Consider the following 57671-nt stretch of genomic DNA (forward strand, 5'->3'; position numbering starts at 1 on the left):
ACAATGACCGGCAGGCGGTGGATGCCGCCCTGGAAAAGGCAGAGCCGAGTGTCCGGCGGTCCTTCCTCCAGCGTGTCTGGGCCACACGCGAAGCACTGGCCGGAGGCTACCGGCCCGAAGCAGCTCCGCCCGAGGACCTTCTGGAGCGGATCATGGCCCGGTTGCCGGAGCAGGAGGGTTCCGCACCCGATCCGCGGACCGGCGACGAGCTGGCCGCCCGCCGCAGCCGCCGCTCCCTCCGGAGCACCGCCGGCCGGTGGATTCTTGCCGGCGCGGCCGCAGCGGCGATCGTTGTGGGCGGCGTTGCCATCGGCAGCAACCTGGGCGGACCGGATTCGGTGCGGGAGGAAGTGCTTCAGGCTTCCGACGTGCAGCAGCGCACCGTTGAGCTGCCCACCGGCGGCACCGCAGAAGTGGCCACTTCCAAAGGCGAGGACGCCGCCGTCGTCACGCTCAGCGGAGTCCCCGCCCCGCCGGAAGGATCGGTCTACCAGATGTGGCGCGTCCCGGCCGACGGATCCGATCCGGTGTCGGTGGGCGTCATGACCGGCGAGGAAGTCTCCGGCACCAAGGCCACGGAACTGACGGACATTGATCCCTACAGTGCGGTGGCGCTGACGATTGAGCCCGACGGCGGTTCCCCGACCCCCACGCTGCCCATCGTGATGGTCATTCCCTTCACGGCCTAAGCCTGCCCGTTGCCGCTTCTATGGGATGACGGAGTTGCGGCGGTTGCAGCGGATCCTTCTGCTGCGCCGGCTGGGTCTGGGCTTGGAGGCGATCGCAGCCATTCTCGCCGGACAAACCGATGAGGCTCAGGCCTTGGCGGTCCACCACCGCTGGCTGCAGGAGGAAAGCCGGCGGCTTGCTCAGATGGCGGCGACTGTCAGCGCCACACTGGAGACCCTGAAAAGAGGAGAAGCCATGGATGCACAGAAGATGTTCCGGGGATTCGAAGAGAACCCGTACGAGGATGAAGCCCGGCAGCGCTGGGGCGATGCCCGGGTCGATTCCAGCAAGGAGAAGCTGGCGGCTCTCGGCAACGCCGGGCGGCAGGACCTGATGCAGGAAGCCCGGGCCATCAACGCTGAGCTTGCGGCCTGCTTGGAGGCGGGACTGGCGCCGTCGGAGCCGCGGGTGTCTGCCGCGGTCGCCCGCCACTACCGGTGGGTCTGCGCGGGGTGGACTCCGGACAAGGCCGGCTACGTCGGTTTGGGGACCATGTATGTGCAGGACCCGCGGTTCACCGTCTTTTATGACAGCGAAATCCCCGGGCTGGCGGCCTACCTCGCCGAAGCGATGAAGGTTTGGGCCGAGGCCAACCTGCGGTAATCCGGCTTCCGGCGCCTAGAATCCCGCGATCGTCTGGTCGGTGTTGACGCCCACCGCGTGGAAGACCTCGGCGCTGGCGCCGCCGGGCAGCCCGAAACGGCGGGCGTTGTCCTGAAGCATCGACCGCACGGCCGTCTCCATCCGGGTGATGTCCGGATGCTGGCTCGCGTGGACCCGGATCGCCGCCAGCTTCGTATCCACTGCTCCGGTGACATCCACGGCATGGTTTTCGCGCTCCCGCGGAGCGCCGTAGAACCACAGCCACGGAACCTTGTACGCTTCCAGGCCCTGTTCCTCCAGCCGGGGAAAGGCGAAGGGATTCTCGGCTGCCGGATAAACGGCGCGGGTAACGATCTCACCGCATGCCAAGTGGTCGGGGTGGCTGGCCTGGATCCGGTCCCAGTTGCGCTCGGGATGCATGGAGAGCACGACGTCGGGGCGCACTTCGCGGATCAGCGCCACCACTTTTTCCACCACTTCAGGAGTCACGGCCAGGAAACCGTCCCGTTCACCCAGGAAGTGAATGTCCCGCACCCCCGTGAGCTCGGCAGCGGCTTGCTGCTCCCTGCTCCGCACCTGCGAGACGCTGTCCCGGTCCCCCGGTTCGAAGCCCCCGGCATCGCCGGCAGTCATGATGCAATAGGTGACCTCGACGCCGGCCGCCGTCCAGCCCGCCACGGTTCCGGCGGCACCGAAGTCGATGTCATCCGGATGGGCGGCGAATGCCAGCACACGCCGTACGCCGGGGGGTGTCTGTGCCTGTGCCTGCGTCTGGGCCATGGATCAGGACCTGCGCTTCTTGATTTCTTCGGTAGCCTGCGGCAGGACGGAGAACACGTCCCCCACAATCCCGAAGTCCGCAATTTCAAACACGGGCGCATCGGGGTCCTTGTTGACTGCCACGATGACCTTTGCTGTCTGCATGCCGGCTTTTTGCTGGATGGCACCGGAAATGCCGGCCGAAATGTACAGCTGCGGCGAGACGGTCTTGCCGGTCTGGCCCACCTGGGCGGAGTGTTCAATCCACCCTGCGTCCGTTGCGGCACGGGAAGCGCCCACGGCACCGCCGAGCACGTCCGCAAGATTCTCCACCGGTGTGAAGTTCCCGTCCATTCCGCGTCCGCCTGCCACGATGACCCGCGCTTCGGAGAGTTCAGGACGGCCGCTGACCCGTTTCTCCGTGCGCGCCGTAACGCGTGCCGCAGGACCGGCGTCGGAGACGGCAACCCGGTGGCGTTCCGGGGCTGCGGGAGCGGCGGCCGGAACGGGTTCAACGCTGTTGGCCTTGACCGTGATCACCGGGATTCCGGCCTGCACCCGGCAGGTTGAGGTGTAAGAGCCTGCCAGGACGGATTTGGTCACTGAGAGGTCCGGGGCAACGGCCACTGCATCCGTGATGACGCCGGAACCCAACTTCACCCCCACGCGTGCAGCCACCTCGCGGTCCTCAAAGGAATTGCCGAGCAGCACCGCTGCCGGCGCCGCCGCCCGCACGGTGTCCGCCAGGAATGCAGCTTTGGCGGCAACCAGGACGTCAGGCAGATCACCCGCTGGTTCGTAGACGGCTGCGACGCCGCACTCCCCCAACGCCTGGAGGGCCTCGTCGCTGAGGGCGCGGGGGCTGGCGACAGCCGGCTCCCCCAGCCCGCGGGCGATGGTCAGCAGTTCGCGGCTGGCGCGCGGCAGCGGCAGGCCCGGTACATCGATAAAGACGAGGACAGAGGCCATGGTGGGCTCTCCTTAGTGCTTCGGGCGCGGCCGGGGCAACGCCGGTGAAAGGATGATCAGATCAGTTTGGAGGCAACCAGGAAGTCCACCAGCGCAACCCCGGCACTGCCGTCGTCGGTAATGATGGTTCCCGCTGAACGCGGCGGGCGGGGCGCCGAGGCAGCCACCGTGGTCCAGGACCCGGCCAGTCCCGCGGCGCCCGGGTCGATGCCCAGATCCTGCAGCGACAAAACCGCAATGCTCTTCTTCTTGGCCGCCATGATGCCCTTGAAATTGGGGTACCGCGGTTCGTTGGCCTGATCGGTGACGGAAACCAGCGCCGGCAGCGGCGCTTCGAGGGTCTCCGAGTAGGAATCGCCGTCCCTGCGGGCACGAACCACGGCGGCGCCGTCCACGTCCTCCACGGCAAGCTCGGAGGCGAAGGTGATCTGTGCCAGCTGGAGGCGTTCAGCCAGCTGTGCCGGAACGAGGGACGTTTCGCCGTCGGTGGATGCCATGCCCGTCAGCACCAGATCCGGCATGGCGGGAGCGCCCTGGGCCCCGGCGGCGTGCTGCACGGCAGCGGCAAGCACCAGCGAGGTTGCTGCCGCATCTGAGCCGGCCAGCGATTCATCATTCACGTGGACACCTTGGTAGGCACCCATCTGCAGGGCCTTCTTCACGGCGTTGACGGCCGCGTCCGGTCCCATGGTCAGCGCAGTCACCATGTTGCCGGCCGCCTGCCCGCCGCGGGCCTCGGCCAGCTGCAGTGCCGCCTCAAGAGCGTACTCGTCCAGTTCCGAGAGAATGCTCTCGGAACGGTCCAGGGTGTGGCCGGGACCTGTGAGGTGCCGGTCAAACTGGGCATCGGGCACGTGCTTCACCAGGACAACAATGTTCAGCGGCCTGTCGGCTGATTCCTGCATGCGGAACCTTTCTGCGTGTGGGATCCTTCCGGGCGCGGCAACACCGGGTCCGGGACCAGCCGCCGCAGCGGCAAACTTAAGCTAATCACACTGAACGGTTGACACGTACCGGCGCCAAAAACGGCTGGGTCTTCCCCCTGAGAGAAAGGGGAGCCCCAGCCGTTTTTTGATTGCGGCCCTATGGAGGCCGGCAGTTGCTGATGTGCGAGGTTACTGACCGGCGATGTTACTGATCGGCGGAGTTGCCCAGCGTCACATCCGTGCTGTCCGTCCGTCCGCCGCTGGTGTAATCGATGGTCACCTTGCTGCCCGCGGCCTGCATCCGGATGGCGGCGGTCAGCGACTGCGCGTCAGTGACGGGAATTCCGTCCACCGCCGTGATGATGTCACCCTGCTTCAGGCCTGCCCGTGCTGCGGGAGTTCCGCTCGCCGGGTTCTCGGCAACTTCCGCACCCACGGTGAAGGATGAGGAGTCGGACGCCGCCGCGGGGGTCACTGAAACACCCAGGAATCCGTGCGACGCGGAGCCGTCGGCGATGATCTCGTTGGCCACCCGTTCGGCGTAGCTCATGGGAACGGCGAAGCCGACACCAATGCTTCCGCTTTCCTCGCTGGCGGAGGCAATGGCCACGTTGACGCCGATGACATCGCCGTCTGTGTTCACCAGCGCACCGCCGGAGTTTCCGTGGTTGATGGCTGCATCGGTTTGGATCACATCCAGATAAATGGAACTCTGGGCCGTGGTCTGGCTTTGGCTCGAACCGTCCGGCGGAGCAAAGCGGAAGCCGTTGCCGTCATCCTGCTGGCCTGTCCCTCCGTCTGACTGGGACTCCGGCGCCGCGGATGACTGAACGCTGATGGTCCGGTTCAGGGTCGAAACGATACCGTCGGTGACTGTGCCGGCGAGTCCCAGCGGGGCTCCGATGGCAATGACGGTATCGCCGACATTGAGCTCGTCCGAGTCTCCCAGCGTGGCGGGGGTCAAGTCAGTGGCATCCACCTTGATAACGGCCAGGTCCGAGACAGGATCAGTGCCCACCAGGGTGGCCGAGAAAACGCGGCCGTCATGAGTCTGCACTTCGATCGACGGGGAGGAGGCGGTGCCTCCCAGGGTGACGACGTGCGTGTTGGTCAGTATGTGTCCGTCGTTGTCGAGGATGATTCCGGAGCCGGTTCCTGAACTGCCGCTCGCCGCCACGTCAATGGTGACCACGCTGGGTGAGGCCTTCACCGCGGCGGCAGTCACCGCGTTGACGCTCTCATCGTTGTTGACGACGACAGTCTGTGCCTGGCCCGTGCTCTGGGGAGTCGAGTCGTTGTCCATCAGCGCATTGGCGCCCACGGCCACGCCCCCGCCCAGGAGCCCGGCCAGAACCATGCCGGTAACCAGGGTGCCGGCTCCGAACTTGCGCCCGGCGGGCGGACGGGTCGGCTGGGGTCCGGCGCTGTACGGGTCCTGCCCGTAGCCACCTCCGGAATAACCGCCGCCCGAATCCCCGGCCCCGTAGCTGCCGGCACCGTAACTGCTGCTGCCTGACGCAGAAGGCGTGTGTGCAGGCGGCGGCACGGCGCCCGGAACATTCTCCGGAGGAGTGCTGCCGTAGGAAGCGGACTGCTGGGCCGCCGCATCGGGCAACTGCTGCGTCTGGCCTTCACGGGCCTCATCCGCAGTTACGCCCTCAGAAGAAGCAGGCGGGGCAGGCGGACGGGGAGGAAGCGGACGCTGCGGCCCCTCGGTGCCCCCGTATTGCTCAGACATGTGCAGTCCTTTCCAAATCAATGTGCCCGTGGAAGTGTGAGGCTTCCTCAACTATGACAATACTTTCTGTGACGACTGGCAAAGGTTCCTGAACACTTCCTGACAGTTTGCCGAAAGACATGCAGCCCTCCCCATGGTGGACTGGTAATCCGGCGAACCATAGAATCGAACCAAGTGCCGGCCGCTCGCCCGCAGAATTCACGGATCCGGCGGAATGACGCCGAACAGCCACGCACCATGACAATCCTGAGGACAAATTTATGCGGTTGAAGACCATGCGGCTAGCTGCCGTGCTCGGTTTGAGTGTCACGGCGCTGATGGTTCCGGCCACGGCCGCTTCCGCGGTTCCCCCGGTGACCATTCCGCCCGGACAATTCCTGGTCGATGACGCCGGTGTCCTGGGCTCGGATGCCGGCGAAGTCAGGGAAGCCATCACGGAGGTGCGTGATGAAAGCCGGTACACCCTTTTTGTGGTGTACGTGGATGAGTTCACGAACCCTTCGGACCCTGTTGCTTGGGGAGACCAAGTCGTGAAGCAGAAGGGGATGAACTCTCAGGACGTGCTGTTGAGCATTGCCACGCAAAGCCGACAGATCAATGTCTCAGTTGCTGCAAACAGTCCGCTGACGCAGCAACAGGGCGACGCCGTTATCGATGCAGCCGCCGATCCGCTGGTTGGCAAAGAGAGCTTCACCTCCGAGGACTGGGCTGAAGCAGCCGTCAGCGCCGCCGACACGCTCGCCTCAGGCCGCAGCGGCACTTCCACCGGTTCGTCGTCGTCCTCCGGCGCCAGCCTTGCTCCGGTCATTCTGATTGGCGGAATCATCCTGCTTGGCGGCGGCGCGGCCTTCCTGTTTGTCCGCAGCCGGCGCAAGGGTGCCATTACAGCCGGACCGGCCAACTCAGGACCGCAGGAGCCGGTCGACCCACTGGACGAGATGAGCGTGGAGGATCTGCGCAAGCGCGCCGGCAGCCTTCTTGTAGCCGCCGACGACGCCATCAAGTCCAGTGAACAGGAACTGGCCTTCGCGATGGCCTCCTACGGCGACGACGCCGTCAAGACCTTCACTGAGGACCTCGCAGCAGCGAAGAACCACATGAGCGAATCCTTCAAGATGCAGCAGCAGCTGGATGACCATATTCCGGACACCGAGGCCCAGCAGCGCACCTGGCTCAAGGACATCATCCGCCGCTGCGAGGCGGTCAATGAGTCCCTCCAGGCGCACAAGGAAGACTTTGACGCGCTCCGCGAACTGGAGAAAAATGCACCCGCTGCGCTGAGCGCGGCCCGCAGCAGCGCACAGTCGGCGGGCGGGCGCCTGGAGGCAGCAGAGGCCTCCATCGCCGGGCTCCGCCAGCGTTACGCCGATTCCGCCCTGTCCCAGATCTCGGACAACATCGAACAGGCACGCCAGCGGCTCGAGTTTGTCGATAACGCCGAAGAAACAGCCCAGGCCAAGCTTGACGAGGGCGACACAGCCTCCGCCGTCGTCGCCGTCCGCGCCGCAGAGGAAAGCGTGCACCAGGCCAACGTCCTGCTGGATGCCATCGAGAAGACCGGACATGAACTCGACGCAGCGCGCAACGAATTGCAGCGTGCCGTCGCAGATGCCCGGCAGGATCTGGCCCAGGCCCGGGCCTTTGCAGCGAACGGCGCCAACGCCGGACTGGCCGGACCGGTAGCCGGTGTGGAAGCCGCGTTGACGGCCATTGAGCGTGAGTCCTCGGTTCGGAACAATCCAGTGGACCTGCTGCGGCGCCTTGAGACGGCCAACGCTCAGCTCGACAACGCACTCGAGGGCATCCGGGACCGGCAGGAACAGGAACGCCGTGCACGCGACTCCCTGCAGCACGCCGTCATGTCAGCCCAGGCGCAGATTTCCGGCACCTCCGACTACATCCGTGCCCGGCGCGGCGGTGTCGGCAGTGAGGCCAGGACCCGGCTTGCCGAAGCGGAGCGCAACCTCCAGCAGGCCATCGCCCTGCAGTCGTCCGATCCGGTCAGCGCTTTGGCCTACGCCCAGCAGGCCAATGCCTTGGCCGCGCAGGCAGCTGAGATGGCCCAGCAGGATGTCGACGGATTCGGCGGCGGCTTCGGCGGAGGCGGGGGCGGCATGTACGGCGGCCGTGGCGGCAGCTCAGGCCTCGGCGGAGCAATCCTGGGCGGCATCCTCATCGATTCCATCCTGCGCGGCGGAGGCGGCGGTTTCGGCGGCGGCGGCGGTTGGGGAGGCGGCGGTTTCGGTGGCTTCGGCGGCGGGGGCGGCGGCGGTTTCGGCGGCGGCGGCACCAGCTTCTAAATTCAGGCCGCAAGCACAGCCGGTCCCAGCAGGACGCAACATCAGATGAAGGTGCACCATCAGTTTTTTCAGCAGATTCAGTTCGACAAACCGAAAGGCAGACACCGTGGTAAAGCAGTCAATCTTTGGACGCATCACCCAGCTGGCCAAGGCCAACATCAACGCCATCCTGGATCAGGCCGAAGATCCTCAGAAGATGCTGGACCAGATGGTTCGGGACTACAGCAACAACATTGCCGAGGCTGAGAGCGCCGTTGCCCAGACCATCGGCAACCTGCGCATGCTTCAGGATGACTACAACGAGGACATCCAGAATGCCCGGAACTGGGGCAACAAGGCCCTGGCCGCATCCCGGAAGGCCGATGAGTTCCGCGCGTCCGGCAACGCCTCAGACGCAGAGAAGTTCGACAACCTGGCCAAGGTCGCCATTCAGCGCCAGATGGCCTCCGAGAATGAGGCCAAGGGTGCAGAGCCCACGATCGCTTCCCAGGAAGAGATCGTGGAACGGCTCAAGACCGGCCTGGACCAGATGAAGGGCAAGCTCAACCAGCTGCAGAGCAAGCGCGACGAGCTGATCGCCCGCGCCCGCAACGCGCATGCGCAGACCCAGATGCACGAAGCCATGAAGAGCATCGACGTTATGGATTCGACCTCGGAGGTTGGCCGCTTCGAAGAGAAGATCCGCCGCGAAGAAGCCCGCGTCCGCGGCGCAAACGAGCTCGCCGCGTCCAGTCTGGATGCACAGTTTGAGAGCCTGGAAGACCTGGGCGAGCAGACTGAGGTTGAGGCCCGTCTGGCCGCTCTGAAGAGCTCCGGCTCAGGACAGTCCGCGATCGGCCAGAAGTAAGCACTAAGCGGCGCTGCTCGCCGGCGCTGCCGACTAAGGGCGGCACTCCCCTGTGGAGTGCCGCCCTTATCCTTTGCCGGCGACGCTTTCCGGCGTCCCCTTCCCCGAAGCCGGCGCTCAGCTAAGCCCCCGACGGTGAAGCGCGCGCCGTCGGAGGCCCAGCGGCAGCAGAACCCACAGCACGAGGAGCAACACGCCAGCGGGCCGGCCGTGCCCGATTGCCCATGCCGCGAGTCTAGTAGCGGCAGTGCAAGGGAGAGCGGGTCATCCCGGAACGCAGAGAATCCCGGCTGACATTTTCTGTCAACCGGGATTCTCTGGTGTTGCTGTGTTACGTGGTTGCGGGGGCAAGATTTGAACTTGCGACCTCTGGGTTATGAGCCCAGCGAGCTACCGAACTGCTCCACCCCGCGGCGTGATAGTTAACTCTACCCGCCGCGGGGCCCGGCTGCAAATCGGCAGCCGGGCCGCAGCCTCAACGCGTTAGTTACCCTCGGTGGGGGCAGGAGTTGCGCCCTCCGTGGCACCGGTTTCTCCGCCGCCGGTTTCCCCGGCAGCGGCGTCCATGGCTTCCTGCGCGGCGATGGCGCGCTGGATGGCGGTGTTGAGCTTGTCCTGCGCCGCACCGTAGGCGGCGAAGTCATTGTTTCCCAGCGCCGTCTGGCCTTCCTGGATCGCGGCTCCGGCATCGGCCAGCGCAGCGGCCAGGTCAGCGGCTGCCGTCGTGTCACCCGGTACCTCGCCGGTCCCGGTGTCCGGGGTCTGGCCTACGTTCTCGGAGTCGCCGGTGATGGCACCGGAGTCACCGCCGAAGACCTGGTTCAGGGCTTCATCCAGCGTGGGAGCGAAGCCGACCGTCTCGCCGAAGTTCACGAGCACGCGCTGCAGCGTCGGGTAGGACGCGTCACCGGAAGACTGCACGTAGACGGGCTGCACGTAGAGCATGCCGCCGCCCACAGGCAGGGAGAGCAGGTTGCCGTTGATGACCTCGGAAGCACCCTGGCGCAGCAGGTTCAACGCGTTGGAAACCGTCGGGTCCGAGTTGAACCGGTTCTGGGCCTGGCCGGGACCGGGGACCACGGTGTCGGTGGGCAGCGACAGCAGCCGCAGCTTTCCGTAGTCCTCGCTCTTCACTCCGGCCTCGCCCGTTCCGGCATCCGCTTCGGCTGACAGGAAGCCGTACAGCACGTTGCGGGCTTCGCCGTTGGGCGAGACAAACGGAATAAACGGAGTGGTCAGGGAGAACGCTGTGTCATCCTGGCCCGGCATCTGCAGGGACAGGTAGTACGGAGGCTGCTTCACCTCGGCGTTGGCCACAGTGGGATCGTTCGGCACGGACCAGGCGTCGTCGTTCTTGAAGAACGAGTCCGCGTTGGTGACGTGGTACTTGCCCATCAGCTCACGCTGGACCTTGAACTGGTCCTCCGGGTAGCGCACGTGCGACATCAGCTCGGCGGACATCTCGCTGTACGGCTTCAGCGTGGACGGGAAGACTGCCTGCCAGGACTGCAGGAGCGGATCCTGGTCGTCCCAGGCGTACAGGGTGACGGAACCGTCGTAGGCATCAACGGTGGCCTTGACCGCGTTGCGGATGTAGTTCACCTTGTCCGCCGGAAGGGCTGCGGCACCCGTGGTGAGGGAGTCAGTGGTGGCTGCCTGCAGTTCCTGCTGGGTGGAGTACGGGAAATACTTGCTGGTGGTGTAGCCGTCCACAATCCACTGGACCCGGCCGTCGACAACGGCCGGGTAGGCATTGCCGTCCACTGTCAGGTAGGGAGCAACCTTTTCGACGCGTTCGCGGGGATCGCGGTCGTAGAGGATCTGCGACTCGGGGTTGATGGCGTCCGAGAGCAGCATTTCGGTGGACTGGAACTTGATGGCGTAGACCAGCTGGTTGAACAGATTGCCCACGCTGGGTCCGCCGTCGCCGTCGAACGTTGTCTGGGACTCGGTGTCCGAGTCGCCCGTCTGCGGGCGGTCGATTTCCTGCGGTGCCGAACCCTCGGGTGCACCAACCACCGAGTAGTCAGGTGATGATTCGCCAAAGTAGATCCGGGGTTCGTAGTCGCCCAGAACGCCGCTGGAGGGGATGCCGGATTCCATGAAGCTGGGCTTGCCGTCGGCCTGGACCGTTGATCCGCGGGCCGCGACGACGCCGTAGCCGTGCGTATAGAGAATGTGTTCGTTGACCCAACCGTCGGGAACGCCGTCGATGTTCAGTTCACGGACTGCAATCACCGTGTCCTGGGTTTCGCCGTCGATGTCGTAGCGGTCCACGTTCAGTGTTTCCGGGAACTGGTAGTACTGACGGAACTGCTGCAGCTGCGAGAAGGCCGGGGACACGACGTTCGGATCCAGCAGGCGGATGTTGGAAGTGGTGCCTGAATCGGCTGCCAGCGCGCCGGCATTTGCTTCAACGGTGGCCTTGTAGTCAATGACTTCGGTTTCATCCAGGCCGTAGGCCTCACGTGTGAGGTCGATGTTGCGCTGGATGTACGGCTCTTCCTTGCTCAGCTCGGAGGGCTTTACCTGGTACTGCTGCACGATCCACGGGTAAACGCCGCCGGCAACAATGGCCGTGATGATGAGCATGGCCGTACCGATGATCGGCAGGCGCCACCGGCCGATGACGGCGGACACGATGAAGAGCAGCGCCACGATCACCGAGGCAACGGCGAGGATGGTCTTGGTGGGGATGACGGCTTCGACGTCGGTGTACAGGGCACCGGTCCAGGTTCCCGAGGTGCTCAGCAGGGTGTCATAGCGGTCCAGCCAGAAGTTGGCGGCCTGCAGGAGCAGGAAGCTTGCCGCAATGACGGCAATGTGGATCCGTGCCTGGCGGGAGGTGAAGATGCCCTTTTCCTCCAGGCGGATGCCGCCGTAAAGGTAGTGGGTCAGCAGCCCGGCGATGCCCGAGATGACCACGACGCTGATGAGGAAGCCGACGATGAAGCCGATGAACGGCAGCTGCGTGAGGTAGAAGCTGAAGTCCAGACCGAACTCGGGATCCTGCTGGCCAAAGTTGCGGCTGTTGAAGAACAACAGCGCCTGCTGCCACATGGACATGGCCGCGGTGCCGGCAAACCCGCCGACGACGATGGGGATGCCGATCATCAGAAGCTTGCGGACGGGCTCAAGCTGGGCCTGGTAGCGGTTCAGGTTGTCCTGCAGGGCGCTGTCCGGAGCATAGACGGGCCGCGAGGCGTAGGCGGCCCTGATGGTCAGGAAGACACACAGGGCCATCACGATGAAGGCGCTGAGGAACATCGCGATCCGCGTCAGGTTTTCCTTAACGAAGACTTCGAGGTAGCCCAACTGGTTGTACCAGAGGACGTCCGCGTAGACCTGGGAAAAATAGACGAATCCAATTACGAGGACCGCCACGACAATCAGGGTGGCAATCAGCGGGCTCGGTCCGCGCCTTTTGCCGGGGCGGGCGCCCGCGCTGGGGCTGGGTCGGGAAAATGGGCCATTAGGTCCGGAAGTCACTGTTACCTCATCGTTCGGTGCGTCGGTCCACGGCGCCTGCAACGGGTATTACAGGACATTTTTTCGTCCCCTTTGCAAGTTGCCGTGCTTTCTCATTCTGCCTTGTCTTTATTGCGGCGGGCCACCTGCCGTGCCCATCGGCAAGAACCTTTTCACGATCGTGATCGGCCGGCCGGCGCGGCCGGCACCATTTGGCGTCCTTTTTAGGCGGCTGCTCCCCCGGCTTGGGCTGCCATGTCACCGGGGCAACGCCTAGTCAGCCGTGCATTGCGCGAGCCCTGCAGGGTCCGACCCGGCGGCCAGCTCTTCAACGGCGCTGCGGGCCTCGTCCAGTGTGGACACCCGGACGACGTCGAGCCCGTCCGGGATGTTGCCTGCCACTTCACCACAGTTGTCCGCCGGTGCGAGGAAGAACTCTGCGCCGGCGTCGGCCGCGCCCGCCATTTTCTGGGCGATGCCGCCGATGGCCCCGACGTTTCCAGCCGAATCAATGGTCCCCGTTCCGGCAAAGTGCTTTCCTCCGGTCAGTTCTCCGGGAGTCAATCGGTCGATGATACCCAGGGCGAACATCATGCCCGCAGAGGGGCCGCCCACGTTGTTCAAAGCGATGCTGACATCAAAGGGGAAGTCGAAGCTGGTGGCCAGGTAGATTCCCAGCTGGTAGGAACCGGCGTCGCCGGGAACGGGAGTCAGCGCCGCCGTTTGTTCCTCGCCGTCGCGCCGGTAGGTGACCTCCACCGGGTCGCCGCCGCTCTCCTGCAGTTTGGTGCGGAGGGTGTCGATCCCGTTGATGTCCGTGCCGTCCACCCTGATGAGGGTGTCTCCGGGCTGCAGCACACCGGAGGCGGGCGAATCCTCCACCAGGTCCGCCACGGCAAGCTCTTCCGTGAAGGCGATGTCCAGTTCGCGCAGCGCCGCCGCGACGGCTGCTTCCTGCGAGGAAGTCATGGCTGCTGCGTTCTGCTCATCGACCTGTTCGCCTGTGGTTCCGCGCGGATAGACGAATTCCTCGGGAACGACGGCGTCTTCCGGATTCAGCCAGGCGCCAACGGCTTCGAGGAAACTCATGGCGCTGCCCGGGCCACCCGAGACATAGACCGTAGTAAGGTCCAGATCACCGTTCGTGGGATAGGTCTGGGACCCTTCAATTTCGATGAGGGGCGTGTCTTCCCCGTTTTCACCTTTCACGGTCCCCACGGTGTTGAAAGTGGGTCCGGGCGATTCCACGACATACGGCGCCGGCAGGAAGACAGCAACGGCTCCCAATGCCAGGGTCAGCGCCCCGGAAATCACCAGCGCGCGTGAGCGCGGGTCGGTGCGGTGGAGGGAAGGGCTTTGGCCGGGCACCGGAGCGTTGAAGGCAGCCGGGTCGTGCGGAGGTACAGGGGGGTCGTACGGATTATCTGAGGGGCGCAAGTGGCCAACCCTTTTCTGAGATGGGAACCCGATGCAACCCACTGAGGCTGAACGGTGAAGACTGCCACCCAGCCTACGCCGCGACGCCAAAACCCGCGGACATTTGCACGCGGAGGCGCTTTGCCAAGAGCGAACGCATCGGAGAATGCGGGACAGGCATCCCGGCATGCCGGTAACGTAAGGAAACCATGGTCGCTGATCAGCGGTCCATGGCCCGGAGCAGTTGCCGGCCGGCGGCCGGCTGACCTTCCTGCTTCGCGCAATGCACGTCAATCTTCCACAGGACCGGTGGTATCCATGAGCTCCAACCCTTCCGACTCCGGGGATACACCCCAGGATCCGCTTTCCGAGATGCTTGCCCGGCTCTTTGGCGGAGCGGGTGCCGGCGGCATGGATCCCTCTGAACTGGCAAAGGCGGCAGGACTTCCGTCGGACCCCAATGCGATGGCCATGATTTTCCAGCAGGTCCAGGCAATGTTCAGCGCTCCCTCCGAGGGCCCGGTTAACTGGCAGCTGGCCAAGGACAATGCCCGCCGTGTTGCCGCGACGGACAGCGATCCCTCGGTGTCGCCGGCACAGCGCCGCGAAGTGGACGAGGCGCTGCACCTCGCTCAGCTCTGGCTGGACCCGGTCACGGATTTCGCCTCCATCTCCTCCCTCGGTCAGGCATGGAGCCGGGCCGAATGGGTCGAAGCCACCATGGACTCCTGGAAGCGGCTTACGGAGCCGGTGGCGGTCAGCATTTCACAGGCCCTCTCCAACGCCATCACCACCCAGATGCCCGAAGAGATGAAGGCCATGATGGGTGGAGCTTCCTCCATGCTCGCCAATATGGGCGGAGCCATGTTCGGCATCCAGCTGGGCCAGGCCGTTGGCGCCCTCTCCAAGGAAGTTGTCAGCTCCACCGACATCGGCCTTCCGCTGGCTGGCGGAACCATGGCGCTGCTGCCGGCAAACGTTGCCAAATTCGGTGAAGGCCTGGACATCCCCGAGACTGAAATCCGGCTGTATCTTGCAGTCCGCGAAGCAGCCCATGCCCGCCTTTTCACCCATGCGCCGTGGCTGGGTGCCCACCTCTTCGGCACCATCGAGAGTTACGCGCGCGGCATCCACATCGACATTTCCAAGATCGAGGAGGTGGCCCGGGACCTGGATCCGTCCAACCCCGAGTCCATCCAGGAGGCCCTCTCCGGCGGCGTCTTCCAGCCGGAGCAAACGCCTGCCCAGGCCGCAGCACTGGAACGCCTCGAAACGGCGCTGGCTCTCGTGGAAGGCTGGGTTGACGAGGTCACCGCAGCCGCCACCGTCAATCTGCCCTCCGCCGGCGCCCTGCGCGAGATGATCCGGCGGCGCCGTGCCAGCGGCGGCCCCGCAGAGCACACCTTCTCCTCGCTCGTGGGCCTGGAACTGCGGCCGCGCCGGCTCCGCGACGCTGCCGCCCTCTGGTCGCAGCTTCGCGAAGAACGCGGCGTTGCAGGCCGCGACGCTGTGTGGGAGCACCCGGACCTCATTCCCACTTCCAAGGACCTCGACGACCCGCAGGGCTTCAGCAAGCGGCGTGAGCTGCTGGACGCTTCGGATTCCGACGTCGACGCCGCTCTGCAGCGCCTGCTCGAGGGCGGGTTTGACACGCCCGAGGAGACCGCTGGGAACAGCGACGATTCAACGGACAGCGACGGAGAGAGCGACGGTTCCGGCGACAGCGACGGCGGAACCCCCAAGCCTTAGCGTTCCCGAACAGGGACCAAGCTTCCGGCGAAGGCCGGGCAGCCAGCCGGTGCGGCTAGCTGCCCGGCCTTTCTGCGTCCGGATCGTCGGCACCCTGGTCCTCCCCCATGGCGCCGTCGAGTCCCCGAGCGGAGGCAAAGGCCGCGCCTTGCAGGTAGGCCTTGGCGGTTTCGGTCTGCGGGTACGCATCGAGCAGGCGCCAGAAGGCTGCCGAGTGGGATGCCTCAATGAGGTGGGCCAGCTCATGCAGCAGCACATAGTCAACCACCCAGCCGGGCATTCCCTGCAGCTTGTCGGAAAGCCGGATGGTCCCGCGTGCCGGTGTAGCCGAACCCCAGCGCGAATTCTGGTTGCTGACCCACCGCACCGAGACCGGCCGGGCGGCGCCGCCCAGGTACTGCCTCGACAGCTCCGCAGCACGGCCGGCAAGCTCATCCGTTCCGGCCTTCGGATCCGGACGCTTGGTTTGGGCCGTGCGCTGTTCCAGCCTCGCCACCATGCGCTGCACCCATTCTGCTTCTTGAGCAGTAGTGAAGTGTCCGGGAATCGAGATGACTGCTTTTCCGTCCCTGAAGGCAGCATTTACCGTTCGCCGGCGCTTGGCTGAACGGCGCACTTCAATGGGAATTCCCGAGTTGGTCACGGACGGCACAGCGGTTCCGGCGGATTGGCGATGGCGCGATAAACGGGGCGATTCTCCGGAAGGCATGCCTTAACCCTAGGCGAGGCGGAGCAGCAGCTGCGCACCTGTGGATAACCTCTCCCCGCATTTGGACGCGTGCCAAGATGGCGCAACAGGCCCATCCCGCCTGCTGTTGACCGACCATCGGAGTGTTGGAGGTATCCATGCGGATCAACCCCGGATTGCATGTGCTGGCTCTCTCCGGTTCTGCCCGGCAGTACGGGCTGGGTCCGGCAGCGCTGGTCCTGCGGGGACTTCAGCAAACCGATCTTGCCTTCCTTGCCGCCCTTCGCGAGGGCCTTCCGGACGGCATGGAAGCGGCCGAAGGCCACCGTCACCATGTTCCCGCCCAGCGGGCACATGCCCTGCTCCAGGCATTGGCCCCGGTCCTTCTCCCTTTCCCGGACGCGGCCGGTACGGCTGAGCCGGCTGTCCCGGCGCTGCGCCTTGAACGCCTCAGCCGTGACAGCGACCGCCTTTCGGCCGCGTACGGCCTGAACGGATCCGTCATCCTGCGGCGCCGCTCCCGCTGCGCGGTTGAAGTCAACGGGCTGGGCCGCACCGGGTCACTGCTCGCCCAGGCACTGGCCGGGGCCGGAGTGGGAACCCTGGTGCTGTCCGATCCGGGGGTGGTCCTCCCGTCCGACGTCGGGCCGGGCTACCCGCTGACGGACCAGGGAATGCGCCGGGCGCAGGCGGTGAAACGGCACGTCTACCGCCTCGATCCCACGGTCCAGGTCCTCCTCGCCACCGGCGCCGACGGTTCCGGCCCGAAGCGGGCACATCTGGACCTGGCCGTCTGGGTGGGCACACCGTCCCTTGCCGGACGCACGGCCGGAGCCCCGGCAAGCGAACATCCCCATCTTGCGGTCACTGTGCAGGAAACCGGCGTCGACGTCGGCCCGCTGGTCGTCCCCGGGCTGACGCCCTGTCTGGAGTGCCTGGACCGACAGCTGGCGGACGGCAACAGCACCTGGTACTCCGCGGCAGACGCCCTGGGACGGCGGCAGATTGAAGCGGCACCGGCCGGAGAGGAAACCTCCGGTGCCGTTGCCGCTGCCGGAGTTGCCGCGGGGCAGGTGCTCGCGTTCCTGGACGGCGTGGTCCAGCCAGCCACTTGGTCGGCTGTGCTGGTGCTGCGGGCTGCCGACGGATACGCAGGCCTGAAAAAACTCGCGTTCCATCCGGACTGCGGCTGCAGGCTGCAGCAAAGGGGATCCCCGGCGCAGGCATCCTAGCGCGCTTTTTCGAGGGCGGCGGCAGGGCAACCGCGGGTAAGCCCGGCGATGGCCTGGTCAGGCGGGACGGCGTCGTCGGTGATGCCGAGGGGTGCCTTTTCGAGCCGCTGGGCGATCATGCCGGCGAGCATCTGCGCGTGCCCCGTCTCCTCCGCCGCAATCCCGTAAAATAGACGTCGGTACTTGCCGGGCAGGTGCGAATTCCAGGATGGGAAGCTGTACTGCATTGCTGCGGTAACTTCACCGTACTGTCCGCCGGGCACTTCCTGAAGCTTGCGTGCGCAGACGGCGTCCGGCTTCTCGGGCGTTGCCTTGAACTGACGTTCCTGCTTGTTAAAAACACTCAATATTGGCAGTAGGGGTGGAGAGGACCACCAAATGCAACAGATGCAGGGGATGCAGACAGAGGTTGGGCATGCACTGGAGAGCCATGGCGGAACGCCCGACGCCCTGGACAGCTTCTTGCTGGACCGGTTGGAAGACGTCATTCTCGCGAGCTGCGCGGTCCCGGAATTCCTGCAGAGGCTGGCCGTCCTTACTTCGGAGATCTTTTCGACGGACACGGACCCGGTACTCACCGCCATAGCCCTGCTCCGGGACCGAAAGCCCGTCTGCATGGGGTTCAGCAGCGAGCCGCCCCCGTCCGTCGAGAAGCTGGAGTATGCCTTTCGCCGGGGACCGGCGAAAGCGGCCGTGACCGACGGGGCCGCCGTGCAAATCTCCGACCTTCAAAGCGACACCGCCGGGGGTCCCTACGGCGACGTCGCGCAGCGGCTTGGCGTTCGCTCCCTGATATTCGTTCCGCTGAACCTCGACACCGAAGGGCGGGCCGGGCTGACCCTGTACTCGGCCCGTCCCCACCGGTTCGATGCCGGCGACGTTTCCCGCGCGGAGGCGTACTCCCGCCGTATCCTCAAGCCGCTCCGCATCGCCGCACGCCTGGCATCGCGGGAAGAACAGTCCTCAGACCTCAGGGCAGCGCTGGAGTCCCGCACCACCATCGACCTGGCCATGGGCATTGTGATGGCGCAGAACCGCTGCAGCCAGGATGAAGCCTTCACCATCCTGCGGTCCGCCTGCAGCCGCCGCAACATAAAGCTGCGGGACCTGGCGGCACAGGTGGTGGCTTCAGTGGGCGAAAGAGCGCCACGGACGCACTTTGATTCCTGACGCAGCCGCCCGGTCCTCCCGGTTTGCTCCCGCCAAGGTCCGGCTTCTACGCTTAAAGCAGAGGCTCAGCAGTGTGCCCAGGAACTCTTCTTTTGGAGACCCATGGACCACAAACTGCGTGTCCTCGTCCGGCTTGATGCCGACCCCGGCGACGCGGTCCTGCATGTGTCGGGCTGCCTGACGGCCGATAGCTGCCGCGCTCTGCCACCCCTGGTCCGCGAAGCCGCTGCCCTGGTGGACGGAAACCGGATCACGGTTGACCTGACAAAGGCACGGCACATCGAGCGGGAAGCTGTCGCTTTCCTGCGCAGCGGCACCGATTTCGGCAAGTCCGGACTCATGGTCAAATGCCCGGATCCGCTGCCCCAATGCCCGGCTCGGAAGCCGTCGCATCGGAGGAACCAGCCGACTCAGGAATATTTGCGCACCCAAGGTCAGTCTGTGCTGTCGTTGCCGGATTTGCCGGCGGACCCGCTGGACACCGAAACTCTGGCAGCCCTTCCTCTCCCAACGCTGCAGGCCCTGACGGACCGGGTTTTTCACCAGCTGGATTCCGATTTTCCATCTGCCTACGCCCTCGAATGGTACAGCGCGCTGTCCGGGGAATGGGCCCGTCGCACGGAACAGGACACAGCCCGCAGCACCACGCAGATGTGCGAATGAGCCCATTGACGAACTCCCCCCGCGTCTGCACGCACCGTACGCCGTCGACGTCGCCCGCACGCAGGCGGGCGGCCAGCCTCCGGAAGACGGCGGGCGCCTCCCTGCCGCGGCCGGAACCCTGCTAGTTGTCCGCCAGCACCCGCAGGACGGCCTCCCCGTAGCGCTCCAGCTTGGATGGTCCGACGCCGGGCAGGGTGGCCAAGCGGTTCAGTGACGGCGGGCGGTCCTCGGCAATCGCCACCAGCGTGGCGTCGGTAAAGACCACGAACGCCGGGATGCCCGCCTCCGATGCAGCTTCGCGGCGCCACTCCCGCAGTGCGTCGAACGTGCTTTCCTCATAGGTCACCGGGCACTCGCCGCAGCGCCCCACCTTGCGTTCGGCACCGGTCGTGAGCAGGGTTCCGCAGACGCGGCACTTGGCCGGGCCGCTGGCCTTGCGCCGGGCAGGTGCCTTGGGTGCAGCTGTCCGCTGCAGGTCGCGGGTGGTCTGCGGCCGCAGCCCGTCCAGGAACCGGGACGGCTTGCGGTTGGCACGGCCTCCGGGCGTGCGCGCAGTGGACCAGGAGAGATTCAGGTGCTCCCGGGCACGGGTGATACCCACGTACAGCAGCCGCCGTTCCTCATCCACGGCTTCGGGCGTATCCGCGAAAGAGATCGGCATCAGCCCTTCACTCAGCCCCACCAGGAACACCGCATCCCACTCCAGGCCCTTGGCGGAGTGCAGCGAGGCGAGGGTGACGCCCTGGACCGTGGGGGCATGCTGCGCAGCGGCCCGCTCGTCGAGCTCAGCCACGAAATCCATCAACGTGAAGATGGCGTCGGGGTCCTGCGTCCGGTTGGCATGCAGTTCATCGGCCAGCGACACCAGCGCTGCCAGGGACTCCCACTTTTCCCGCACGGCTCCCCCGCCGGCCGGAGCCTCGGGGCTGTAGCCCAGGGACACCAGGATGTCCCGGACCAGCTGGGGCACCGGATCATTGCCGACGGAGCGGGAAGCTGCGCGCAGCTGCAGCATGGCATCACGCACTTCGCGCCGCGCAAAGAACCGCTCTCCGCCGCGCAGCTGATAGCCGATCCCTGCACTGGCGAGCGCCTGTTCATAGGCCTGGGACTGGCCGTTGGTGCGGAAGAGGATGGCGATTTCGGCAGGCTTCACGCCGTCCTTGATCAGCGCTTTGATGCGTTCTGCCACGGAGGCGGCCTCGGCGTCGTCGTCGGCGCATTCCGTGAAGGTGGGCTCGGGGCCGGCCGGACGCTGGGCAATCAGCTCCAGGGGCTTTGGCCACGGCGGCGCGAACCGCGAGCGCTCCCCCTCCGCCGTGCGGGCGGCAAGGATCCGGTTGGCCAGGCCCACCACCTGGGGCGTGGAGCGGTAGTCCCGGACGAGCTTGACGATGGGCGCGTTGGGAAAGCGCGACGGGAATCCCAGGAGGTGCTTGGAGGTGGCGCCGGTGAACGAATAGATGGTCTGGCTGGAGTCGCCCACCACGCAGAGCTCGTCGCGTCCGCCCAGCCACAAATCCAGCAGCCGCTGCTGGAGCGGGGAGACGTCCTGGTACTCGTCCACGACGAAGTGCCGGTACTGGTCCCGCACCGTGGCGGCAACCCGTTCGTCCTCCTGCAGGATGCCCACCGTGATCAGCAGGACATCCTCGAAGTCGATGACGTTGCGGTCCACCTTGACGTCTTCGTAGGCCTGGAAGATGCGGGAGATCGTGATGAGGTCAAACCCGGCCGGGGCATCGCGCCCCTTGGCTGCGGAGACATAACTCTCCGGGGTGAGCATGGAGACCTTGGCCCACTCGATCTCGGCGGCGACGTCACGGATGGCGGCCCGGTCGGTGGAGAGCCGCAGGCGCCGGGCAGCCTCCGCGATGAATTGGGCCTTGTGGCTCAGCAGGTCCGGAAGCTGGCCGCCCACCGTCTGCGGCCAAAAATACTGCAGCTGCTTCAGGGCGGCGGCGTGGAAGGTCTTGGCCTGCACTCCCCCGGCGCCCAGATCCCGCAGGCGGGTGCGCATTTCTGCTGCGGCGCGGGCAGTGAACGTCACTGCCAGTACGCGCTGCGGCTTGTACACGCCGGTGTGCACCCCGTAGGCCATCCGGTGGGTGATCGCGCGGGTCTTACCGGTGCCGGCACCGGCGAGGACACACAGCGGGCCGGTCAGGGAGGTGGCTACTTCACGCTGTTCATCATCAAGACCTGCCAGGATGCGGGCTTCAACAGAGTCGCCGCTCATGCCTGCGCCTCGAGCTCCGGTTCCTCGATCGGTCCTCCATACCAGCGTTCGATCAGGTTCCGGGCAATGGAGATCCCGCTGGCAATGGTGATTTCGCCGCTGGCGACGGCCTCCCCCAGCTCTTCGCGGGTGAACCAGCGCACGTCGGAAATTTCCACGCCGTCGGGTGTGGTCGCTGTGTCCTCGGTGCGGGCGGTGAAGCCCAGCATCAGCGAACAGGGGAACGGCCAGGGCTGTGAGCCCAGGTACTGCGGGGAGTGGACGGTCAGCCCGGATTCCTCGGCCACCTCACGGATGACGGCCGCTTCCAGTGATTCGCCCGGCTCCACGAATCCCGCCAGCGTGGAGTAGCGGTTGCCTTTCCACGCAGCGGCAGAGCCGAGCAGGATGCGGTCCTGCGGGTCGGTGATAGCCACGATGACGGCCGGATCCGTGCGGGGGAAATGCTGGCTGTTGTCCTCGGGGCAGCGGCGGACCCAGCCGCCCTGCTCGGGAACGGTGGCGGCGCCGCAGCGCGGACAGTGGGTATGCGCGGCATGCCAATTGGAAATGGCTGCCGCCTCCACAAACAGGGCCGCGTCAAGCTCGCCCAGCAGGACGGCAACTTCGCGCAGCGATGCCCACCGGGCGCCGTCGGTCTCCAGCAGCGGATCCTCTTGGGCCAAGGTCACCAGGACGACGTCGGTGCCCGCCGGCTCCTGCGCGTCCGCCAGGGTGCGGCCAAGATAAATGGGCACATCCCCAAAACCGATGTCCGCCACCGGGCCGAGCACCACTTCGGTGCTGTTGATCAGGGCCTTGCCCCCGGCCATGTACATGACTCGGGTGGCCGGGTTTGTGCGAATCTGCTCAAAGAGGTCCGCGGCGACGCGGCGGTCAGAACCGCGGTCCACTGCCGTGCGGGCCAGCGGCAATAATCCTAGAGGGGGTACAACTGCTACCGGTGCTGGGCTGCTCATGTCTCTACCGTACTGACTTGCACCCCCCAACCTGTAGTTGGCTCCGGACTACCTGTGCAACGTGAGTTATTGCTCACGCATCCGGCGACTCGCCGCCAGCCTATGGTTATTCGCGCCACATCAACCTCTACGGTTGAAGATGTGAAACGCACCCCCATGGAATTGGCCGCAATGGCCAGCGCCGCCGTCCCCGGGCTCGCCCCCACCGGCGTCGCAGGCTCTCCCGACGACGCCGCTGACTTCGACTCCGCCATCCTGGTTGACGAAGCCGGAAAGCAGTGGCGGGTACGTTCGCCCAAGCACATCGATGCCAGCATGCGGCTGGAAACCGAGCTTCTGGTGCTGCGGGCCTTCGTGCCTGCGGTGCGCGCGGAGCTCCCCTTCGCCCTCCCCTACGTGGCAGGAACCGTCCGCCAGGGCGACCTCTGCACGTTTGTCTACTCCCATCTGCCCGGTTCCACCCGGGACATTGATTCCCTCGTGGCCGAGAGCGGGCCGCTGCCCCGCGAAGTGGGGCGTGCCATGGCTGCCATCCACAGCCTGCCGCATGACCTGGTAAACGACGCCGATCTGCCCAGCTATTCGGCGAACGAGTTCCGGCAGCGCAAGCTCAACGAACTGGACCAAGCCGCCACCACAGGCAAGATTCCCCCGGTACTGCTGCGCCGCTGGGAACATGCCCTCGAGGATGTCACCCTGTGGCGCTTCAACCCTTCGGTGGTTCACGGGGACCTGCACGAAGACAACCTGCTGGTTTCCAACGGCCGCATCAGTGCCGTGACGGGTTGGACGGACCTCCGCATCGGCGACCCCGCAGATGACTTTGCCTGGCTGATCGCCGCCAACGATCCCACCTTCACCGACGCCGTGCATGCCGCCTACAACGCCGCCCGCTCGGAAGCGCCCGACCCCCACCTGATCCGCCGGGCGGCCCTGTCGGCGGAGTTCGCACTGGCGCAGTGGCTGGTGAGGGGCGTGGCAGCAGAAAACCCCGGAATGGTTGCCGAGGCTGAGGAAATGCTCGCCACCCTCGAAGCTGACATTCTGGAGCAGGAAGCCGCCGAAAAGGCCGAGCAGGACAACGCCGCTGCCGTTGCTGCCGAAAGCGCCGCGGCGAACAGGGTGGCCGCCGCGGAGAAAGCAGCCGCGGCTGACGCCCAAGCCCAAGCCTCAGCCTCAGCCTCAGCCTCAGCCTCAGCCCAGGCTGCCGCACCTTCAGTGGTGTTGCCCGCCTCCCATCCGGCTCCGGCCCAGAGCCCCACGGTCAGCGGTGCCGTCAGCGCCGGTTCTTCCCGCGTCAGTGTCATGCCCATTGAGGCTGAGCCCCTTGAAAGTGAAACAGACGGGTCAGCGGAGCCGCAGAAATCCGCGGAGGCAGCCACGGGTGCCATCGCCGTGGTTCCCGCGCCGAAGGTCACCGTCCCTCCCACTGAAGCCGTGATGGACAAAGCGCCTGACGCGGCGTCCCCCTCCGCCGCAAACACTGATGCAGCTGCCGTGGTGCCGCACGCGGATGCCGAATCAGGGACAAAGCAGCAGAAGAACGTCCCGGCCAAAAAGAAGTTTGGTCCGATCAAGAAGAAGTAAGGAAGCGCGGGACGCCTCTGTCCCGGCCTGCACCACGCGCCTACACCACGCGCCGGCACGGGAACCCGCGGGCACCAGCCCGCGGGTTCCCGTGCTTCCAGCCTTGGCACTTCCAACCCTGGTGCACCCATGCCTAGTGCGCCCATGCCTGGTGCACCCATGCCTGGTAGACCGCTGCCCAGAGGCGCCCTGCGGGCCCTCCTGAAATTCTGCCGGCTGGATTTCCAGAGCTCGAGGCGCTTGTCACTGCACCCAAATGGTTCTATGGTTAGTTACACAACCAACTAACCAACCAACCGGGGTCAGGCCTTTCACCGGTCCCCGTTTGTGAACCGAGGCAGGTCATGATCCGCAGGCCACACCCGTGAATGTTTTCGATGACACCCGTCCCATCTTTGTGCAGATAGCCGAGCGCATCGAAGGGGACATTTTGGATGGTGTCCTCCCGGAGGAAGCTCAGGTTCCCTCCACCAACGAATTCGCTGCCTTCTACCGGATCAATCCGGCCACTGCGGCCAAAGGCGTCAATCTGCTGGTCGACGAGGGACTTCTCTACAAGCGACGCGGTATCGGAATGTTTGTTGCGCCCGGAGCCCGCGACGTGGTCCTGACCAAGCGCCGCGAACAGTTCTACCGAGAGTATGTACAACCCGTCGCCGATGAAGCGCGAAAGCTGGGTATCGGCACCGAGGAACTTACCGAGCTCATCCACCGCAGTGCCGTCGAACACGAAGGGACCCCGGCACCATGAACGTCGTAGAAACCCGCAACCTCACCCGACGCTATCGAGATCAGCTGGCGTTGGACAACGTGACCCTCTCACTGGCGGCCAACCGCATTTACGGCCTGCTGGGCCGCAACGGAGCCGGAAAAACCACATTGATGTCCATCCTCACCGCACAGGCCTTCGCCAGCTCCGGGGACGTTCGGATCTTTGGTGCAACCCCGTTCGAGAATGAGCAGGTCCTCTCCCGGCTCTGCTTTGTCCGCGAGTCGCAGAAGTATCCCGATGATTTCACCATCCGTAACGCCCTCGATGCAGCGGCGCTGTTCTTCCCCAACTGGGACAAAGACCTGGCTGAGGTGCTGTTGGCTGACTTCCAGTTGCCCGCTCCGAAAAAGCACCGGATCAAAAAGCTCTCACGCGGCCAGCTCTCGGCCGTCGGAGTCATCATCGGTCTGGCCTCCCGCGCCGAGCTGACCTTCTTTGACGAGCCGTACCTCGGCCTGGATGCCGTGGCGCGCCAGCTCTTCTATGACCGGTTGCTGACCGACTTCGCCGACCATCCCCGGACCATCATCCTTTCCTCCCATCTGATCGATGAAGTGGCCAACCTGCTGGAACACGTGATCGTCATCGACCACGGCCGCATCATTATGGATGACGAGGTGGATGCCGTCACGGGCTCGGCCTTCGCCGTCGCGGGTTCCGCCGCCGCGGTGGAAAGGTTTGTGGGTGAACGGCCCATTCTGCACCGGGACTCACTGGGTGCGCTTTCCTCGGTGACTGTGGACAGCCCGCTGACCGCGGACGACCGTGAGCTTGCACGGACCCTGGGGCTGGAACTGGCGCCGGTCTCACTGCAGCAGTTGATTGTCCGGCGAACCCTCAAAGCAAATGAAGAACCCGGTTTCCGGGACGAAATCGACAACACGGATCTGGAGGTGCTGCGATGAACCGGCCGCTGGCAGTGGCTCGCATGCAGCTGCTCAACAAATGGATTTACTTCGGAATCCCAGCGATCATCCTCATCTCCTCCACGCTGATCGCAGTGGCGATTCTGGCGGTTATCCCGGACACCGGCGGCACCAGGATGGCGCTCTCCGGCCAGTCCGTCATGTGGTACTTTCTCGGCATCGGCGTGCAGGCTCTCACCCTGACTTTCCCGTTCTCGCAGGCCATGAGCGTCAGCCGGCGCTCTTTCTACATTGGAACCCTGGGCCTGTTCGCCGTCATGGCCCTCGGGCTCGGCGTGCTCTACTGGCTCCTCGGCCTGGTGGAGGAAGCGACCAACGGTTGGGGCGTGAACGGCGCCATCTTCGCGATTCCCTGGATCGCGCAGTCTGCCTGGTACACGCAGATCCTGCTCTACTTCGCGCTGTCGACCCTGCTGTTCATGTTCGGCTTCTGGTTTGCCACGGTCTACAAGCGGTGGCGCACTACAGGCCTGCTGGTTGCCCTTATCGGGTTCGCAGTGATCCTGCTGGGGGCAGCGGCTTCGGCCACCTGGACGGACTCCTGGGCAGCGGTGGGAGCCTGGTTTGTCCAGCTGACGCCTCTCGCGCTGACTGGTTGGCTCCTCTTGGGCGGCGTCGTGCTGGCGGCCGGCTCCTACGGGACCCTCCGCCGGGCCACACCTTAGGCGTCTGTCGAGTTTGCCGCCCGGATGATGTCCTCGAGTTCCTTCTCGCCCAAGAGGTTGAAGGGACGGATCAGCTTGTCCGCCGCCACGTAGTAGAAGGCTGCGTTGACCTTCTCCAGCGGAACCTGCTTCAGTCTGGCCCACGCCAGCCGGTACACGGCCAGCTGGACGGAACGGACTTCCAGCTTTTCCTTGGTCGGCGGTGCTCCCGTCTTCCAGTCGATCAGGTCCCAGGTTCCGTCGGTGTCCAGGAAGACGGCGTCGATGCGTCCGCGCACCACCACCGCGTCCACCCGGGTTTCCACCGGCACCTCGATGAACGCCGGAGTGCGCTGGGCCCAGGGTGAGGCCTCGAACGTGGCGATCATGTCTTCGAGCCGGTAAGCCTCATCCACGTAGGCGTCGGCGGCGCCGGGGTGCTCATCGATGTCCAGCATGCCGCTGGTCCCGAAGAACTCCTCCACCCAGGCGTGGAAAGCCGTTCCCTTCCGTGCGGCCATGCCCGGCTCCCGCGGCACGGGCCGCCGCAGCTGCCGGGTGACTTCCTCCGGATCATCTTTGAGGTCCACGAGCAGGGAGGCGGAAATGTGGGCGGGCAGTTCGACCTGCACCACCTGGTTCGGCGGGCGGTGCCTGGCCAGGACGAGCTCCACTTCTTTTGCCCACCGAGTAGGCTCGAACACGCTTCCGGAGGACTCCTGCGGCTCCTCTTCCGGAAGTGCGTCAGCGTCGGTGAGGATGTCAATCTCCGACTGTCCCACGCGGCCCGACTGCCGGGCCGCCGCTTCGAGGACAGCGACCGCCGCTGCCTCCATGCCGCTCCGCCGCTCCCCCAACGGGTCGATGGGCCAGCTCCTGCGCTGGACATCGGAATTGGCGGGGTTGGAGTCCCCTTCATCGCCCTCATTCACCCATGACATGAGGTGGAAGCCTGCGGCTCCCGCTTTGCCGAGGTCGTAGAGATCCTGCAGATAGCGGGAAACCGCCGTCGGCTTGGACCGCCCGCCGCCCCACACGCTGGAGGTGCAGATCAGCACGTACTTGGCCCGGGTAAAGGCGACATACGCCAAACGGCGTTCCTCGCGCTCGGCATGCCCGCGTGCGTCCTCGCTGAAGGCTTTCTCGCTGTCCACCCAGCTCTTCTGATCCTCCTGTTCCCAGTCCCACTGCGGAAGATCGGGTGCATCGCCGCGCAGCGGCCAGGGAATCGCCCCTTCACCGCTGCTCCAGCGCGAATCACGGTCATTGGGGAACTGCCCTTCGTTCAGGCCCGGAATGACCACCACGTCCCATTCCAGGCCCTTCGACGCGTGGACGGTCAGCAGCTGCACAGCCTCGCGGCTGGCTTCCAACTGGGTGACCGGAAGGCCGTTTTCTTCCTCGTTGGCCGCCTCCAGCCATGCCAGGAAGGCCATGAGGTCCACCCGGTCACTCGAGGAGCTGAAGGTGGCGGCGGCATCGACAAAAGCGTCCAGGTTCCGCCGCGACTCATGAATGGTGATGCCGGGCTTGGCCGCCACTTCAATGTCCAGCAGAATCCGGCGTTCAACTTCTCCGATCAGGGTGGTGAGGTCCTCCCCCACATAGCTGCGCAAATCCCGCAGTTCATCGCGCAGCAGCGTCAACCGGCGCAGCCCTTCGGCGGAGATGGAACGGCCCGCGTTGGAAACCCAGTCGGGACGCGGCAGGGAATCAACGGCCTCCACCAGGGAACCGGCTTCGGCCATGTCGGCTTCCACCACGGTGTCGGTGCCGTCCGGCGCCTCGTCGGGACGGTGGACATCGGCAGCGTCGGCCACGGACATCGCCCGTTCCCGAACCCGCACCAGATGCCGGGACCAGTCCGCCAGGGCCATCAGGTCCGCCGGGCCAATCCGCCAGCGCGCGCCCGCCAGGATCCGGAGCATGGAATCCGAGCGTCCCGGATCCCCCAGCACCCTCAGGACCGCCAGCACATCCACCACTTCCGGTGTGGAGAGCAGCCCGCCAAGGCCCACGATCTGCACGGGAATCCCGCGTGCTTCCAGTGCTTCGCGGATGGGCCCGAACTGTTTGCGTCCGCGGCACAGGACGGCCACGGTGGGCTGCAGGTCCTTGCCGGCGTCGTCGGTCTCGAACCGCCGCCTGCGGTGCCGCAGCACCTGTTCGGCCACGGCGTCGGCCTCGCCCAGGATATCTTCCGCGTCTTTGGTGGCGGGGACCGAAACATCCGCCAGATAACGGCCGAGATACACCTCACCCAGGGGCGCCTTCGGCTTGGCCTGCAGCTCGGGAACGTGCGGCAGCCGCTGATGTTTCAGCCAGGGTGCGGTGGTGTTCAGCGGCGCCGACACGGCGTTGGCGGTGGCCAGGATGGAGGTGGCGTTGCGCCAGGCCACGGAGAGGTTGGCCACCGGGGCCAGCGCCCGGGAACCGTCGGGCAGGAACAGGGGGAACTGGTCCCGGAAGGTTCCCAGCTGTCCGGCGGATGCCCCGCGGAACCCGTAAATGGACTGATGCGGATCGCCCACGGCGGTCACGGCACGGCCGTCGCCGAAGAGCTGGGAAAACAGCACCATTTGGGCGTGGGACGTGTCCTGGAATTCATCCAGCAGGACCACCTTGTATTTCGCCCGCTCCATTTCCACGGCTTCTGGGATGGTGGCCGCAATCCGGGCCGCCAGCTCCACCAGGTCGCCGAAGTCCAGCTGCCGGCGCTCGGACTTGGCCCTGCGGTAGTTCTCGACCAGTTCCGTGACGGAAATCCGGGTACGCAGCCGGTTCATCAGCTTCTGCACGGCCGCGGTTGCCGGTTTGGTTTTTCCGGCCTGATACGGCAGGCCGGCAACGACGGCAAGGTGCGCTGCCAGGTGCTCCCGCACGTGGGCGGGGTCCTGAAGGTGCTCGGCACATTCACCGGCCATCTGCAGCACGCCGTTGACCAGCGTGGACTTGGCGGCCGTGAAATGTTCAAACTCCCCGGTGTAGGCCTCGACAACTTCGGTGGCCAGCTGCCAGGACTGGGCTCCGCCGAGCATCACGGAATCCCGCTCCACGCCCAGGCGCAGGCCGTAGTCGTTGACGATTCCGTTCGCGTAGGAGTGATAGGTGGACACCGTCGGGTCCAGCCGGGCATCGGCACTCTCATCAGGGTCTACACCGCCCGGAATCAAGCCCGGGTCTGCGGTGCCGGCGGAGCGGACCCGGTGGAGCAGGTCCAGGCGCTGCCGGATCCGGGTCTCCAGTTCACCGGCCGCCTTGCGGGTGAAGGTCACGCCCAGGATTTGCTCCGGGCGCACCAGCTGGTTGGCCACCAGCCACACCACCCGGTCGGCCATGGTTTTGGTTTTGCCTGAACCCGCGCCGGCAATGACCAGCAGCGGTTCCAGGGGCGCCTCGATGATGCCGATCTGATCCTCCGTGGGATACAGCACGGGACTGTGGGGGTCAGTGTGCAGCAGTTCGGCCAGCTCGCGCGCCGAATACCGGGGAGTGCCGGGAACCTCGGGGGGAAGGGCTTCGGTCGTGGCGGCACTCATTCGGTGACCTGCTTTCCTTCGGGACAGAGCGGGCAGATTTCGGGGAGCCGGCAGCCGTGGCCGCCGAATCCGCTGCGGGTGGGATCGTGCACGGTGTCAAAAGCCGCATCGGACATCAATTCCGCTGCTGACCGGATCATGTCCTGCGCCCGGGTGTCTTGAGGGTCCAGCGGCGGCTGCTGCTGGACGGACACGCCTTTGCTGGTGGTGCCCAGCTGGACCAGTGCCGCCCCGCCGGGAAGGGACGACGGCGCCGGCGGCGCCGGAGCGGTGCCGTCCTCTTCCGCCGGTTTCAGCCGGTTCACCGCCCCTTCCCGGACGGCCTCCTGATAGGCGGCCAGCTGCGGATGCCCTTCGAGCTCATCCTTCTTGGGCGCCGATTTGCCGGTCTTGAGGTCAACAATGAACAGCCTGCCCTCGGCGTCGATCTCCAACCGGTCGATTTGTCCGCGCAGCAGGGCCGTCCGCTCCTGTCCGCGGATCTCCACGGATATTTCGGCGGCAAAGTCGCGTTCCACGTCCACCAGCGACCGTCCCTCCTGCCGCATCCTGATGACGTACTCAGCGAGTTTCCGCACCATGGTTTCGGCGCGCTGGAAATCCACTTTGCCTTCCCAGTTGTCCTTCATGCCCAGTGCCGGCCAGCGCCGCTGGAGTTCGGCGACATATTCGCTTCCGGAGGCGTCCGGCAGGTCCTGCGCAATCTGGTGCACCAGGGTTCCCAGCGAACGGGCGAAGTCGGTGGCCTGTTCCCCGCCGGCTGCGGAGACGAACCAGCTCAGCGGGGATTTCAGCACGGCGTCGACCTTGGACGGCGACACCGGAATGGGAGTCTCCTCCGGAATCACCGGAGCGTCCGTGGACAGGGGCGCCAGTCCCCACCATTCGGACGGCGCAGCGCCGGGAACGCGCACGGGGTGGTTGAGCATGGTGCCCAGATGGTGAACGGCCTCGCGGGCGAGCTCCGGTTTTTCCCCGGGCTGCTGTGCATGGGCCCGCAGCTCCGCGACGAGCGAGCGCAGCGTGAGCGGACGCAGGACCTCGGTGCGTTCGCGCTTCATCGCTTCCGGGGGAAGGGGCTCCACCAAGTCCAGAAACGGGGAGGGCTGTTCATCATCGGAGGACACCGCTGTGCAGATCAGCAGCTCCCGGGCACGCGAGACGGCGGTGGAGAAGCTGCGCAGTTCATCGTGGCGGGTGGCGTGCATCAGGGTTTGCGGGCTGCGGTGCCTGGCGAAGCCGTCGCCGTGCTCAATGGCCGCCACCAGGTCTCCGCTGCCCAGCAGCTCTCCGCGCAGCCGAAGATTGGGCCAGACTCCGTCCTGTACACCGGCGACGATGACCATGGGCCATTCCCGTCCCGCGGCGCTGGCCGGGGTCAGCAGCTCCACGGCGTCCCGCCGCTGGGCACGGGCGGCCAGGGTATCCATTGGCAGCTCTGAACTGGTCAGGTAGTCCAGGAACTGGGCCGGAGTGGAGCCCGGCAGCTGGTCAACGTAGCGTTCGGCGGTCTGGAACAGGGCCATGATGGCGTCCAGGTCACGGTCCGCGCGTGCGCCGGCAGGGCCGCCGGAGAGCGCCGCTTCGGCCCATTTCTTGGACCAGCCGGAGACTGACCAGAGTGCCCAGAGCACGGTTTCGGCGGTGGCTCCGGGCTGGTCGGCCGCAGTGCGCCCGGCGCGCAGCATGGCGGCCAGCCGCTGGGCTGCACGTGCTTCCCAGGTCAATCCGGCGAGGGCCAGCCCGCTGGGCGACAGCGGATCCTGCAGTGCCTCCACCAGCAGGACATCGCTGGTGCGTCCGCCTCCGCCGCGCACTTCTTCCCGCCGCAGTGCCTGGCGCAGCCGGCGCAGTTCAATCGAGCTGGCGCCGCCGATCCGCGAGGTCAGCAGTGCCACGGCCGTTTCGGGCGTCAGCAGGTCAGGATTCAGGACGACGGCGAAGGCGTCGAGCAGCGGCCGCACGGCGGCTTCATCGCGCACCGCCTTTTCCGCAACCGGAACTTTGACGTCGATCCCCTGTCCGCTGAGGTACCGCTGGATCCGGGCCAGCTGACCGCCGGTGCGGACGATCACGGCCATGTCTTCCAGCCTCCGCCCGTCCAGCAGCTGCGCCTGGAGAATACGCTGGGCGATGTACCGCAGTTCGTGCATGGGTGAATCCACGACGTGTGCCTCCGCCCGTCCGGCAGGTTCCGCGCCGACGGCGGGAAGAACTGCGGCCCGGTAGCGCGGCAGCTGCCCGACCACGGAGATTCGAGACGCCGTCCGCAGCCAGGCGGCGGCAATCGACCCGGTAAGCCGGTGCTGGCCGGACAGCACGAAGGTTTGCAGGCCCTCCCCCAGTGTGCCGGAGAGTTGGCCCAACAGGTCAGGGCGGGCTCCGCGGAAGCCCTGCACCACGGTGTCGGGGTTGGCAGTGACCACGGCGTCTCCGCCGCCGGCGAGCAGTCCCAGCAGGGCGTGGATGGCCGGGTTTGCTTCCTGCAGGTCATCCACGAGGATGAGCTGGAAGCGGACTCGTTCGGCGGCCAGGAATTCGGGATCGGTTTCCAGGATCTGCAGTGCGCTGGTAATGATGCCCGCCGGGTCAAAGGCCTCCGGCATGCGGATGTCCAAGACGTCGCGGTACTCCTCGTACAGGGCGGCGGCGGCAACCCAGTCCGGCCGGTTGTGCCGCCGTCCCAGATCGGCAACCTGGTCCGCGGAGATGCCGTATTCGATGATGCGGTCAAACAGCTGCCGGATTTCCTGCCGAAAGCCCCGCGTCGGCAGGGCAAGGTCCAGCGATTCCGGCCAGGGCAGGGCCGGGATGCCCTGCTGGCCGTGCCCTTCCAGCAGTTCCTTAATGATGACGTCCTGCTCGGCCCCCGAAAGCAGCTTTGGCGCCCGCGTGATGTACGGCAACCGGCCTTCGGCTTTGGCCCGCCGGATCAGGTCAAAGGCGTAGGAGGCCCAGGTGCGGGCCGGCGAGGTGCTCAAGGTTCCCTGCAGCCGGGCGGAGAGGGAATCCCGCAGCGCCGCGGCGGCCAGGCGGGTGGGTGCCAGCAGGAGGAGTCCGGCCGGGTCCAGTCCGCGGCTGATCCGCGCAACGGCTGCTTCCACCAGCACGGTGGACTTGCCGGTGCCCGGGGCACCCAGCACCAGGACCGGGCCGCTGCCGGCGGGCAGATCCACGACGGCCTGCTGGTCCGCGCTCAGTTCCGGGGCCTGTGCGGTTGCCGCGGAGGGCCCCACCAGTTGCAGTTTTACGCTCATGCCTCTACTTCATCACGTCCCGCCGACAGTTCCTGACCGCGTGCTCCCAGCGCCGTGCGCAGGCTTTCGAAGACTGTCCAGTCCGTCTCCGAGGGAAACCAGCGGGCAGCGCCGATCCGCACCCGGTAGCCGGCGCCGTCGTCGTCCGGTTCCCCGCTCACCGGCGTGCCTTCAGACAGGTAATGCGCCCAGGCACGCTGCCCGTGGCCGCGGGGCGGCTCGCCGCCGGCGCGCACCACGCGCCACCAGGGCAAGCCGTCCCCGTGGCGGGACAGAACCGCGCCCACCTGGCGGGGGCCACCGCTGCTGAGGATTTCCGCCACATCTGCGTAGGACAGGACGTGCGCAGCCGGTATCAGCCCAATCACCGACCGCACGGCTTCGACGTAGTCATTGCGCATATACACCAGCGTAGTCCGGGCGCACGGCGCACGGAATCTTCGATTGTCGGTGCCCAAAGGTACGTTTATTTTATGAACAGCTGGCATGAACTCCCCCACGCGGCCTTCGATCTTGAGACCACGGGCCGCGACCCGCAGACCGCACGGATCGTCACCGCTTCCATCATCTTGGTGAACGGTCAGGGGGAAGTCCTGAAGCACCACGAGTGGCTTGCCGCCGTGGAGGAAGACATTCCGGCCGAAGCGGCAGCCATCCACGGCGTCACTACGGAACAGGCACGCGCCGAGGGGCAGCCGGCCGCCCTGGTCACCGCCGAAATCGCCGGTGTTCTCGGAAGCCTGTTCGCTGCCGGCATTCCGGTCCTGGCGTTCAACGCCTCCTATGACTTCACCGTCCTGAACCGGGAGTGCGGACGGTTCGGGCTGACGCCGCCGACACCCGCCCCCGTCATCGACCCCTACATCCTGGACAAGCAGGTGGACCGGTACCGACGGGGAAAACGCACTTTGACGGCGCTGACGGAACACTACGGCGTCGGCTTCGAGAACGCGCACACTTCAGCCGCCGATGTCATGGCCACCATCGGCGTTGCCCGCGCCATGGCCGGCAAGTTCCCCGTACTGCACCGCGACGCTACGCTCCTTCATCAGGCACAGGTCAACTGGGCACGTGAACAGGCAGCCAGTTTCCAGGACTACCTCCGGCGCAAGGATCCGGCAGCCGTGGTGGACGGGACCTGGCCCGCACGCAGCTGACGCCCTGCTTTCCCGGACATCCCCGTGTCCGGGAGCAACCCCGCGTCACGTTACGAAACATATTGGAAGCCTGCTTCATTCAGCCCGCCCCGAATCGAGTCAGCAGCCGCCTGCGTGAGATACTGACAGCTGTGTTAGGCGCTGATGGCGCCCCAGGCGCGACCCGGAGACCCTGTGGCAGGGCATCTCGCAGGGATCCGGCGTCTTGTGCCACGTGATTGGCAGACACCACCCGGTTAGCCGGCACCCAGACGTGCCCGGTACTTTCCGCGCCCGGCAACCGCCCGCTGACCAGCACCAATACTTAGACCACGAGGATCAATGATCACAGTTACCGACCTGCGCAAGGTTTACCGCCAGGGCGACCGCGACGTTACCGCGCTCGACGGCGTCAGCCTGAGCGTGCCGAAGGGATCCATCCACGGGATCATCGGGCACTCCGGTGCCGGGAAGTCCACGCTGGTGAGGTGCCTCACGCTGCTGGACCGCCCGACGTCGGGCTCGGTCACCATTGACGGGCGGGAACTGACCGCGGTCAAGGACTCCGAGATCCGCACCGCCCGTCGCCGTATCGGCATGGTTTTCCAGCACGCCAACCTGATGGATTCCCGCACGGCTGCTGCAAACATTGCGCATCCCCTGGAGCTGGCGGGTGCCAAAAAACAGGTCATCCAGGACAAGGTGTCCGATCTCCTGCGCCTTGTGGGACTGGAAAGCTTCGCCGGCGCCTATCCTGCGCAGCTGTCCGGCGGCCAGAAACAGCGCGTCGGCATTGCCCGCGCTCTGGCCTCCGATCCGGACATCCTGCTGTGCGACGAGCCGACGTCGGCCCTGGACCCGGGGACAACCGATGACATCCTGGACCTGATCTCGGATCTCTCGCACCGGCTGGGACTGACCGTGCTGATCATCACCCATGAAATGAACGTCGTGAAGCGGATCTGTGATTCCGTTTCCCTGCTCGAAGCAGGTCGGGTGGCCGAGCACGGCCCGCTGAACGAGGTCGCCTCGAACCTGGGCGGCCGGCTGGCCAAGCAGCTGATTCCGCTGCCCGCCACTCCCCTTTTGCCCGGGGATCCCACCGGGCCGGTCCTGGAACTGCTGCTCACCGGCGGCAGCGCCACGGAGCCGGTGCTGTCGGCACTGACCCGCCGCTTCGACACGGATGTGAACGTCCTCGCGGGAAGCGTTGAAACCTTGGCCGGCAGGCGCTTCGGACGCCTGCGGATCCAGCTCGACGTCCATACGGACATGACCGCCGTAACCGACTATCTCGCCGACCAGGGCGTTGCCGTGGAGGTGGCCGCATGAACTTCCTGACCGAACTTTTGGACAACCCCGGAATCACCAAGGCCCTGCCGGAGTCCATCCTGGAAACCCTGCAGATGGTGGGCATCTCCGGCCTCGTCACGCTGCTCATCGGGCTTCCGCTGGGCATCTTCCTGCACACCAGCGCTCCCGGCGGCCTGCGCCCGATGCCGATGACCAACCGGATTGTCAGCGGCGTGATCGTGAACATCACCCGTTCCATTCCGTTCGCCATCCTGATGGTGACGCTGATCCCGCTGGCCCGCATCATCACGGGCACCTCCATCGGCCCGATTGCCGCCTGCGTGGCCCTGAGCATCGGCACCATCCCCTTCTTCGCCCGGCTGGTGGAAACCGCGCTGCGAGACGTGTCAGGCGGCAAAATTGATGCCGCCCTGGTGATGGGGTCCACGAAGATGCAGATCATCTCCAAGGTCCTGCTTCCGGAAGCGATGCCGGGACTGGTAGCCGCCCTGACCACCACCATGGTCACCCTGGTGGGCTACTCCGCCATGGCCGGCATCGTGGGCGGCGGCGGGCTGGGCCGGCTGGCCTACAACTACGGTGTCCAGCGCTTCGACAGCGGCGTCATGATCGTCACCATCATCGTGATCGTGGCCATCGTCCAGGTCATCCAGATTGCCGGCGATATCGTGGCCCGCCGCGTGGACCACCGCTCGGCCGACGGCGGGGCCAAGCGCCGCCGCCGGACCGGTTCCGCCGGTGCCCCCGGCGCCGCCGCCCTCGACGTCGGCATTGTTGCGCCGCCGGCCGGCTCGGATCATGCTCCCGGCCGCAGTGTCCCGGACACAGCGGACATCCGCCGCTGACCATTGAAGTTTTTCCCGCCGTCCGCTGCCTTGCCGGCCGCGGTCCGGACCGGAATCTGCAGCCAGTAGCCGCTAGCTGCCCACTGTCCGGGTTGGATGTCTTCCGGCCCGGGTTCCCTGAAAGGAACGCACCCGATGCGTAAATCACTGACTCTCGTTGCCACCGGCGTGGCCGCTGCCCTGGCGCTGTCCGCCTGCGGAGGCTCCGACGCCTCCAGCGAATCCGTTGACAGTCTGGATCCGGCAAACCCGGTAACCCTGACGGTGGGTGCCAGCCCGCTGCCGCACGCGCAGATCCTGCAGTACGTCGCCGACAATCTGGCGGCCGATGCCGGCCTCGAGCTGGAAATCAAGGAATTCGACGACTACGTCACTCCGAACATCGCCCTGGATGACGGCTCGCTGGATGCGAACTACTACCAGCACCTGCCGTACTTCGAGTCCCAGGTCGAGTCCCAGGGCTACGACTTTGAGCACGGCGCCGGCGTCCATGTGGAGCCGTACGCCGTCTTCTCCGAAAAGCATGAGGACATCTCCGCCGTCGGCGACGGTGCCCGCGTGGCCATCACCAACGACCCTTCGAACCAGGCCCGCGCGCTGACGCTGCTGGAAGAAGCCGGCCTGCTGGAGAACGTTGAAGACGACGCTTCGGTGCTGGCCCTGACGGACGAGCAGAACCCCAAGGGACTGGACTTCGTGGAGAACCAGCCGGAGCTGCTGGTCAATGACCTCAGCGATCCCACCGTGGACCTGGCCATTCTGAACGGCAACTACATCCTGGCCGCCGGCCTGAGCACCGACGACGCCCTGCTGGTGGAATCCGTGGAGGAGAACCCGTACGCCAACTTCCTCGCGTGGAAGACCGGCAACAAGGACGCCCGCATCGACAAGCTCGAAGAGCTGCTCCACTCCCCCGAGGTCTCGTCCTTCATCGAGGAGACCTGGCCCAACGGTGACGTCACTGCTGCTTTCTAGGCACTGACCGCCGCCTGCTGAACAACGAAAAACCCCGCCCCTTCCGAAAGGAAGAGGCGGGGTTTTTCGTGGCCGGGGCCGTTACGCCTGTGCCTCTGCGGCAGCCTTGGCGGCCGCCGGAAGGGCAGCGTAAATGCGTTCCATCGCGGCGTCGTCGTGTGCCCCGGACAGGAACCAGGCCTCGAAGACCGACGGCGGCAGGTACACCCCGGCGTCGAGCATCGAGTGGAAGAACGGCTTATACCGGAAGGACTCCTGTGCCTGGGCCTGCTCGTAGTTGTGCACGCCGGTGGCGGAGGTGCCGAAGGCGACGCTGAACAGGTTGCCGGCGCGCTGGATGCTGTGGTCCACGCCGGCGTCGGTCAGTGCAGCGGAGACCGCGGCGGACAGCTCAGCGCTGCGGGCGTCCACCGTGGCATAAACCTCGGCGGTGGCGGCCTTGAGCGTGGCGACGCCGGCTGCCATGGCGATCGGGTTACCGGAGAGGGTTCCGGCCTGGTACACCGGGCCCAGGGGCGCCAGATAGTCCATGACGTCGGCACGGCCGCCGAGCGCGGCGACGGGCATGCCGCCGCCGATGACCTTGCCGAAGGTGAACAGGTCCGGAGTCCAGCCTTCCACCGCTCCGGTCAGGCCCCAGTAACCGGCCGGGCCGGTGCGGAAGCCGGTGAGGACCTCGTCCAGGATCAGCAGCGCGCCGTTGGCCGCGGTGATGCGGGACAGGGCGGCGTTGAAGCCCGGCTCCGGGGTCACCACGCCCATGTTGGCGGGCGCTGCCTCGGTGATGACGGCGGCAATGTTCGCGCCGTGCTCAGCGAAGGCCTTTTCGACCGCTTCCACGTCGTTGTACGGCAGCACCAGGGTCTCGGCAGCGGTGGCCGCAGTGACGCCGGCCGAGCCGGGCAGCGCCAGGGTGGCCAGGCCGGAGCCCGCGGAGGCCAGCAGCCCGTCGAGGTGGCCGTGGTAGCAGCCGGCGAACTTGATGACCAGGTTGCGGCCGGTGTAGCCGCGGGCCAGCCGGATGGCGGTCATGGTGGCTTCGGTGCCGGTGGAGACCATGCGCAGGCGCTTCACGCCCGGCACGCGGTCCATCACCAGCTGCGCCAGTTCAGCTTCCGCCGGGGTGGAAGCACCAAAGGAGAGACCATTGTCGACGGCTGCGTGCACCGCGGCCAAGACGTCCGGGTGGGAGTGCCCCACGAGGGCCGGCCCCCATGAGCACACGAGGTCCACGTATTCGCGGCCTTCGGAGTCGGTGATGTACGGGCCCTTGGCGGAGACCATGAACTTGGGCGTGCCGCCGACGGAACCGAAGGCCCGGACCGGTGAGTTCACGCCGCCGGGCATCAGGGCCCGGGCACGGTCGAACAGTTCTTCGTTGGAAGAGGGTGAGACAGGTGAGGACATTACTTGCTTTCCTTCAGCCAGGCCGCCAGCTCGGTGGCCCAGTAGGTGAGAATCATGTTCGCGCCGGCCCGCTTGATGCCGAGCACGGACTCTTCGATGGCCCGGCGGCGGTCAATCCAGCCGTTGGCGGCGGCAGCTTCAATCATCGCGTACTCGCCGGAGATCTGGTAAGCGCCCACCGGGACCGGTGACATGGCGGCCACGTCGGCCAGCACGTCCAGGTAGCTCATGGCCGGCTTGACCATGACCATGTCGGCGCCTTCTTCGAGGTCCAGTTCAACCTCGAGGAGGGCTTCGCGGCGGTTAGCCGCCTCCATCTGGTAGGTCCGGCGGTCACCCTTGAGCTGGGAGTCCACGGCCTCGCGGAAGGGTCCGTAGAACGCGGAGGCGTACTTGGCGGCATAGGCGAACAGGGACACGTCCTGATAGCCGGCGGTGTCCAGGGCGTGGCGGATCACGGCAATCTGGCCGTCCATCATGCCGGACGGGCCCAGCACGTGGGCACCGGCGCGGGCCTGCTCCACGGCCATCCGGCCGTAAATCTCCAAGGTGGTGTCATTGTCCACCACGCCGTTTTCGTCCAGGACGCCGCAGTGCCCGTGGTCGGTGAATTCATCCAGGCAGACGTCGCTCATGATGACCAGCTCGTCGCCGATTTCCTCCCGCACGGCGGCAATGCCGCGGTTCAGGATGCCGTTGGGATCAACGCCGGCGCTGCCAACGGCGTCGCGCTCGGCGGGGATGCCGAAAAGCATGATCCCGCCAACACCCAGGTCAACCGCTTCAGCGGCCGCCTTCTTCAGGGAATCCATGGTGTGCTGGACGACGCCGGGCATGGAGGTGAGCGGGTTGGGTTCGCTGATGCCCTCACGGACAAAGGCGGGGAGGATCAGCTCCGCCGGATCCAGGCGGTATTCGGCGGTCAATCTCCGCATGGCGGGCGTGGTGCGCAGCCGGCGGGGACGGTGCTGGGGGAAGCTCATGAGATAAATCTGCCTTCCGATAATGACGGGGTACTAGGTTGTGGGACCCGTAGACATAGCAACAGCAAGGGCCTGCGCTATTCCCTCGGGCGTGGGCTGGTCCGCCACGGCATCCGGCGTGATGTCCAGTTCGGCCATCTGGGCAGCCGTGCTGTCGCCGATGGCCACCAGAAGTGTGCCCGCCGGAACCGGCGAGCAGAGCCGCAGGAAACGGCGAACGATGCTCGGCGAGGTCAGCACGACGGCGCTGGGACGGGCCGGTGCCGCGGCAAGGAATTCCCGGGGCGTCAGCACCCGGGCCGTTCCGGCAGTCCCGGCGTCTGCCGCAGGGGTGAAACGGACCCCCGTGGCGGGGTAGTCCACGGTGCAGTAGGCCGTGACGGCACGGACGTCCCACCCCAGTGAGGTGAGATTGTCGCGGAGTCCCGGATCGGCAAGGTCTGCCTGCGGCAGCAGGATGCGCAGCGCCCCGCCCTCAGGGCCGGTGTCTTCCGGATGCGGCCAGGACTCAGCCAGCCCGCGGGCGGAATGATCCCCCTCGGGCATCAGGTCGACATCCAGTCCGATGTCTTCAAGAGCCTTGCGGGTTCCTGCCCCGACGGCGGCGATCCGGGTTCCGGCCGGGACGGCGGATGCGGCCGGCACGCCCAGGGCGGCGCAGCGGCGCACCATGGCACGCACGGTGGTCACGCTGGTGAAGATGACCCAGGCGAACCGCCCGGACCGCAGTGACATGAGCGCGGAATCGAGGGGTCCCGTGTCGGACGGAAACTGGAAGTCAATCAGCGGCAGAAGCGCCACGGCCGCACCGCGGGATTCCAGTTCCGCGGTCATCGCCGCCGCCCGGTCGGGGCTGCGCGGAAGGACCACGTTCAGTCCGGCCAGGTCCGCCCGGGCTTTGGCGCCGGCCACCTCAGCGGCTTCCGGAATGCGGCATCAGCTGACCGCCAGGTCCGTCAGGGAAGCGGCGCCGGCGGCGAGCAGGTCCTCGGCGAGGCGGACGCCCAGGGCGCGGGCGCCGTCTTCATCCAGTTCAGCGGTGGCAGCGGAACGCCGCATAATCTTGGTGCCGTCGTCGCTGCAGACCACGACTTCCAGATGCAGGCGCACCTCGGTCAGGGTGGCGAGGGCGCCGATGGGTGCGGTGCAGCCGGCTTCCAGCCGGTTCAGCAGCGCCCGTTCCGCGGTGACCGTGAGGCGGGCGGCATTGTTGTCGTAGGCGGCCAGGGCACGGCTCAGCGGGCCTTCGGCCGCGTCGGCGCTGCGGCACTCCACGGCCAGGGCACCCTGGCCGGGAGCCGGAAGCATGACGGAGGGATCCAGGAATTCCGAGACCTTCTCCAGCCGGCCCAGGCGCGCCAGGCCGGCAGCTGCCAGCACGACGGCGTCAAGGTCGCCGGGAGCGCCTTCCACCAGCCCGGACACACGGCCCAGGCGGGTGTCCACGTTGCCGCGGATATCCACTACCTCCAGGTCCGGACGGGCGGCACGCAGCTGTGCGGCCCGGCGCGGAGAGCCGGTGCCCACGCGGGCGCCTTCGGGCAGCTGCGCCAGGGTCAGGCCGTCGCGGGCGCAGAGTGCGTCACGGACGTCCACCCGGCCCGGGATGGCGCCGATGGTCAGTCCCTCCGCTGCCCCGGTGGGCAGGTCCTTGAGGGAATGCACGGCTACGTCGCAGTCTCCGCGCAGCAGCGAGTCCCGCAGCGCAGCCACGAACACACCGGTGCCGCCGATTTGCGACAGGGCTGCCCGGTTGATGTCTCCCTCGGTCCGTACCCGGACGAGTTCAACATCGAAACCGCCCAGTTCGGAGAGCGCGTTGGCCACCGTGGTGGTCTGGGTGACAGCCAGTGCGCTGCCTCGGGTGCCGATCAGGACGGGCGAATGCGCCACTACTGCACACCCACCGTGGAATCGGCTCCGGCGATTGTCGGCTTTTCGCCGCGCAGGTTGGCGCAGCAGCCGGTACGGCAGACGTCGTACCAGGGGCCCAGCGGTGTCACAGCGGGACGGTCGGCAATGTTGTTTTCGACAGTGCGCTCACAGAGCAGGTCCACCAGCCCGGACACGAAGGTTTCGTGGATGCCCGGGGTGGGTGCGCGGTGTGCCGCAAGGCCCAGCTCCTTACAGGTGTCCATGGCCTCGGTATCGAGGTCCCAGAGGACTTCCATGTGGTCGCTGACGAAGCCCAGGGGCACAATCACGACACCCTTCACACCCTTGGCAGGGAGCTCGGCAATGGCGTCATTGATATCCGGCTCCAGCCACGGGGTGTGCGGGGATCCGGAGCGCGACTGGTAGACGAGCTGCCAGTCCAGGCCGGCGGCTTCGGGGATGCGGTCGATGATGGCGCGGGCATTGGCGAGGTGCTGCGCCACGTAGGCACTGGACTCCTCGAACTCGCGGTCGCGCGGGCCGGATGCTTCGGCGTCGGCGGTGGGAATGGAGTGCGTGGAGAACAGGATTTCAATCTTCCCGTCCTCTTCGCCGCGCTCGGCAAGCTGCTCGCGGACCCGGGCGAGGGAATCGCGGACGCCCTCCACGAACGGCTCCACGAATCCGGGGTGGTCGAAGTACTGGCGGACCTTGTCCACCTGCAGTTTCTTGTCCAGGCCGGTGGCCAGCAGGTTCATGCCCAGGTCCTCTCGGTACTGGCGGCAGCTGGAGTACGAGGAGTACACGCTGGTGGTGACCATGAGCAGGCGGCGGTAGCCGGTGTCATAGGCTTCTTGCAGCACGTCCTTGATGTACGGGGCCCAGTTGCGGTTTCCCCAGAGCACGGGAGTGTCGATGCCGCGGCGCGTAAGCTCGGCCTCGAGGGCGGCCTTCAGTGCACGGTTCTGCTCGTTGATCGGGCTGATGCCGCCGTTGGCGCGGTAGTGGGTGGCCACTTCCTCCAGCCGCTCGTCGGGGATGCCCCGGCCGCGGGTGACGTTGCGCAGGAACGGAATGACATCTTCCTGGCCTTCGGGGCCGCCAAAGGAGGCCAGCAGGATGGCGTCGTAGTGCTTGGGCGCCATGCGGCCGTTCTCATCGACGCCCTCACGCGGGTCGAAGGATGCAGGCTCATTGCTTATGGATGTGGTCATTTCAGTACCTCGGCAACCTCGGCGGCGGCAATGCGCCGGCCGGTGTAGAAGGGGATTTCTTCGCGGACGTGGTTGCGTGCCTCGGTGGAGCGCAGGTGGCGCATCATGTCCACCAGGTCAACCAGGTTGGGTGCTTCCAGGCCCAGGATCCATTCCCAGTCGCCCAGTGCGAAGGACGCCACGGTGTTGGCCAGGACCTGCGGGAATTCGCGGCCGAGCATGCCGTGGTCGCGCAGCATCTTGCCGCGCTCTTCGGCGGGCAGCAGGTACCACTCGTAGGAACGGACAAACGGGTAGACACAGATCCAGGCTTCGGGGGCGATGCCCCGGGCGTAGGAGGGCCAGTGGTTCTTGGAGAACTCGGCGTCGCGGTGCACACCCATGGCCGACCAGGCGATTTCGGTTCCGGCAAAGAGGCCGGAACGGCGGATGTCGCGGATGGCGGACTGCAGGTCTTCGGCCCGGCCGCCGTGCAGCCACACCATGACGTCGGCGTCCGCACGCATCGCGGAGACGTCGTACAGTCCGCGCAGGGTGACGTGGCGTTCAGCCAGCTGATCGGCCAGTGCCTCGAAGGCCCTGACATTTTCCTCGGAATCGGCAGCTGCACCGGACGTTCCCCCTGCAGCGGACCGCTTGAAAACGGTCCAGAGGGTAAAGAACTGTTCTTCGGTGACGGCTGTTTCTGCGGTGCTCTGACCCATGGGCTCACTCATGATTAACAGTCTGCCCTTTTGGGCAGGCTTAGACGAAATACTCCACTTCTACTTCTTGTAGAAGTGGCCAATGTCACAACTGGTCCAGCTGGTCCGCCAGGCCTGCAATCCGGGTGCGCGTATCGGCGGTAACGGCTGCCAGTCCGGTGCCTGCCAACCAGGCTCCCACCACTTCCAGCCCGGGAACGGCCTCGACAGCGGCGCGGACCGCGGCAACCCGGTCGTGGTGCCCGACGGCGGCGGATGGCAGGGCGCCGACCCACCGCACGACGTCCCAGCCCACCACGTCGTCAACCCCCAGCGGGATCTGGAGGAGGACCGAGGCGTCGGCCAGCGCCTGCGCGAAGAGGTCCTCGTCGCCGCGCTTCACGGGGCTTGTCCGTGCCGCCGCAGCGGAGTCCTCAGCGCTCAGGGCCCGGCCGTAGGAGAGCCGCAGCACGTGCGTTCCCGGTCCGGTGGAGTCAGCGAGCCATTGCCATTTTGCGGTGGCGTGGGTCAGGGCCTTGGCGTCAACGGCTTCAACGTCAGCTGCAACAAGCACCCCGGTGCCGCGCGGATGGGCGTCCAAATCCGGCTGGTCCACCACCAGGGTGACGAGGGCGACGCCGGGTCCGGGACCCGGACGGGCGGCTGCCAGCTCGGGAACGCTGCCGGTCAGCAGATCTGAGGCGGAGGGGCCGTCAGTGGCCATGACCAGCGCGTCGGCAAAGACTGTTTCCTCCACGGGTGCAGCGCCTGCGGCGGCCGAGACCAGCCAGCCGCTGCCGCTGCGCTCCACCGCCGTGACGGGGCAGCCGGTGCGGATATTCACGCCCAGGGCCAGCAGGTCCTTCTCGAGGGCACGGGTGAGCATGCCCATGCCGCCGGCCAGGCCGGCCACGGCTGATCCGGCGGGCGCGGATGCCCGCATCGAAGCCACTGCCCCGGAAAGGGATCCATGCTTTGCCAGTGCCGCCCGAAGCCCCGGAGCCACCGAGTCCACGTCCAGCACGTCGGGATCCGAGGAATACACGCCACCCACCACGGGAGCCACCAGCCGGCGCAGCACAGCCTCGCCCATGCGGGCACGGACCACTTCACCCAGGCTCACGGTCTCGCGGCGGACCAGGCTGCCCACCGGCAACACCTTGTCCAGTGCGGCCCGTGCGGAACCTGCCCGTCCGATCGCCTGCACAATTTCCGGCGCCCGCGGATCAGCGGGAATGCCGAGCAGGCCGCTCTGGGGCATCCGCTGGGCGGCGGCGGCGACGTCGTCGCCGGCCAGCTGCAGCCAGGCCCCGTCCCGGTTTGGCTGAACGATGGCGTCGCCCAGTCCCAGCTCTTCCATCAGGTCAGGTACTGCGCGGGAGCGGGTGGCGAAGGATTCCGCTCCACTGTCCAGGGTCAGTCCCGCCACGGAATGGGTGCCCACGCAACCGCCAAGCTCAGTTCCGGCTTCAAACAGGGTCACTGCCACGCCGGTGCGGGCCAGGTCGCGGGCGGCAATCAGCCCTGAGATGCCGCCGCCGACCACCACACCGGTTTTTTGTGCAGGCCCGGGCACTGCGGGGTCAGCATCGGGAGCGGTTTTCCGCGCGGTCGGAAAATGGGACAGGGCCGCGGGCAGGTGAGGAAGAACCGGACGGTGCGGCATGGTTACGGCTCCACCGAGTGGATGAGCTCGACCACCCGCGTCAGGACGTCCGGATCCGTCTCGGGAGGAACGCCGTGGCCGAGGTTGACCACATGGCCCGGCGCCGCAGCTCCGGCGGCCAGAACCTCGCGCACATGGGCCTCGAGGACCGGCCACGGTGCATTCAGCAGTGCGGGGTCGATGTTTCCCTGCAGCGGCGTCGTTCCGCCGAGGCGGCGGTTGGCCTCATCCAGCGGCAGCCGGTAGTCCACTCCCACCACGTCCACGCCAACATCACGCATGGCACCCAGCAATTCGGAGGTGCCGGTGCCGAAATGCACCAGCGGAGCGCCAAGGTCCCGGACATAGTCCAAGGCGCGGCTTGACGCCGGTGCCACGTGCCGGGTGTAGTCAGCCAGGCCCAGCGACCCGGCCCAGGAGTCGAAGAGCTGTCCCGCACTGGCTCCTGCTTCAAGCTGGGCGCGAAGGAACATGCCCGAAGCATCAGCGGCCCACTCCGTCAGCGCACGCCAGGCGTCCGGGTCCGCGTGCATCATGGTCCGCGGGCCCAGGTGGTCGCGGGAGGGCTTGCCCTCCACCATGTAGGCCGCGAGGGTAAACGGGGCGCCGGCGAAACCGATCAGCGGCGTTTTGCCAAGTTCCGCCACGGTCAAACGGACTGCTTCCCGGATTGGCTCCAGCGCCTCCTCAGTGAGGACCGGCAGGGCTGCCACATCCGCCGCCGTGCGCACCGGTGTACCAAGGACAGGTCCGACGCCGGGAACAATGTCGACGTCGACACCGGCCAGCTTGAGCGGAATGACAATGTCCGAGAAGAAGATGCCGGCATCGACGTCGTGCCGGCGGACGGGCTGCAGCGTGATTTCGGAGGCCAGCGCCGGATCCAGGCAGGAATCCAGCATCGCGATACCCTCCCGCAGCTTGCGGTATTCAGGCAGCGACCTTCCGGCCTGGCGCATGAACCAGACCGGCCGGCGGGACGGAGTTCCACCCCGGTAGGCGGTAATGAGGGGGGAATCGGCCGTGCGGCCATCCATGAGCGGATGAGAGGCGCTAAGAGTCATACCCTGATTCTCTCCAAAATCCTCTCCGATGGATAACCGGGCAGGCCCGCTGCACCCGCAAAGGCTTCGGAGGTGACGGGAAACACGCTGAAAAAGGGGTCAGGTAAGGGCTGCCTATTGGGGTCTGCTGAGAGTCCGTGGCTAGTATTGAGGCACTGTGGTTCTACTTTCCCTTATTGCGACACACTCCGATGTTGACCTGGAAACCGTTGCGCGCCTCAGCGCCGGCGCCTCTCAGGTCTCCTCCTCCCTGCTCGAAACCGGATCCGCGGTGACCGGATCCGTGGTCCTGGCCACCTGCAACCGGTTCGAGGTCTACTGCGAGGCCAAGTCGGAGGCGGACGTCGAAGCGGCCCGCTCCGCCGTCGTCGCAGAAATCAGCCGGCACTCCGGACTGAGCAAAGACCTGGTCTCGCGTTCTTTCACCACCAACACCGGTGAATCAGTGGCCAAGCACCTGTTCGCCGTCGGCGCCGGTTTGGATTCCGCCGTGGTGGGCGAGCGTGAAATTGCCGGCCAGGTCCGCCGGGCACTGATCGAGGCCCAGGACAAAGGCACCGCAAGCGGCGGTCTCACCCGCCTCTTCCAGACAGCCTCACGCACAGCCAAAGATGTTGGAGCACTGACAGCCCTCGGTAAGCGGGGGCTTTCCATTGTTTCCGTAGCACTGGAACTGGCCACCGATCTCTCCATGGACACAGACTGGTCCGCCAAGGACGTTGTCGTCTTCGGCACCGGCGCTTACGCCGGAGCGACCATGGCGCTGCTCAAGGAACGCGGCTGCACCCGCATCAGCGTGTATTCCTCCTCCGGGCGGGCCGAGTCCTTTACCGCATCGCGCGGCGGAACTCCGTTGACCCGGGACTCGCTGCCGGATGCACTGGCCGCAGCGGACGTGGTGATCGGCTGCAGCGGAAGCGAAAGCCAGGTGAGCGCCCAGGACGTCAGGCGCGTCCGGAAATCCAGCAGCAAGCCGTTGATCATCATTGATTTGGCCCTGACCCATGATTTCGACCCGGCCGTCCGCGAGGTGGACGGCGTGGAACTGATCACCCTGGAATCGGTGCGTCTGGCAGCCCCGGCAGAGCAGGTGGAGTCCCTGAAGCAGGCCAGCAGCATCGTGGCCGACGCCGCCAAGTCCTTCTCTGAACTCCAGCTGAGCCGCCAAATGGACTCTGCCATTGTTGCGCTGCGCCGACACACCCTGAATGTCCTGGATTCCGAGCTGGAAAAGGTCCGTGCCCAGCACGGCTGCACCGGCGCCGCGGAGGAAGTGGAGTTTGCCATGCGCCGCATGGTCAAGCAGCTCCTGCATGTTCCCACCGTGCGCGCACGCGAGCTCGCCGCCAGCGGCCAGCAGGATGACTACATCAAGGGTCTTGAAGCACTGTTCGGCATCACCCCGGAGAACCCGGTGGAGCGCCGCCGCCCGGCAGCCTCTCCCCACGCCGCCGGCACCGGTTCCAGCCGACCCGATTCCGAAGACGGCACGGACACCGCGGCTTCAGCCTGAATCAGTAAAGGACCTTCGCCGGTTCGATCTCCCTCACCCAGGCCAGGATCCCGCCGTCCACGTTAAACACCCGGTCATAGCCCTGCCCCCGCAGGAAAGCCGCCACCTCGGCTGACCGTCCGCCGGACTTGCAGTGCACGTAGAGATCCCGGCCCCGTGCGGGCAGGTTATCCCCCGCCAGGATTCCGGCGCGGGGCATCAGCTCCGCCCCCTCGATGCTGACAATTGCGTGCTCTCCCGGCTCCCTGACATCGATCAGGTCAAAGTCCCGTTCTCCAGCCGCCCGCGCCGCGAGCAGCAGCTGCAGTTCCCGGACGCCGACGGCGGGCGCCTCGTCCCCGGTCCCTTGGCTGCCTTCGGGAGGCATCCCGCAGAATGCCTCATAATCCTCTTCCAGTTCGGTGACCGGTTCAGCGGCGGGGTCTTTCCGCAGCCGGATTTCGCGCCACGACATGTCCAGCGCATTGAGCACCAGGACCCGGCCCAGGAGCGTCACTCCGGTGCCGGTAATCAGCTTCACCGCTTCGTTGACCATGACCGAGCCGATCTGGGCGCAGAGCACCCCCAGCACTCCCCCTTCTGCGCAGGAGGGAACCGAACCGGCGGGCGGCGCCTCGGGATAAAGGTCGCGGTACGTCGGCCCGTGCCTTCCCCAAAAGACGCTGACCTGCCCGTCGAAGCGCAGGATCGATCCCCAGACATAGGGCTTGCCCAGAATCTCGGCAGCATCGTTGACCAGGTAGCGGGTGGCGAAATTATCGGTGCCGTCCAGGATCAGGTCATATCCGGCGAAGATCTCCAGCACATTGTCAGCGTCCAGTCGCGCCGGGTGCAGTTGGACGTTCACCAGGGGATTCAGTTCGCGGATGCTCCGCCGGGCAGACTCGGCCTTGGAGCTGCCGAGGTCGGAGACGCCGTGAATGATTTGGCGCTGCAGATTGGATTCGTCCACCGTGTCGTCGTCGACAATCCCCAGCGTGCCAACTCCCGCCGCCGCCAGGTACAGCAGCGCCGGTGAGCCAAGGCCGCCGGCACCAATGACCAGGACACGCGCGTTTTTGAGCCGTTGCTGCGCGGGCATCCCAAATTCGGGGATGATTAAATGCCGCGAGTAGCGCCGGGTTTCCTCGCTGGTCAGCCCTGCCGCGGGCTCAACCAGCGGAGGCAGGGCAGCTTTTGGCTCACTCATGGATCCAATCTAGTACCCAAACCGTGCTGCGGAACCCGCCGGAGAGGTACCCGCGGGTAAACTGAAGGCCGTTGACCGGGCACCTTGGCCCGGTGCCGTTGAGAGGTCCATACACGTGAGCAACCAGCAAACCGGCAAGCCAACCCGGCTCCCCCGGGAGGAACGGCGCCGCCAGCTGTTGAACGCCGCGCAGGAGGTTTTTGTCAGCAACGGTTTCCACGGAGCGGCCATGGACGACATTGCCGAAGTGGCCCGGGTCAGCAAGCCCGTTCTCTATCAGCATTTTCCGGGCAAGCGGGAGCTGTATCTGGCGCTGCTCGAGGACCATCTGGGCACCCTCACGGAATTCCTCACGAGCGCTTTGAACTCGACCACCGACAACGATCTGCGCGTCCGGGAAACCATGCGCGCCTACTTCCGTTTCGTGGCTCAGGACAGCCAGGGCCACCGGCTGGTTTTTGAGTCCGACATGACCAACGACGCAGAAGTCAGCGCCCGGATCGAGGAATTCAATGCCCGGTTCGCGTCCAATATTGCCGATGTCATCGCAGAGGACACCAAGCTTTCCCACGTGGAGGCGACGCTGCTGGGCCGGGCGCTGGCCGGCATGGCCCAAGTGAGTGCCCGCTACTGGCTGGAGACGAACGGAGACTTGGACATAGATGCGGCGTCCGAGCTCGTCTACCGTTTAGCTTGGCGCGGAATCAGCCGGTTCCCCAAGGAAATCTAGAGTAGATTTCGAAGCGGATATGTTTCATTAATACAGGAGGCACCACGGTGGAAGTAAAAATCGGCATTCAGAATGTTGGCCGCGAAATCGTTTTTGAATCGAGCCAGACCGCCGACGCCGTTGCTGACGTCGTGGCGGAGGCCCTGAGCAGCCAGAAGGAACTGCGGCTCAAGGATGACAAGGGCCGGCTCATCATGGTTCCCGCCGGTGTCATCGGGTACGTGGAAATTGGCGCTGAAGAGGTTCGCCGCGTCGGCTTCGGCGCGCTCTAGGTTCCGGAGGACCGGACGATGATCAGCCTGATTGTTGCTGCTTTGGCCTCGCTGGCGGTTGGCTTCATCGTCCGGGGCGCGGACCGCCGCCGGTCCCGGTACGGCGTTTTTCTGCTCCCGGGCCTGTCTCTGGCTGCGGCCATGGTCCTGTGGGTCGGGCTGCAGCTGGGCGGCACGGGATCTGATCCTGACCTGTTTTGGCTTGCGTGGGTCCTGCCGCCGGTTGCCGGCGCCGCAGCCGCAGTCATTGCCGCGGTTGTCATAGGTCCCCGTCGCGAAGCCCGGGATGCGGCAGAGCTGGAAAGGGTGCTGCGGTTCTGACCGCCCGGGACTAACCGGCGGACAGGAGAGCGCCCAGCTCGCGCGACAGAATTTGCCCTGCGGCCCGGTGCCCCGCGTCAGTGAAATGGCGGCCGTCAGTCTCCCGGTACTCTCCCAGCGAGAACCGCGTCCACCAGTCCCCCACGCTGAGGAACTCCACCCCCTCTTGTTGCGCCACTGAGGCCAGCAGTGCGTCCACGGCCGTGCGCCTGCTTCCCACCGCGCCCTTAGCGGAGGAAATGACGCCGATCATTACCAGCCGGGACTTCGGATAGGTGCGCCGGGCTTCCGCGATCATGGTCCGTGCAGCTTCGGCAATTTGCACGTCCGAGGCAATTCCGGCGTCGTTCCCTCCGCCCTGCAGTACCACCAGCTGTGGAGTCCCCCAGGGCAGCACCCACTGCTGCTGCGTCAAGGCAGTGTAATAGTTGCCAACGGAGCCGTTTCCCCGGATGTAGCCGGTGCCTCCTGCGCCGCGGAGCACCGTCCGGTAGCCCAGTTCGGTCAACCCCTGATCCACCCAGGTGCCCGGTCCCGTCTGTGAATCGCCGATGACGACGGCGGACCCGGCAATCTCCGCGTCCCACGTCATCACCCGGTCCAGTTCCGGGACCCGGATCAAGGACCCGTTCTCAAAATCGGTGCGGTAAACGGCGCCAAAGGCGTATTCGGAGTTCAGCGGTTTGCCCAGCGAGGAAAAGCCGTCCCGCCTGCTGAGGACATCCACCGACTTATGGAGTACCGTGATTCCGTTTTGGGCCGTCCAGAGGACCACTTCGTCTCCGAACTCTTCACGGCATGCGGTGGGTGCCGCGCAGGACAAACCGGAAACAGGCTGTGCCAGGGGATGCCCTTCGGCTGTCCGCAGCTGCTGGAACGCGCTGATATCCTTCCAAGCTGTCCGCGGCAATCCGCCGGCCGCTTCGGCACTGTTCTTCTGCTGCAGATACCCGGCCAGCAGTGAGCTGCGCGGCTGCTCCCGCTGCTGCAGTCCGGAGGTGTCCGTTGCCCCGGCCGAGACAGCGAGTGCGGCGGCGCAGGCCAGCACAAGGCCGCGTTTAGCCGCAGATCCGGCCATGATTCCGCCCCCCTGCGTTGTCTATCCTGTCGTTCACCCCGCAAGCGCAAGCTGTTTTGCGGCAGCGGCTGCGGCAATCCCCGTCAGGCGGTGAGCCCCAGCCTGCTCATCCGTCGCGAGTGGTTGCGGGTCAATTCGGCGAACAAGGCCTTGAGTCCGTCTTCATAGGGTCCCTGGTCCGTGCCCTGCAGCAAACCGCCCAGAACCGCACGTTCGAGGACCACGCGCTGGGCCTGGGTCAGTGCTTCGCCAACCAGGCGCCTCCCCCAAAGAGCCAGCCGGGAGGCAAGCCGCGGATCGTCGGCGAGTGCCTGCTGCAGCCTCGCTTCAAGGACCTCGCCCGCCGGCTCGGCATCTTTCAAAGCCAGCACCAGTTCCGCCGTGGCAGGATCCAGCCGGGCCGCAACCAGCTGATAGAAGTCGTCGGAAATGGCGTCCGTGACATAGAACTTCATCAGCGATTCAAACCAGTCTGCGGGCCGGGTCCGGTCATGGAAGGCGTCTACTGACGGCTGGAAGGGCCGCATGGCCGCCTCCGGATCCAGGCCCAGCTTCACCAGGTGTTCCGTCACGCGCTCAAAGTGCCCGTATTCGCTCACCGCCAGCCGCCCCAGGACGGTGCGGTCATGCAGCGTGGGCGAAAAGCGTGCGTCCGAGGACATCCGCTCAAAAGCTGACAGCTCTCCGTACGCCATGACACCGAAAAGGTCTGCGAGGAAACGGCGGTAAATGTCCCCGACATCTGAGGATCCCGGGCCGTAGGCGGAGTCTGGTTCGGTGCGGGTGCCGTTTGTCATGGACCCCAGCGTACCGTCGGCATCGCACAGACGTCCGCGCGCCGCGCCCCGCCAATGCGGGGTCGTCGGCACCCACCGGGTAGACTTGAAAGGTAGTAAAAGGATGCCCGGTCGTCTTACATGCCTTTGATGGACCTTAGCCAGACCCGCAATACCTACGCGATCTTGATATTTTTGGCCGTCGCCCGTGCCCGATGCACCGCGGCGGACCTGCAGTTGTTAGCCCGCGATCGGCTTCCGCTGGACGCATCATGCGCCCGCCACATGCTCCGGTGTGGGCTTTTGCAGCCACTCGTCGAGCCTGGCGCCGCGATGCCTAACTGAACGGTACTTAATTGAACACTGAACTCTCCCAGGTTGATGACACCCGTCACCTCACCGCCGATGACAGCAATGAAGCTTTGAGCGTGGCTGAAACCCTGGCCACCACGCAGGCAGCGGCCATAATTCCGGAACTGACGTTCGCGGATTTTGGCGTCCGCTCCGACATTGTGGAGTCGCTCTCTGAAGCGGGCATCACCCATCCCTTCCCCATCCAGTCGATGACACTGCCGGTGGCCCTGGGCGGTCACGACATCATTGGCCAGGCCAAGACGGGCACAGGCAAGACGCTCGGCTTCGGCATTCCCGCCATCCAGCGGGTCATTGCGCCCGACGACGAGGCTTACGCGTCCCTCGCCGTGCCCGGTGCCCCGCAGGCACTGATTGTTGTTCCCACCCGTGAACTCGCCGTCCAGGTTGCCGGTGACCTGTCCACTGCTGCCAAGCGCCGCGGTGCCCGGATCGTCACGATTTACGGCGGCCGTGCCTACGAGCCTCAGATCGAGTCCCTGGCCGCCGGCGTCGAGATTGTGGTCGGCACCCCGGGCCGCCTGATCGACCTGTACAACAAGAAGCACCTCTCGCTGAAAAACGTGCGCATCGTAGTCCTCGACGAAGCCGACGAGATGCTGGACCTTGGCTTCCTGCCGGACGTGGAAACCCTGATGGCCGCCACGCCCGCCGTGCGCCAGACGCTGCTCTTCTCAGCGACCATGCCCGGCGCCGTCGTCGCGATGGCCCGCCGTTACATGACCAAGCCAACCCACATCCGGGCAGCGGATCCCGATGATGAAGGCCTGACGAAGAAGGACATTCGGCAGGTTGTCTACCGGGCCCACAACCTCGACAAGAGCGAAGTGGTGTCCCGCATCCTGCAGTCCAAGGGCCGCGGACGCACCATCATTTTCACCAAGACCAAGCGCACAGCCGCCAAGCTGTCCGAGGAACTGGCGGACCGCGGCTTTGCCGTTGCGGCCATGCACGGCGACCTGGGCCAGGGTGCACGCGAGCAGGCCATGCGCGCCTTCCGCAATGAGAAGGTTGACGTGCTCGTGGCCACCGATGTTGCTGCCCGCGGCATCGACGTCGACGACGTCACCCACGTCATTAATTACCAGTGCCCCGAAGACGAAAAGACCTACCTGCACCGCGTGGGCCGCACCGGCCGCGCCGGCAACAAGGGCACAGCCGTGACCTTCGTGGACTGGGACGATGTCCCCCGCTGGGGCCTCATCAACAAGGCCCTCGGCCTGGACCAGGCCGAGCCCGTGGAAACGTACTCCTCGTCGCCGCACCTCTACACCGACCTGGACATTCCCGAAGGCACCAAGGGCCGTCTGCCGCGCAACAAGCGCACGCATGCGGGCATTGACGCCGAGAAGATCGAGGACCTCGGCGAGACCGGCAAGAAGAACGCTGCCGCACCGTCCCGGGACGGCTCCCGTGACAGCTCCCGCGGACGCGACCGGACACGCGCCGGCGGCACCCGCGGCGACCGGCCCCGCAGCGGCGGTGGGGATCGCGGACGCTCGGATAAGCGTGAGGACTCACGCCGTTCCGGCGACCAGCAGGCTGCCCCGGCGCGCACCGCCGAGGCACCGGCTGCAGCAGCAGACTCGGCCGCTGACCGTCCCCGCCGCAGCCGCACCCGCACGCGCCGCCGCAACGGCGAAGTGGTCGGCGACTCCGCCCCCGCAGCCGAATAGCCGGGCAGCACCACAGCTTATGAGCATTCCCCTTTGGTCGCCGGACGGCAGGTCGCTGGTAGTACACGCGGACAACGCCGTGTTTCTGCCCACCCTGCCGGACGGTGCCTTCACCATGATTTACGTGGATCCGCCGTTCAACACCGGCCGGTCCCAGCGCCGGCAGCAAACCACCATGGTCCGCAGCGCCGACGGCAGCGGCGACCGGGTCGGGTTCAAAGGCCGCAGCTACAGCACGGTCAAGGGCCTGCTCTCCAGCTATGACGATGCCTTCGAGGACTACTGGGCGTTCCTGGAACCCCGGTTGGCTGAGGCGTGGCGGCTCCTGGCTGACGACGGAACCCTGTACGTGCATCTCGATTACCGCGAGGTGCACTACGCAAAAGTCATGCTGGATGCCCTCTTCGGCAGGGACTGTTTCCTGAACGAGATCATCTGGGCCTACGACTACGGCGGACGTGCCAAGAACCGCTGGCCTGCCAAACACGACAACATCCTCGTGTACGTCAAGAATCCCGCGGCATACCACTTCGACAATGCCGAAGTGGACCGTGAGCCGTACATGGCGCCGGGTCTGGTCACGCCCGAAAAGGTGGCGCTGGGCAAGCTGCCCACCGACGTCTGGTGGCACACCATCGTCTCTCCCACCGGCAAGGAAAAAACCGGGTACCCGACCCAGAAGCCCGAAGGCCTGCTGCGGCGCACCGTGGCTGCCAGCAGCCGCGAGGGTGACTGGGTCCTGGACTTCTTTGCGGGTTCCGGAACACTGGGTGCCGTCGCCGCCAAACTGAACCGGAAATTTGTCTGCGTGGATGCGAATCCGCAGGCCATTGACGTGATGTCCAAGCGGCTCGGCCATGCGGCCGACATCGTTTCCAGCGAAGCGGTGGCAGCTGTAGCCAGCGCCTGAGGGTTACGGCCGGACGACGGCGGTCCCGGTGGCCAGGCCCTCGATCTTTTCCAGGACCTCGGGGGCGGTGGTGAACTCTCCGAGCAGATTGGGTTTGCCGGTCCCGTGGTAGTCGCTGGACCCGGTGACCAGCAGCGAGTTCTCCGCTGCCAGCCGGCGCAGCCACGCCCTGCCCTCCACGGGGTTGTCGCGGTGGTCCGCTTCCACGCCCAGGAGTCCGGCGTCGATCATCTCGTGGAACGTTTCTTCGCCCACCACGCGGCCGCGCGAGGACGCCACCGGGTGGGCGAACACCGGCACTCCCCCGGCCCGGCGGATCAGCTCGACCGCGCGGGCCGGGTCCGGGGCATAGTGGGCAACGAAGTAGCGTGACCTTGCCGTCAGGATGCCGGCAAAGGCCGCAGAACGGTCCGGCACCACGCCGGCTGCAACGAGCGCGTCGGCAATGTGCGGCCGCCCGATCGTCGCGCCCGGGGCCACATGTTCCTGCACCAGGTCCCAGTCGATGGGAAAATCCTCAGCCAGCCGCTGCACCATCATCTCGGCGCGGGACACCCGCGCCGTCCGGGACCTGGCGATTTCAGCCACCAGCTCAGGATCGGTTGGGTCGTGCAGGTAGGACAGCACATGGACGCTGATTCCCTCACTGCTGCGGCAGGAGACCTCCATCCCCTGCACCAGGGTCAGTCCCTCCCGGCGGGCCGCCTCAGCCGCCTCCTGCCACCCGGAGGTGGCATCGTGGTCGGTCAGGGCCACCACATCCAACCCGGCCTCTTTTGCCGAACGCATCACCTCCGCCGGCGGCTGGGTTCCGTCGGAGACTGTGGAGTGCGTGTGCAGGTCGATTCTCACCCCATCAATCTACTTGCTTCGAACCTTCCGCCGATCGTCCGGCGCGGACCGGAAGTGTTCCGGGATGTTTGGCCGCCCCGTCCGCACAGTGAGACCATGGAGGGGTGACTACTGATGCGAATCCATTGACCACCGCCGACACGTCGGGACTCGGGGAGTTGTCCGAAGGGCAGCCCTTGGATGACCGCGTAAACAACCGCTCCCAGAAACCGTCCAATGAGGCCTACAAGGCTTTCATGGCAACCGGCTGGGCCGAGGACGACGCCGAGCTTCCCGCGCGCGCAGAAGTTGCCCCCTACGCCGCCCAGCGCCGTCGTGCCCTGTCCGAGCGGTTCCCGGGTGAGCGCCTCGTGATCCCCGCCGGCCCGCTCAAGGTGCGGTCCAATGACACCGATTACCGTTTCCGCCCGCACTCCGGCTTTGCGCACCTGACTGGCCTTGGCCTGGACCGGGAACCCGACGCCGTGCTCATCATGGAGCCGGTGGAACCGGGAACAGGCGACGACGGCGGCAACCACACTGCCGTCCTCTACTTCCGTCCGCTCGCCGGCACGGACAGTGAAGAGTTCTACTCCAACGCCCGCTACGGCGCGTTCTGGATCGGCTCACGGCTGGGCCTGGAACAGGTCAGCGCCCTGCTGGACCTGCCCACCCGCCATTTGGACGAGGCTGAAACAGCCATTACCTCCAACGTCGGTGACCCGCAGTTCGGCGGCATCTCCGTGCGCCTGCTGCGCAAAGTCGATGAGATGGTGGATGCGCTGGTGGACACCGTCCGCTACAACACCGCCATGGATCCCGAAAACGTTGACCTCAGCGCGCTTGACGCCCTGGACGGCGAGCTCACCGAGGCTCTGTCCGAACTGCGTTTGATCAAGGACGCGTGGGAAGTGAAGCAGATGGAAGCCGCCGTAGCGGCGACGGTCAACGGCTTCACCGAGGTCGTCAAGGCCCTCCCCCGCGCCATCGCCCACCCGCGCGGGGAGCGCGTAGTGGAGGGTGCATTCTTCTCCCGTGCCCGTGAAGAGGGCAATGACCTCGGCTACGACACCATTGCCGCGGCCGGCAACAACGCCACCGTGCTGCACTGGATCCGCAACAACGGCACCGTGAACGCCGGCGAGCTCCTGCTCCTCGACGCCGGGGTGGAGGCCGACAGCCTTTACACCGCGGACATCACCCGCACGGTTCCGGTCAACGGCACCTACTCCCCCGTTCAGCGCAAGATCTACCAGGCCGTTCTTGACGCCGCCGACGCCGGTTTTGCTGCAGCCAAGCCCGGGGCAAAGTTCCGCGACGTTCATCAGGCTGCCGTAAAGGTCCTGGCCGAACGGCTGGCTGACTGGGGCCTGCTGCCGGTTTCCCTGGAGGAAGCGCTATCCGACAACGGTCAGCAGCACCGCCGGTGGATGCCGCACGGCACCAGCCATCACCTCGGCCTGGATGTCCATGACTGCGCACAGGCCCGCAAGGAGCTGTACCTGGACGGCATCATCACCGAGGGCATGGTGTTCACCATCGAGCCGGGCCTCTACTTCAAGAACGAGGACCTGTCCGTTCCCGAGGAGTACCGGGGCATCGGCGTTCGGATTGAGGATGACATCCTCATCACCGCCGAGGGCCCGGTGAACCTCAGCGCT

Annotated in this window: 46 protein-coding genes, 1 tRNA gene and 2 pseudogenes (2 of these 49 running past the window's edge); 23 read left to right on the top strand and 26 right to left on the bottom strand. The window is 66.1% G+C overall.

Annotation, left to right across the window (positions count from 1 at the left end):
- Together MUG94_RS12750 and MUG94_RS12755 are read left to right on the top strand one after the other, a co-directional pair.
- Positions 1 to 689: the 3' portion of an anti-sigma factor gene (locus tag MUG94_RS12750; protein ID WP_227892136.1), read on the top strand. Its footprint begins 106 nt before the window's first position; the window shows 689 of its 795 coding nt (coding positions 107-795); its start codon lies beyond the left edge, outside the window; its stop codon occupies positions 687 to 689.
- Positions 690 to 714: 25 nt separating this feature from the next.
- Positions 715 to 1332, top strand: coding sequence for a TipAS antibiotic-recognition domain-containing protein (locus MUG94_RS12755; RefSeq protein WP_227906431.1), 618 nt, complete (start codon positions 715 to 717; stop codon positions 1330 to 1332).
- Between the two features lie 15 nt (positions 1333 to 1347).
- Here MUG94_RS12755 and MUG94_RS12760 read toward each other — a convergent pair whose 3' ends face one another.
- From MUG94_RS12760 to MUG94_RS12775, 4 genes are all read right to left on the bottom strand, one after another.
- Entirely contained in the window at positions 1348 to 2112 is a 765-nt protein-coding gene (locus tag MUG94_RS12760; RefSeq protein ID WP_227906432.1) for a PIG-L deacetylase family protein, read from the bottom strand.
- 3 nt (positions 2113 to 2115) lie between these two features.
- Positions 2116 to 3060, bottom strand: coding sequence for an electron transfer flavoprotein subunit alpha/FixB family protein (locus MUG94_RS12765; RefSeq protein ID WP_227906433.1), 945 nt, complete (start codon positions 3058 to 3060; stop codon positions 2116 to 2118).
- A gap of 56 nt (positions 3061 to 3116) precedes the next feature.
- Positions 3117 to 3965 (bottom strand): electron transfer flavoprotein subunit beta/FixA family protein, encoded by an 849-nt coding sequence (locus MUG94_RS12770; RefSeq protein WP_227906434.1) that lies wholly within the window; start codon positions 3963 to 3965, stop codon positions 3117 to 3119.
- 226 nt (positions 3966 to 4191) lie between these two features.
- Positions 4192 to 5724, bottom strand: coding sequence for a S1C family serine protease (locus tag MUG94_RS12775; RefSeq protein WP_227906435.1), 1533 nt, complete (start codon positions 5722 to 5724; stop codon positions 4192 to 4194).
- 260 nt (positions 5725 to 5984) lie between these two features.
- On the opposite strand from MUG94_RS12775, the gene MUG94_RS12780 reads away from it, so the two are divergent.
- On the top strand, positions 5985 to 8024 hold the full coding sequence (locus tag MUG94_RS12780; protein ID WP_227906436.1) for a TPM domain-containing protein: 2040 nt from the start codon (positions 5985 to 5987) through the stop codon (positions 8022 to 8024).
- Between the two features lie 106 nt (positions 8025 to 8130).
- Entirely contained in the window at positions 8131 to 8871 is a 741-nt protein-coding gene (locus MUG94_RS12785; protein ID WP_227906437.1) for a PspA/IM30 family protein, read from the top strand.
- 336 nt (positions 8872 to 9207) lie between these two features.
- Here the strand turns inward: MUG94_RS12785 and MUG94_RS12790 are convergent.
- From MUG94_RS12790 to MUG94_RS12800, 3 genes are all read right to left on the bottom strand, one after another.
- Positions 9208 to 9284: transfer RNA gene (locus MUG94_RS12790), tRNA-Met, on the bottom strand.
- 70 nt (positions 9285 to 9354) lie between these two features.
- On the bottom strand, positions 9355 to 12360 hold the full coding sequence (locus MUG94_RS12795; RefSeq protein WP_423724269.1) for a UPF0182 family membrane protein: 3006 nt from the start codon (positions 12358 to 12360) through the stop codon (positions 9355 to 9357).
- Between the two features lie 252 nt (positions 12361 to 12612).
- Positions 12613 to 13776 carry a YlbL family protein gene (locus tag MUG94_RS12800; RefSeq protein ID WP_227892147.1) on the bottom strand — a complete coding sequence of 388 codons (1164 nt, stop codon included), beginning with the start codon at positions 13774 to 13776 and terminating at the stop codon, positions 12613 to 12615.
- Between the two features lie 297 nt (positions 13777 to 14073).
- Between MUG94_RS12800 and MUG94_RS12805 the strand changes: the two genes are divergently transcribed.
- Complete coding sequence (locus tag MUG94_RS12805) at positions 14074 to 15504, top strand: zinc-dependent metalloprotease (RefSeq protein WP_227906440.1); 1431 nt, start codon at positions 14074 to 14076, stop codon at positions 15502 to 15504.
- 55 nt (positions 15505 to 15559) lie between these two features.
- Here MUG94_RS12805 and MUG94_RS12810 read toward each other — a convergent pair whose 3' ends face one another.
- On the bottom strand, positions 15560 to 16213 hold the full coding sequence (locus MUG94_RS12810; protein ID WP_227906442.1) for a M48 metallopeptidase family protein: 654 nt from the start codon (positions 16211 to 16213) through the stop codon (positions 15560 to 15562).
- 137 nt (positions 16214 to 16350) lie between these two features.
- Between MUG94_RS12810 and MUG94_RS12815 the strand changes: the two genes are divergently transcribed.
- The gene (locus MUG94_RS12815; RefSeq protein ID WP_227906443.1) at positions 16351 to 17424 is read left to right on the top strand and encodes a ThiF family adenylyltransferase; all 1074 of its coding nucleotides are present in this window, start codon (positions 16351 to 16353) and stop codon (positions 17422 to 17424) included.
- 29 nt (positions 17425 to 17453) lie between these two features.
- On the opposite strand, the pseudogene MUG94_RS12820 reads toward MUG94_RS12815, so the two are convergent.
- Positions 17454 to 17771: pseudogene (locus MUG94_RS12820) on the bottom strand (manganese catalase family protein); the annotation flags it as partial.
- A gap of 31 nt (positions 17772 to 17802) precedes the next feature.
- On the opposite strand from MUG94_RS12820, the gene MUG94_RS12825 reads away from it, so the two are divergent.
- Both MUG94_RS12825 and MUG94_RS12830 read left to right on the top strand, forming a co-directional pair.
- Positions 17803 to 18594 carry a GAF and ANTAR domain-containing protein gene (locus tag MUG94_RS12825; protein ID WP_227906445.1) on the top strand — a complete coding sequence of 264 codons (792 nt, stop codon included), beginning with the start codon at positions 17803 to 17805 and terminating at the stop codon, positions 18592 to 18594.
- A gap of 102 nt (positions 18595 to 18696) precedes the next feature.
- Positions 18697 to 19257 (top strand): hypothetical protein, encoded by a 561-nt coding sequence (locus MUG94_RS12830; RefSeq protein ID WP_227906448.1) that lies wholly within the window; start codon positions 18697 to 18699, stop codon positions 19255 to 19257.
- 121 nt (positions 19258 to 19378) lie between these two features.
- Here the strand turns inward: MUG94_RS12830 and MUG94_RS12835 are convergent, their stop codons facing one another.
- Positions 19379 to 21496, bottom strand: a complete 2118-nt coding sequence (locus MUG94_RS12835) for an ATP-dependent DNA helicase UvrD2 (RefSeq protein WP_227892154.1) — start codon at positions 21494 to 21496, stop codon at positions 19379 to 19381.
- On the bottom strand, positions 21493 to 22410 hold the full coding sequence (gene nudC / locus MUG94_RS12840; protein ID WP_341481664.1) for an NAD(+) diphosphatase: 918 nt from the start codon (positions 22408 to 22410) through the stop codon (positions 21493 to 21495). The genes MUG94_RS12835 and nudC overlap by 4 nt, the downstream gene beginning before the upstream one ends.
- A gap of 186 nt (positions 22411 to 22596) precedes the next feature.
- Between nudC and MUG94_RS12845 the strand changes: the two genes are divergently transcribed.
- The 4 genes from MUG94_RS12845 to MUG94_RS12860 all read left to right on the top strand — a co-directional run bounded on the left by MUG94_RS12845 (position 22597) and on the right by MUG94_RS12860 (position 26405).
- The gene (locus MUG94_RS12845) at positions 22597 to 24042 is read left to right on the top strand and encodes a macrolide 2'-phosphotransferase (RefSeq protein ID WP_227906450.1); all 1446 of its coding nucleotides are present in this window, start codon (positions 22597 to 22599) and stop codon (positions 24040 to 24042) included.
- A 364-nt stretch (positions 24043 to 24406) separates the two neighbouring features.
- Complete coding sequence (locus MUG94_RS12850; RefSeq protein WP_227892157.1) at positions 24407 to 24793, top strand: GntR family transcriptional regulator; 387 nt, start codon at positions 24407 to 24409, stop codon at positions 24791 to 24793.
- On the top strand, positions 24790 to 25719 hold the full coding sequence (locus MUG94_RS12855) for an ABC transporter ATP-binding protein (RefSeq protein WP_227906452.1): 930 nt from the start codon (positions 24790 to 24792) through the stop codon (positions 25717 to 25719). The genes MUG94_RS12850 and MUG94_RS12855 overlap by 4 nt, the downstream gene beginning before the upstream one ends.
- Positions 25716 to 26405 carry a hypothetical protein gene (locus MUG94_RS12860; RefSeq protein WP_227906454.1) on the top strand — a complete coding sequence of 230 codons (690 nt, stop codon included), beginning with the start codon at positions 25716 to 25718 and terminating at the stop codon, positions 26403 to 26405. Before MUG94_RS12855 ends, MUG94_RS12860 begins: the two co-directional genes overlap by 4 nt.
- Here the strand turns inward: MUG94_RS12860 and MUG94_RS12865 are convergent.
- The 3 genes from MUG94_RS12865 to MUG94_RS12875 are packed head-to-tail and all read right to left on the bottom strand — an operon-like array spanning position 26402 to position 33581.
- Positions 26402 to 29923 carry an ATP-dependent helicase gene (locus MUG94_RS12865; protein WP_227906455.1) on the bottom strand — a complete coding sequence of 1174 codons (3522 nt, stop codon included), beginning with the start codon at positions 29921 to 29923 and terminating at the stop codon, positions 26402 to 26404. The two genes, MUG94_RS12860 and MUG94_RS12865, sit on opposite strands and share 4 nt — an antisense overlap.
- Entirely contained in the window at positions 29920 to 33180 is a 3261-nt protein-coding gene (locus MUG94_RS12870; RefSeq protein WP_227906457.1) for an ATP-dependent helicase, read from the bottom strand. Before MUG94_RS12870 ends, MUG94_RS12865 begins: the two co-directional genes overlap by 4 nt.
- Positions 33177 to 33581, bottom strand: coding sequence for an MGMT family protein (locus MUG94_RS12875; protein ID WP_227906459.1), 405 nt, complete (start codon positions 33579 to 33581; stop codon positions 33177 to 33179). Before MUG94_RS12875 ends, MUG94_RS12870 begins: the two co-directional genes overlap by 4 nt.
- 72 nt (positions 33582 to 33653) lie before the next feature.
- Between MUG94_RS12875 and MUG94_RS12880 the strand changes: the two genes are divergently transcribed.
- From MUG94_RS12880 to MUG94_RS12895, 4 genes and pseudogenes are all read left to right on the top strand, one after another.
- On the top strand, positions 33654 to 34337 hold the full coding sequence (locus MUG94_RS12880; RefSeq protein ID WP_227906461.1) for a 3'-5' exonuclease: 684 nt from the start codon (positions 33654 to 33656) through the stop codon (positions 34335 to 34337).
- 321 nt (positions 34338 to 34658) lie between these two features.
- A complete protein-coding gene (locus MUG94_RS12885; protein WP_227892164.1) occupies positions 34659 to 35648 on the top strand; it encodes a methionine ABC transporter ATP-binding protein in 990 nt (329 codons plus the stop codon).
- Positions 35645 to 36322 (top strand): annotated as a pseudogene (locus MUG94_RS12890) (methionine ABC transporter permease); the annotation flags it as partial. The gene MUG94_RS12885 and the pseudogene MUG94_RS12890, both read left to right, overlap by 4 nt.
- A 288-nt stretch (positions 36323 to 36610) precedes the next feature.
- A complete protein-coding gene (locus MUG94_RS12895; protein WP_104052593.1) occupies positions 36611 to 37450 on the top strand; it encodes a MetQ/NlpA family ABC transporter substrate-binding protein in 840 nt (279 codons plus the stop codon).
- 81 nt (positions 37451 to 37531) lie between these two features.
- Here MUG94_RS12895 and hemL read toward each other — a convergent pair whose 3' ends face one another.
- The 8 genes from hemL to hemE form a co-directional block, all read right to left on the bottom strand.
- Positions 37532 to 38857 carry a glutamate-1-semialdehyde 2,1-aminomutase gene (gene hemL, locus MUG94_RS12900; RefSeq protein WP_227906463.1) on the bottom strand — a complete coding sequence of 442 codons (1326 nt, stop codon included), beginning with the start codon at positions 38855 to 38857 and terminating at the stop codon, positions 37532 to 37534.
- On the bottom strand, positions 38857 to 39840 hold the full coding sequence (hemB, locus tag MUG94_RS12905) for a porphobilinogen synthase (RefSeq protein ID WP_227906467.1): 984 nt from the start codon (positions 39838 to 39840) through the stop codon (positions 38857 to 38859). The genes hemL and hemB overlap by 1 nt, the downstream gene beginning before the upstream one ends.
- 33 nt (positions 39841 to 39873) lie before the next feature.
- On the bottom strand, positions 39874 to 40752 hold the full coding sequence (locus MUG94_RS12910; protein WP_227906469.1) for a uroporphyrinogen-III synthase: 879 nt from the start codon (positions 40750 to 40752) through the stop codon (positions 39874 to 39876).
- A gap of 24 nt (positions 40753 to 40776) precedes the next feature.
- A complete protein-coding gene (gene hemC / locus MUG94_RS12915) occupies positions 40777 to 41733 on the bottom strand; it encodes a hydroxymethylbilane synthase (RefSeq protein ID WP_227906471.1) in 957 nt (318 codons plus the stop codon).
- Positions 41733 to 42929, bottom strand: coding sequence for a ferrochelatase (locus MUG94_RS12920; protein WP_227906474.1), 1197 nt, complete (start codon positions 42927 to 42929; stop codon positions 41733 to 41735). The genes hemC and MUG94_RS12920 overlap by 1 nt, the downstream gene beginning before the upstream one ends.
- Entirely contained in the window at positions 42926 to 43645 is a 720-nt protein-coding gene (gene hemQ, locus MUG94_RS12925) for a hydrogen peroxide-dependent heme synthase (protein ID WP_227892170.1), read from the bottom strand. Before hemQ ends, MUG94_RS12920 begins: the two co-directional genes overlap by 4 nt.
- 73 nt (positions 43646 to 43718) lie before the next feature.
- Positions 43719 to 45278: a protoporphyrinogen oxidase gene (hemG, locus tag MUG94_RS12930; protein ID WP_227906475.1), complete on the bottom strand. Its 1560-nt coding sequence runs from the start codon at positions 45276 to 45278 to the stop codon at positions 43719 to 43721.
- A 2-nt stretch (positions 45279 to 45280) separates the two neighbouring features.
- Complete coding sequence (gene hemE / locus MUG94_RS12935) at positions 45281 to 46342, bottom strand: uroporphyrinogen decarboxylase (protein ID WP_227906476.1); 1062 nt, start codon at positions 46340 to 46342, stop codon at positions 45281 to 45283.
- A gap of 157 nt (positions 46343 to 46499) precedes the next feature.
- Between hemE and MUG94_RS12940 the strand changes: the two genes are divergently transcribed.
- Positions 46500 to 47855 carry a glutamyl-tRNA reductase gene (locus MUG94_RS12940; RefSeq protein ID WP_227906478.1) on the top strand — a complete coding sequence of 452 codons (1356 nt, stop codon included), beginning with the start codon at positions 46500 to 46502 and terminating at the stop codon, positions 47853 to 47855.
- A gap of 1 nt (position 47856) precedes the next feature.
- On the opposite strand, the gene moeB is transcribed toward MUG94_RS12940, so the two are convergent.
- Positions 47857 to 49044: a molybdopterin-synthase adenylyltransferase MoeB gene (gene moeB, locus MUG94_RS12945; RefSeq protein WP_227906479.1), complete on the bottom strand. Its 1188-nt coding sequence runs from the start codon at positions 49042 to 49044 to the stop codon at positions 47857 to 47859.
- Between the two features lie 115 nt (positions 49045 to 49159).
- On the opposite strand from moeB, the gene MUG94_RS12950 reads away from it, so the two are divergent.
- Genes MUG94_RS12950 through MUG94_RS12960 form a run of 3 tightly spaced genes read left to right on the top strand, consistent with a single transcriptional unit; the run spans position 49160 to position 50367 of the window.
- Positions 49160 to 49774, top strand: coding sequence for a TetR/AcrR family transcriptional regulator (locus MUG94_RS12950; RefSeq protein WP_227906481.1), 615 nt, complete (start codon positions 49160 to 49162; stop codon positions 49772 to 49774).
- Positions 49775 to 49821: 47 nt separating this feature from the next.
- Entirely contained in the window at positions 49822 to 50046 is a 225-nt protein-coding gene (locus MUG94_RS12955; protein WP_227892179.1) for a DUF3107 domain-containing protein, read from the top strand.
- Between the two features lie 18 nt (positions 50047 to 50064).
- The gene (locus tag MUG94_RS12960; RefSeq protein ID WP_227892180.1) at positions 50065 to 50367 is read left to right on the top strand and encodes a hypothetical protein; all 303 of its coding nucleotides are present in this window, start codon (positions 50065 to 50067) and stop codon (positions 50365 to 50367) included.
- Between the two features lie 10 nt (positions 50368 to 50377).
- Here MUG94_RS12960 and MUG94_RS12965 read toward each other — a convergent pair whose 3' ends face one another.
- Positions 50378 to 51445 (bottom strand): SGNH/GDSL hydrolase family protein, encoded by a 1068-nt coding sequence (locus tag MUG94_RS12965; protein WP_227906483.1) that lies wholly within the window; start codon positions 51443 to 51445, stop codon positions 50378 to 50380.
- Between the two features lie 83 nt (positions 51446 to 51528).
- The gene (locus MUG94_RS12970) at positions 51529 to 52242 is read right to left on the bottom strand and encodes a ferritin-like fold-containing protein (protein ID WP_227906485.1); all 714 of its coding nucleotides are present in this window, start codon (positions 52240 to 52242) and stop codon (positions 51529 to 51531) included.
- 407 nt (positions 52243 to 52649) lie between these two features.
- Between MUG94_RS12970 and MUG94_RS12975 the strand changes: the two genes are divergently transcribed.
- Together MUG94_RS12975 and MUG94_RS12980 are read left to right on the top strand one after the other, a co-directional pair.
- Positions 52650 to 54269, top strand: a complete 1620-nt coding sequence (locus MUG94_RS12975; protein WP_227906573.1) for a DEAD/DEAH box helicase — start codon at positions 52650 to 52652, stop codon at positions 54267 to 54269.
- Between the two features lie 19 nt (positions 54270 to 54288).
- On the top strand, positions 54289 to 55179 hold the full coding sequence (locus tag MUG94_RS12980; RefSeq protein WP_227892184.1) for a DNA-methyltransferase: 891 nt from the start codon (positions 54289 to 54291) through the stop codon (positions 55177 to 55179).
- A 3-nt stretch (positions 55180 to 55182) separates the two neighbouring features.
- On the opposite strand, the gene MUG94_RS12985 is transcribed toward MUG94_RS12980, so the two are convergent.
- A complete protein-coding gene (locus tag MUG94_RS12985) occupies positions 55183 to 56031 on the bottom strand; it encodes a PHP domain-containing protein (protein ID WP_227892185.1) in 849 nt (282 codons plus the stop codon).
- Between the two features lie 104 nt (positions 56032 to 56135).
- On the opposite strand from MUG94_RS12985, the gene MUG94_RS12990 reads away from it, so the two are divergent.
- Positions 56136 to 57671, top strand: the 5' portion of a protein-coding gene (locus tag MUG94_RS12990; RefSeq protein ID WP_423724270.1) for an aminopeptidase P family protein. Its footprint extends 57 nt past the window's final position; the window shows 1536 of its 1593 coding nt (coding positions 1-1536); its start codon is at positions 56136 to 56138; its stop codon lies beyond the right edge, outside the window.

It is taken from the genome of Arthrobacter gengyunqii (assembly GCF_023022985.1).
Lineage (GTDB): Bacteria > Actinomycetota > Actinomycetes > Actinomycetales > Micrococcaceae > Arthrobacter_B > Arthrobacter_B gengyunqii.

What these genes read in the sequence shown, in the direction of transcription:
- MUG94_RS12970 (WP_227906485.1), bottom strand. Translation starts at nt 52,242, where the DNA reads ATGACAAACGGCACCCGCACCGAACCAGACTCCGCCTACGGCCCGGGA.
- MUG94_RS12825 (WP_227906445.1), top strand. Translation starts at nt 17,803, where the DNA reads ATGCAACAGATGCAGGGGATGCAGACAGAGGTTGGGCATGCACTGGAG.
- MUG94_RS12780 (WP_227906436.1), top strand. Translation starts at nt 5,985, where the DNA reads ATGCGGTTGAAGACCATGCGGCTAGCTGCCGTGCTCGGTTTGAGTGTC.
- MUG94_RS12765 (WP_227906433.1), bottom strand. Translation starts at nt 3,060, where the DNA reads ATGGCCTCTGTCCTCGTCTTTATCGATGTACCGGGCCTGCCGCTGCCG.
- MUG94_RS12895 (WP_104052593.1), top strand. Translation starts at nt 36,611, where the DNA reads ATGCGTAAATCACTGACTCTCGTTGCCACCGGCGTGGCCGCTGCCCTG.
- hemG (WP_227906475.1), bottom strand. Translation starts at nt 45,278, where the DNA reads ATGCCGCACCGTCCGGTTCTTCCTCACCTGCCCGCGGCCCTGTCCCAT.
- MUG94_RS12855 (WP_227906452.1), top strand. Translation starts at nt 24,790, where the DNA reads ATGAACGTCGTAGAAACCCGCAACCTCACCCGACGCTATCGAGATCAG.
- MUG94_RS12960 (WP_227892180.1), top strand. Translation starts at nt 50,065, where the DNA reads ATGATCAGCCTGATTGTTGCTGCTTTGGCCTCGCTGGCGGTTGGCTTC.
- MUG94_RS12920 (WP_227906474.1), bottom strand. Translation starts at nt 42,929, where the DNA reads ATGACCACATCCATAAGCAATGAGCCTGCATCCTTCGACCCGCGTGAG.
- MUG94_RS12830 (WP_227906448.1), top strand. Translation starts at nt 18,697, where the DNA reads ATGGACCACAAACTGCGTGTCCTCGTCCGGCTTGATGCCGACCCCGGC.
- hemL (WP_227906463.1), bottom strand. Translation starts at nt 38,857, where the DNA reads ATGTCCTCACCTGTCTCACCCTCTTCCAACGAAGAACTGTTCGACCGT.
- MUG94_RS12885 (WP_227892164.1), top strand. Translation starts at nt 34,659, where the DNA reads ATGATCACAGTTACCGACCTGCGCAAGGTTTACCGCCAGGGCGACCGC.
- MUG94_RS12755 (WP_227906431.1), top strand. Translation starts at nt 715, where the DNA reads ATGACGGAGTTGCGGCGGTTGCAGCGGATCCTTCTGCTGCGCCGGCTG.
- moeB (WP_227906479.1), bottom strand. Translation starts at nt 49,044, where the DNA reads ATGAGTGAGCCAAAAGCTGCCCTGCCTCCGCTGGTTGAGCCCGCGGCA.
- MUG94_RS12880 (WP_227906461.1), top strand. Translation starts at nt 33,654, where the DNA reads ATGAACAGCTGGCATGAACTCCCCCACGCGGCCTTCGATCTTGAGACC.
- hemQ (WP_227892170.1), bottom strand. Translation starts at nt 43,645, where the DNA reads ATGAGTGAGCCCATGGGTCAGAGCACCGCAGAAACAGCCGTCACCGAA.
- MUG94_RS12810 (WP_227906442.1), bottom strand. Translation starts at nt 16,213, where the DNA reads ATGCCTTCCGGAGAATCGCCCCGTTTATCGCGCCATCGCCAATCCGCC.
- MUG94_RS12805 (WP_227906440.1), top strand. Translation starts at nt 14,074, where the DNA reads ATGAGCTCCAACCCTTCCGACTCCGGGGATACACCCCAGGATCCGCTT.
- hemB (WP_227906467.1), bottom strand. Translation starts at nt 39,840, where the DNA reads ATGAGCTTCCCCCAGCACCGTCCCCGCCGGCTGCGCACCACGCCCGCC.
- MUG94_RS12865 (WP_227906455.1), bottom strand. Translation starts at nt 29,923, where the DNA reads ATGAGTGCCGCCACGACCGAAGCCCTTCCCCCCGAGGTTCCCGGCACT.
- MUG94_RS12875 (WP_227906459.1), bottom strand. Translation starts at nt 33,581, where the DNA reads ATGCGCAATGACTACGTCGAAGCCGTGCGGTCGGTGATTGGGCTGATA.
- MUG94_RS12860 (WP_227906454.1), top strand. Translation starts at nt 25,716, where the DNA reads ATGAACCGGCCGCTGGCAGTGGCTCGCATGCAGCTGCTCAACAAATGG.
- MUG94_RS12815 (WP_227906443.1), top strand. Translation starts at nt 16,351, where the DNA reads ATGCGGATCAACCCCGGATTGCATGTGCTGGCTCTCTCCGGTTCTGCC.
- MUG94_RS12870 (WP_227906457.1), bottom strand. Translation starts at nt 33,180, where the DNA reads ATGAGCGTAAAACTGCAACTGGTGGGGCCCTCCGCGGCAACCGCACAG.
- MUG94_RS12835 (WP_227892154.1), bottom strand. Translation starts at nt 21,496, where the DNA reads ATGAGCGGCGACTCTGTTGAAGCCCGCATCCTGGCAGGTCTTGATGAT.
- MUG94_RS12770 (WP_227906434.1), bottom strand. Translation starts at nt 3,965, where the DNA reads ATGCAGGAATCAGCCGACAGGCCGCTGAACATTGTTGTCCTGGTGAAG.
- MUG94_RS12980 (WP_227892184.1), top strand. Translation starts at nt 54,289, where the DNA reads ATGAGCATTCCCCTTTGGTCGCCGGACGGCAGGTCGCTGGTAGTACAC.
- MUG94_RS12775 (WP_227906435.1), bottom strand. Translation starts at nt 5,724, where the DNA reads ATGTCTGAGCAATACGGGGGCACCGAGGGGCCGCAGCGTCCGCTTCCT.
- hemE (WP_227906476.1), bottom strand. Translation starts at nt 46,342, where the DNA reads ATGACTCTTAGCGCCTCTCATCCGCTCATGGATGGCCGCACGGCCGAT.
- MUG94_RS12965 (WP_227906483.1), bottom strand. Translation starts at nt 51,445, where the DNA reads ATGGCCGGATCTGCGGCTAAACGCGGCCTTGTGCTGGCCTGCGCCGCC.
- MUG94_RS12760 (WP_227906432.1), bottom strand. Translation starts at nt 2,112, where the DNA reads ATGGCCCAGACGCAGGCACAGGCACAGACACCCCCCGGCGTACGGCGT.